General features: G+C 64.4%; 50 protein-coding genes and 1 tRNA gene (2 of these 51 only partly in view). 26 read left to right on the plus strand and 25 right to left on the minus strand.

What is annotated here, in order from left to right; translation table 11 throughout:
• Both ACOOE2_RS03835 and ACOOE2_RS03840 read left to right on the plus strand, forming a co-directional pair.
• Positions 1–162, plus strand: partial view of a hypothetical protein gene (locus ACOOE2_RS03835; protein WP_420381700.1) — the 3' portion only. 582 nt of this gene lie to the left of the window's left edge; 162 of the gene's 744 nt are visible here — the last part of the coding sequence; the start codon falls outside the window, past its left edge; the stop codon is at positions 160–162.
• The gene (locus ACOOE2_RS03840) at positions 159–665 is read left to right on the plus strand and encodes a hypothetical protein (RefSeq protein WP_420381701.1); all 507 of its coding nucleotides are present in this window, start codon (positions 159–161) and stop codon (positions 663–665) included. The genes ACOOE2_RS03835 and ACOOE2_RS03840 overlap by 4 nt, the downstream gene beginning before the upstream one ends.
• A 77-nt stretch (positions 666–742) precedes the next feature.
• On the opposite strand, the gene ACOOE2_RS03845 is transcribed toward ACOOE2_RS03840, so the two are convergent.
• Complete coding sequence (locus ACOOE2_RS03845; RefSeq protein ID WP_420381702.1) at positions 743–991, minus strand: hypothetical protein; 249 nt, start codon at positions 989–991, stop codon at positions 743–745.
• Positions 992–1,001: 10 nt separating this feature from the next.
• Between ACOOE2_RS03845 and ACOOE2_RS03850 the strand changes: the two genes are divergently transcribed.
• From ACOOE2_RS03850 to rplA, 5 genes are all read left to right on the plus strand, one after another.
• Positions 1,002–2,951 carry a diguanylate cyclase gene (locus ACOOE2_RS03850; RefSeq protein WP_420381703.1) on the plus strand — a complete coding sequence of 650 codons (1,950 nt, stop codon included), beginning with the start codon at positions 1,002–1,004 and terminating at the stop codon, positions 2,949–2,951.
• A 291-nt stretch (positions 2,952–3,242) separates the two neighbouring features.
• Positions 3,243–3,437 carry a preprotein translocase subunit SecE gene (gene secE / locus ACOOE2_RS03855; RefSeq protein WP_420381704.1) on the plus strand — a complete coding sequence of 65 codons (195 nt, stop codon included), beginning with the start codon at positions 3,243–3,245 and terminating at the stop codon, positions 3,435–3,437.
• Between the two features lie 49 nt (positions 3,438–3,486).
• Complete coding sequence (nusG, locus tag ACOOE2_RS03860) at positions 3,487–4,023, plus strand: transcription termination/antitermination protein NusG (RefSeq protein ID WP_420381705.1); 537 nt, start codon at positions 3,487–3,489, stop codon at positions 4,021–4,023.
• Positions 4,024–4,267: 244 nt separating this feature from the next.
• Entirely contained in the window at positions 4,268–4,699 is a 432-nt protein-coding gene (rplK, locus tag ACOOE2_RS03865; protein ID WP_420381706.1) for a 50S ribosomal protein L11, read from the plus strand.
• Positions 4,700–4,703: 4 nt separating this feature from the next.
• The gene (rplA, locus tag ACOOE2_RS03870) at positions 4,704–5,402 is read left to right on the plus strand and encodes a 50S ribosomal protein L1 (protein WP_420381707.1); all 699 of its coding nucleotides are present in this window, start codon (positions 4,704–4,706) and stop codon (positions 5,400–5,402) included.
• A 184-nt stretch (positions 5,403–5,586) separates the two neighbouring features.
• Here rplA and ACOOE2_RS03875 read toward each other — a convergent pair whose 3' ends face one another.
• The 4 genes from ACOOE2_RS03875 to rimO form a co-directional block, all read right to left on the minus strand.
• Positions 5,587–6,135: a hypothetical protein gene (locus tag ACOOE2_RS03875; protein WP_420381708.1), complete on the minus strand. Its 549-nt coding sequence runs from the start codon at positions 6,133–6,135 to the stop codon at positions 5,587–5,589.
• The gene (locus tag ACOOE2_RS03880; RefSeq protein ID WP_420381709.1) at positions 6,132–6,893 is read right to left on the minus strand and encodes a competence/damage-inducible protein A; all 762 of its coding nucleotides are present in this window, start codon (positions 6,891–6,893) and stop codon (positions 6,132–6,134) included. The genes ACOOE2_RS03875 and ACOOE2_RS03880 overlap by 4 nt, the downstream gene beginning before the upstream one ends.
• A 41-nt stretch (positions 6,894–6,934) precedes the next feature.
• Positions 6,935–8,407 carry a flavin-containing monooxygenase gene (locus ACOOE2_RS03885; protein ID WP_420381710.1) on the minus strand — a complete coding sequence of 491 codons (1,473 nt, stop codon included), beginning with the start codon at positions 8,405–8,407 and terminating at the stop codon, positions 6,935–6,937.
• A 102-nt stretch (positions 8,408–8,509) separates the two neighbouring features.
• Positions 8,510–9,901, minus strand: coding sequence for a 30S ribosomal protein S12 methylthiotransferase RimO (gene rimO / locus ACOOE2_RS03890; protein WP_420381711.1), 1,392 nt, complete (start codon positions 9,899–9,901; stop codon positions 8,510–8,512).
• Positions 9,902–9,972: 71 nt separating this feature from the next.
• Here rimO and ACOOE2_RS03895 point away from each other — a divergent pair, with 71 nt between their 5' ends.
• Positions 9,973–10,440, plus strand: a complete 468-nt coding sequence (locus ACOOE2_RS03895; RefSeq protein ID WP_420381712.1) for a DUF1761 domain-containing protein — start codon at positions 9,973–9,975, stop codon at positions 10,438–10,440.
• Between the two features lie 568 nt (positions 10,441–11,008).
• On the opposite strand, the gene ACOOE2_RS03900 is transcribed toward ACOOE2_RS03895, so the two are convergent.
• Complete coding sequence (locus ACOOE2_RS03900; RefSeq protein ID WP_420381713.1) at positions 11,009–11,755, minus strand: peptidoglycan DD-metalloendopeptidase family protein; 747 nt, start codon at positions 11,753–11,755, stop codon at positions 11,009–11,011.
• The gene (serS, locus tag ACOOE2_RS03905; protein ID WP_420381714.1) at positions 11,752–13,032 is read right to left on the minus strand and encodes a serine--tRNA ligase; all 1,281 of its coding nucleotides are present in this window, start codon (positions 13,030–13,032) and stop codon (positions 11,752–11,754) included. The genes ACOOE2_RS03900 and serS overlap by 4 nt, the downstream gene beginning before the upstream one ends.
• Before the next feature lie 158 nt (positions 13,033–13,190).
• Here serS and ACOOE2_RS03910 point away from each other — a divergent pair, with 158 nt between their 5' ends.
• On the plus strand, positions 13,191–14,945 hold the full coding sequence (locus ACOOE2_RS03910) for a chloride channel protein (protein ID WP_420381715.1): 1,755 nt from the start codon (positions 13,191–13,193) through the stop codon (positions 14,943–14,945).
• Between the two features lie 5 nt (positions 14,946–14,950).
• The gene (locus tag ACOOE2_RS03915; protein WP_420381716.1) at positions 14,951–16,246 is read left to right on the plus strand and encodes a dicarboxylate/amino acid:cation symporter; all 1,296 of its coding nucleotides are present in this window, start codon (positions 14,951–14,953) and stop codon (positions 16,244–16,246) included.
• Between the two features lie 238 nt (positions 16,247–16,484).
• On the opposite strand, the gene ACOOE2_RS03920 is transcribed toward ACOOE2_RS03915, so the two are convergent.
• Both ACOOE2_RS03920 and ACOOE2_RS03925 read right to left on the minus strand, forming a co-directional pair.
• A complete protein-coding gene (locus ACOOE2_RS03920) occupies positions 16,485–18,749 on the minus strand; it encodes an NADP-dependent malic enzyme (RefSeq protein WP_420381717.1) in 2,265 nt (754 codons plus the stop codon).
• Positions 18,750–18,948: 199 nt separating this feature from the next.
• Positions 18,949–20,583 carry a hypothetical protein gene (locus ACOOE2_RS03925; RefSeq protein ID WP_420381718.1) on the minus strand — a complete coding sequence of 545 codons (1,635 nt, stop codon included), beginning with the start codon at positions 20,581–20,583 and terminating at the stop codon, positions 18,949–18,951.
• Between the two features lie 145 nt (positions 20,584–20,728).
• Here ACOOE2_RS03925 and mutS point away from each other — a divergent pair, with 145 nt between their 5' ends.
• Together mutS and ACOOE2_RS03935 are read left to right on the plus strand one after the other, a co-directional pair.
• Positions 20,729–23,329 (plus strand): DNA mismatch repair protein MutS, encoded by a 2,601-nt coding sequence (mutS, locus tag ACOOE2_RS03930; protein ID WP_420381719.1) that lies wholly within the window; start codon positions 20,729–20,731, stop codon positions 23,327–23,329.
• Between the two features lie 93 nt (positions 23,330–23,422).
• Positions 23,423–24,979, plus strand: coding sequence for a carboxylesterase/lipase family protein (locus ACOOE2_RS03935; protein WP_420381720.1), 1,557 nt, complete (start codon positions 23,423–23,425; stop codon positions 24,977–24,979).
• 34 nt (positions 24,980–25,013) lie between these two features.
• On the opposite strand, the gene ACOOE2_RS03940 is transcribed toward ACOOE2_RS03935, so the two are convergent.
• A complete protein-coding gene (locus tag ACOOE2_RS03940; protein WP_420381721.1) occupies positions 25,014–26,276 on the minus strand; it encodes a NupC/NupG family nucleoside CNT transporter in 1,263 nt (420 codons plus the stop codon).
• A gap of 63 nt (positions 26,277–26,339) precedes the next feature.
• On the opposite strand from ACOOE2_RS03940, the gene ACOOE2_RS03945 reads away from it, so the two are divergent.
• Genes ACOOE2_RS03945 through ACOOE2_RS03965 form a run of 5 tightly spaced genes read left to right on the plus strand, consistent with a single transcriptional unit; the run spans position 26,340 to position 29,879 of the window.
• Positions 26,340–27,059, plus strand: coding sequence for a queuosine precursor transporter (locus ACOOE2_RS03945; protein WP_420381722.1), 720 nt, complete (start codon positions 26,340–26,342; stop codon positions 27,057–27,059).
• 52 nt (positions 27,060–27,111) lie between these two features.
• Positions 27,112–28,026: an acetylglutamate kinase gene (gene argB, locus ACOOE2_RS03950; RefSeq protein WP_420381723.1), complete on the plus strand. Its 915-nt coding sequence runs from the start codon at positions 27,112–27,114 to the stop codon at positions 28,024–28,026.
• 14 nt (positions 28,027–28,040) lie between these two features.
• Positions 28,041–28,334: a YggT family protein gene (locus ACOOE2_RS03955; RefSeq protein ID WP_420381724.1), complete on the plus strand. Its 294-nt coding sequence runs from the start codon at positions 28,041–28,043 to the stop codon at positions 28,332–28,334.
• Positions 28,334–29,227, plus strand: coding sequence for a bifunctional methylenetetrahydrofolate dehydrogenase/methenyltetrahydrofolate cyclohydrolase FolD (gene folD / locus ACOOE2_RS03960; protein ID WP_420381725.1), 894 nt, complete (start codon positions 28,334–28,336; stop codon positions 29,225–29,227). Before ACOOE2_RS03955 ends, folD begins: the two co-directional genes overlap by 1 nt.
• Positions 29,217–29,879 (plus strand): hypothetical protein, encoded by a 663-nt coding sequence (locus tag ACOOE2_RS03965; protein ID WP_420381726.1) that lies wholly within the window; start codon positions 29,217–29,219, stop codon positions 29,877–29,879. The genes folD and ACOOE2_RS03965 overlap by 11 nt, the downstream gene beginning before the upstream one ends.
• Before the next feature lie 28 nt (positions 29,880–29,907).
• Here ACOOE2_RS03965 and ACOOE2_RS03970 read toward each other — a convergent pair whose 3' ends face one another.
• Positions 29,908–30,522 (minus strand): LON peptidase substrate-binding domain-containing protein, encoded by a 615-nt coding sequence (locus tag ACOOE2_RS03970; RefSeq protein ID WP_420381727.1) that lies wholly within the window; start codon positions 30,520–30,522, stop codon positions 29,908–29,910.
• Between the two features lie 18 nt (positions 30,523–30,540).
• Positions 30,541–31,449: a tetratricopeptide repeat protein gene (locus ACOOE2_RS03975; protein ID WP_420381728.1), complete on the minus strand. Its 909-nt coding sequence runs from the start codon at positions 31,447–31,449 to the stop codon at positions 30,541–30,543.
• Between the two features lie 222 nt (positions 31,450–31,671).
• Here ACOOE2_RS03975 and ACOOE2_RS03980 point away from each other — a divergent pair.
• From ACOOE2_RS03980 to ACOOE2_RS03995, 4 genes are all read left to right on the plus strand, one after another.
• A tRNA-Gly gene (locus ACOOE2_RS03980) sits at positions 31,672–31,746 on the plus strand.
• Between the two features lie 314 nt (positions 31,747–32,060).
• Entirely contained in the window at positions 32,061–32,813 is a 753-nt protein-coding gene (locus ACOOE2_RS03985) for a DUF1223 domain-containing protein (RefSeq protein ID WP_420381729.1), read from the plus strand.
• Entirely contained in the window at positions 32,813–33,538 is a 726-nt protein-coding gene (locus tag ACOOE2_RS03990) for a cytochrome c biogenesis CcdA family protein (protein WP_420381730.1), read from the plus strand. Before ACOOE2_RS03985 ends, ACOOE2_RS03990 begins: the two co-directional genes overlap by 1 nt.
• A gap of 34 nt (positions 33,539–33,572) precedes the next feature.
• Positions 33,573–33,965: a thioredoxin family protein gene (locus ACOOE2_RS03995; protein WP_420381731.1), complete on the plus strand. Its 393-nt coding sequence runs from the start codon at positions 33,573–33,575 to the stop codon at positions 33,963–33,965.
• Between the two features lie 116 nt (positions 33,966–34,081).
• On the opposite strand, the gene ACOOE2_RS04000 is transcribed toward ACOOE2_RS03995, so the two are convergent.
• Positions 34,082–34,789: a DUF4197 domain-containing protein gene (locus ACOOE2_RS04000; RefSeq protein ID WP_420381732.1), complete on the minus strand. Its 708-nt coding sequence runs from the start codon at positions 34,787–34,789 to the stop codon at positions 34,082–34,084.
• 122 nt (positions 34,790–34,911) lie between these two features.
• Positions 34,912–35,271, minus strand: coding sequence for a response regulator (locus tag ACOOE2_RS04005; protein ID WP_420381733.1), 360 nt, complete (start codon positions 35,269–35,271; stop codon positions 34,912–34,914).
• Between the two features lie 342 nt (positions 35,272–35,613).
• Here ACOOE2_RS04005 and ACOOE2_RS04010 point away from each other — a divergent pair, with 342 nt between their 5' ends.
• Together ACOOE2_RS04010 and ACOOE2_RS04015 are read left to right on the plus strand one after the other, a co-directional pair.
• Positions 35,614–40,470, plus strand: coding sequence for a response regulator (locus ACOOE2_RS04010; RefSeq protein ID WP_420381734.1), 4,857 nt, complete (start codon positions 35,614–35,616; stop codon positions 40,468–40,470).
• A gap of 162 nt (positions 40,471–40,632) precedes the next feature.
• Positions 40,633–42,147, plus strand: a complete 1,515-nt coding sequence (locus ACOOE2_RS04015) for a calcium-binding protein (protein ID WP_420381735.1) — start codon at positions 40,633–40,635, stop codon at positions 42,145–42,147.
• A 64-nt stretch (positions 42,148–42,211) separates the two neighbouring features.
• Here ACOOE2_RS04015 and ACOOE2_RS04020 read toward each other — a convergent pair whose 3' ends face one another.
• Complete coding sequence (locus ACOOE2_RS04020; protein ID WP_420381736.1) at positions 42,212–42,757, minus strand: TetR/AcrR family transcriptional regulator; 546 nt, start codon at positions 42,755–42,757, stop codon at positions 42,212–42,214.
• Positions 42,758–42,987: 230 nt separating this feature from the next.
• Between ACOOE2_RS04020 and ACOOE2_RS04025 the strand changes: the two genes are divergently transcribed.
• Both ACOOE2_RS04025 and ACOOE2_RS04030 read left to right on the plus strand, forming a co-directional pair.
• On the plus strand, positions 42,988–43,989 hold the full coding sequence (locus ACOOE2_RS04025; protein ID WP_420381737.1) for a cytochrome P450: 1,002 nt from the start codon (positions 42,988–42,990) through the stop codon (positions 43,987–43,989).
• A gap of 308 nt (positions 43,990–44,297) precedes the next feature.
• Positions 44,298–45,623, plus strand: a complete 1,326-nt coding sequence (locus ACOOE2_RS04030; protein WP_420381738.1) for an MFS transporter — start codon at positions 44,298–44,300, stop codon at positions 45,621–45,623.
• A gap of 53 nt (positions 45,624–45,676) precedes the next feature.
• Here the strand turns inward: ACOOE2_RS04030 and ACOOE2_RS04035 are convergent, their stop codons facing one another.
• The 6 genes from ACOOE2_RS04035 to ACOOE2_RS04060 form a co-directional block, all read right to left on the minus strand.
• On the minus strand, positions 45,677–47,362 hold the full coding sequence (locus ACOOE2_RS04035) for a Tad domain-containing protein (protein ID WP_420381739.1): 1,686 nt from the start codon (positions 47,360–47,362) through the stop codon (positions 45,677–45,679).
• Between the two features lie 85 nt (positions 47,363–47,447).
• Positions 47,448–48,107 (minus strand): TadE/TadG family type IV pilus assembly protein, encoded by a 660-nt coding sequence (locus ACOOE2_RS04040; protein WP_420381740.1) that lies wholly within the window; start codon positions 48,105–48,107, stop codon positions 47,448–47,450.
• On the minus strand, positions 48,101–48,808 hold the full coding sequence (locus ACOOE2_RS04045; RefSeq protein ID WP_420381741.1) for a TadE/TadG family type IV pilus assembly protein: 708 nt from the start codon (positions 48,806–48,808) through the stop codon (positions 48,101–48,103). Before ACOOE2_RS04045 ends, ACOOE2_RS04040 begins: the two co-directional genes overlap by 7 nt.
• A 133-nt stretch (positions 48,809–48,941) precedes the next feature.
• The gene (locus tag ACOOE2_RS04050; protein WP_420381742.1) at positions 48,942–49,745 is read right to left on the minus strand and encodes a DsbA family protein; all 804 of its coding nucleotides are present in this window, start codon (positions 49,743–49,745) and stop codon (positions 48,942–48,944) included.
• Between the two features lie 10 nt (positions 49,746–49,755).
• Entirely contained in the window at positions 49,756–51,114 is a 1,359-nt protein-coding gene (locus ACOOE2_RS04055) for a M48 family metalloprotease (protein WP_420381743.1), read from the minus strand.
• Between the two features lie 49 nt (positions 51,115–51,163).
• On the minus strand, positions 51,164–52,558 hold the full coding sequence (locus ACOOE2_RS04060) for a hypothetical protein (RefSeq protein ID WP_420381744.1): 1,395 nt from the start codon (positions 52,556–52,558) through the stop codon (positions 51,164–51,166).
• Between the two features lie 260 nt (positions 52,559–52,818).
• Between ACOOE2_RS04060 and ACOOE2_RS04065 the strand changes: the two genes are divergently transcribed.
• Positions 52,819–54,177, plus strand: coding sequence for an NCS2 family permease (locus ACOOE2_RS04065; RefSeq protein WP_420381745.1), 1,359 nt, complete (start codon positions 52,819–52,821; stop codon positions 54,175–54,177).
• A 3-nt stretch (positions 54,178–54,180) separates the two neighbouring features.
• Here ACOOE2_RS04065 and ACOOE2_RS04070 read toward each other — a convergent pair whose 3' ends face one another.
• The 4 genes in view from ACOOE2_RS04070 to ACOOE2_RS04085 are tightly spaced (at most 10 nt apart) and all read right to left on the minus strand, a layout consistent with a single transcriptional unit that may run on beyond the window.
• Complete coding sequence (locus ACOOE2_RS04070; protein WP_420381746.1) at positions 54,181–54,693, minus strand: hypothetical protein; 513 nt, start codon at positions 54,691–54,693, stop codon at positions 54,181–54,183.
• Positions 54,694–54,703: 10 nt separating this feature from the next.
• Positions 54,704–55,606, minus strand: coding sequence for an HpcH/HpaI aldolase/citrate lyase family protein (locus ACOOE2_RS04075; RefSeq protein ID WP_420381747.1), 903 nt, complete (start codon positions 55,604–55,606; stop codon positions 54,704–54,706).
• A complete protein-coding gene (locus tag ACOOE2_RS04080; protein ID WP_420381748.1) occupies positions 55,603–56,877 on the minus strand; it encodes an MFS transporter in 1,275 nt (424 codons plus the stop codon). The genes ACOOE2_RS04075 and ACOOE2_RS04080 overlap by 4 nt, the downstream gene beginning before the upstream one ends.
• A protein-coding gene (locus tag ACOOE2_RS04085; RefSeq protein WP_420381749.1) for a DUF2141 domain-containing protein crosses the window boundary here: on the minus strand, positions 56,874–57,061 show its end. It continues 292 nt past the right edge of the window; 188 of the gene's 480 nt are visible here — the last part of the coding sequence; its start codon lies beyond the right edge, outside the window; it ends in the stop codon at positions 56,874–56,876. The genes ACOOE2_RS04080 and ACOOE2_RS04085 overlap by 4 nt, the downstream gene beginning before the upstream one ends.

The raw sequence follows: 57,061 nt of genomic DNA on the forward strand, positions 1-57,061 counted from the left end.
CTGAAAAAGTTCGTCATTGCTCGCGTCGAGCCCCTCGATAATAGCCCGCTCTCGGACGTTATCGACAAGGCGCGCCGCGCTGGCCCATCGGAATGGAGTAAGCTTGCTGATCCGCACGATGAATTGCGGCGCGTGCGGGGCGGAGAGGAGGCACTGCATTGATCGCCGTAGCCGATACGTCGGTTCTACTCCACTTTTTCGACCCAGATTGCCGCGCGCCCTTGGGTGATGACGGCCAGCAGATCGGGCAATGCAAGGAGCGCGTAGAAGCGTTAATATTGCGATTATCGAGGGATGGCGACGTTCTGATCGTTCCCACTCCAACGTTGGCCGAAATATTGACCCGTGCGGGCGCTGCCGGCCCTGTCTGGCTTGGCGCGATCGAGGGAAAGCGGGCGATCAGGATTGAGCCGTTTGGTTTGATGGCAGCGGTTGAATGCGCCGCGATGTCCGCGACCAGAAAAGCGCGCAACCCGGACTCTAATAGGGCGAAATCCAAGTTCGATGAGCAGATCATCGCGATCGCGCGGGTCGTCGGCGCTGATGAGATCTACTCAGACGACGTTGATATTCGAAAGTTGGCCGGAAGCGACTTCACGGTGTATGGGATCGCTGACCTGCCGCCGCCACCACCGCAATCACAACCCGACATGTTCGAGCCCTGAAACTTCCCAAACGGCACCCAAAAGGTTATCCATTTGCCCCGGGGCACCGCAGGATTCGGTGGATCGGTTTTACAGGGTTATCCGCGATAAGGGTTCTGTAAAAGCACGATTCGGGCATTTCGCTCACTCCTGCCCTTTTTTTTCTGAAAGCCGGTGCTGGCAAAGGCACGCGAATTGCCCGGCGCCCCTGCGTAATCGCGCCGGTCGGGGAGGGCGCAGCGCATATGCGCGGCGCCGGGTTTGGTTTCTCCTGTATTATTGCCTTTATAGGCATTTTCACCGGTTTTGGCGCCCGATCGCAACTTTGTGTTAACGGATTTGGCCAAAGGTGCGGCGATGACCGAAATGCGAAATTTTGGCCCGGAGGCCGTGGCGCGCGCATTGCCTGCCGAGGTGCTGAATTCTGAAATCCTGGGCGATCACGCGCTCGATTCGGGAATTCTGGGCGCGAATATCCTGCACGATCTGGCGCTGGAATATCGGAAGCTGCGCGATCGCCTGTGGTGGGTGCTTGTGGGCGGGTTCGGCTATTTCATAATCGCGACGTGGACTGTGGTTTACGCCACGCAAACGCGCACCCATGCGGCGGTGTGGCCGGCAGATGCGGTCATCCTGGCGTTGCTGCTGTCGCGGCCACGGCGCGAATGGTCGTTGCTGTTGCTTGTCGGCTGGGTGGCCAATGCGCTGGCCAACGGTTTCGGTCGCGACTGGGCACCAGGCATCGTGGGCTATGGCGCGGCGCATATGGGCCAGACGCTGCTGGCCGCGTGGCTCATCACCAAGGCGCGGCTTGGCAAGGATATGCTGGCCGACGGACGCACGACCGCACAGTTTCTGCTTGCGGCAGGGCTGGTCGCACCGGCGCTGGGCGCGGCGGGTGGCGCGGTGGTGTCCGCGCTGACGTATGGGTCGCCGATGCTGGAATCGTTTCTTGCCTGGTTTGGATGTTCCGCGCTTGGCGCGGTGATCTTTACGCCTTTTTTCAAGGCTCTGTTCGATAACAGTTATGTCCGCGCGATCGAGACTCAGACATCGTCGGCACAGATGCGCGGGCTCGGTCTGTTTGCCTTTCATGCGCTGACAACGGCATTCGTGTTTTCACAAAACAGTCTGCCGATCCTGTTTCTGCCCGTCTCCTCGCTGCTGCTGCTGTCGTTCGGGCAGGGGCGGCTGGCGACTTTGGCCGGAGTGATCGTGGTCGAGTTGATCGGCACGATCGCCTCGATCCATATGGGTGGCCCGATGGCGCTGTTGCACCAGGGGGCGATGTTTCACACGGTGTTCTTTCAGTTTTACCTGGCCGTGATGATGTGCACGACGATGCCGGTGGTTGCGATCGTCGCCTCGCGCGCAGAGGCACGCACGCAACTGGCCGAGCGCGAAGAGCTGTTGCGGCTGGTCATGGCGCATTCGCCCGACGCCATCCTGGGGTTCGACAGTTCCGATATCTGCCGCTGGGCCGATGGGCCGGTGCTTGGTTATCTGGGTCTGGCGCCGCACGATCTGGTCGGCGTGTCGCTGAAACGGGTGGTGGCGCGCGCCGGGATCCGGCTCGACCAGATCCCGCCGGTGTCCGATGGGCATCATCCCGGCGGCGACTACACACTGCGCACGGCAGAATTCCGGTCGCCTAGCCAACCCCAGATCACGCTGGAGGCATCGCTGCGCACCGCACGGCAGGGGCATGATGGCCACGATGCGCCGGCAGTGGGCTCGGTGATCACGCTGCGCGACATTACCTTGCGCAAGGCGCGCGAAATGGCGATCTCGCGGCGGGTCGAAATCGACGACCTGACCGGCGTGTTCAGCCGCGCCGGGTTTCGCCAGCGGATCACCCGCGCAGTCGAGGCAGCGAGCGTGATCTCGCCGATCGGCGCGGTGACGCTGGCATTGATCGATGTCGATCATTTCAAATCGGTTAATGATACGCATGGCCACCCCGCGGGCGATGCCGCGCTCGTCGAAATCGCACGGCGCCTGCTTGCGGGCACGCGCCAGGACGATGTCGTCGGACGGATGAGCGGCGATGAATTCGCGATCCTGTTTCGCTGCGACCTCGAATCGGCGCAAGCGATCTGCGAACGCATCACGCGCGTGGTGGCGACCGAGCCGATCGTGACGATCGGCAATGTTCGCGTGCTGACGTCGATCTCGTGCGGGCTGGCGCAATTGCGCCTCGGCATGACGCGCGAGGCACTGTTCGACGCCGCCGATGTCGCGCTATACGAAGCCAAGCGATCGGGGCGCAACAGCGTGCGGGTAAAGCGGGCAAGGGTGAAGACCTGAAAGTCTTTGTTGGGAAGCGCCACCCACCGCCCCGCACCCCCGGCCCATCCGCCCATTCAGGGTACTCTCGTGGGCGGATGGGCCGGGGGTGCGGGGCGGTGGGTGGCGCTTAAGTCGCTCTTGGCGACTTTCGAAAACGGCCCCTCTCTTGCCTTTTTTTCTGTCGCCGCCTAAATGCGAATCTCTCCCCGCAGATTTGGAGTGTTACTTGCCCCTCCCGGACTTGTCCGGGGCGGCGATGACCCCTAGGCGGAACGCGTGATCTTTTTCGTTGAAGGCAAGACAAGAGCCATGGCCAGGACCAGTCCGAGCGAGTTTTTCAACCAGGTGAAGGCCGAAGCGCGCAAAGTCGTGTGGCCGACCCGTCAGGAAACCGTGACCACCGCAATATTCGTCGGCGTCATGATGCTGATCCTGTCGGTGTTCTTCCTGGGTATCGACACTCTGTTCGGCTACGCCGTCCGGCTTTTGCTGCAACTTGCCTGATCCGCGCTGAAGCGCGATCACTCACGACCGATCTGTTCAGGAAATCACTATGGCCCGTTGGTACATCATCCACGCCTATTCCGGCTTTGAAAACAAGGTTCGCGAAGCGATTGTCGCCGAGGCCGAACGCAAGGGCCTGACCCAGCTGGTCGAAGCGGTCGAAGTGCCGACCGAAACCGTGACCGAAGTCAAGCGCGGCAAGAAAGTCCAGGTCGAGCGCAAATTCATGCCCGGCTACGTGCTGGCCAAGCTGGTGCTGAACGACGACGTATATCACCTGGTCAAGAACACGCCCAAAGTCACCGGCTTCCTGGGCACGAACAACAAGCCGCAGCCGATCTCCGAAAAAGAGGCGCAGCGGTATTTCGGCGCGCGCGATGCCGCAGCGGCCGAGCCGAGCACGCAGATCGTGGTCGATTACGAAATCGGCGATTCGGTCAAGGTCAACGCGGGGCCGTTCGCTTCGTTCAACGGCGTGGTCGAGGATCTCGATTTCGACAAGAGCCGCGTCAAGGTGTCGGTGTCGATCTTTGGTCGCGCAACACCGGTCGAACTGGCGTTCGAGGAAGTCGAGCTGGTCAAGTAAGCGAAAGACGCTACCGGCCCGCCCTCCACCCGACCGCCCGGATCATACCGCAGGACGCTCAGCTGGCGGAACGAGCCGATACCGTGGCGCCATAAAATCTTGCATTCTGTGCGTATGTCGTTATGCGCGCGCACTTCGCCGGGGCGTTTCGCCCTGGTTAAATCCGCTGCGGGAGGCATGGCAACATGCTGTCTGACCGCTCACTCTGCGGGGGCAACCCCAACAGGAAGACAAGGAGGCCATCGTGGCCAAGAAAATCGATACCTATATCAAGTTGCAGATCAAGGCTGGCGAAGCCAAGCCTTCGCCGCCGATCGGGCCCGCACTGGGTCAGCGCGGCGTCAACATCATGGGTTTCTGCAAGGAATTCAACGCCGCCACGCAGGAAGTGGAAAAGGGCACGCCGCTGCCGACCGTGATCACGGTGTATTCGGACCGCTCGTTTTCGTTCATCACGAAAACCCCGCCGGCCACGTTCTTCATCAAGCAGGCGCTGAACCTGAAATCGGGTTCGAAGCTGCCGGGCAAGGATTCGGCCGGCACGATCAAGCGGTCGCAGCTTGCCGATATCGCGCAGTTGAAGATGAAGGATCTCAACGCCAACTCGATCGAGCAGGCGGCAAAGATCATCGAAGGTTCCGCCCGTTCGATGGGCATTCAGGTTGTGGAGGGCTGATCCGATGGCAACGACAAAAAAATCAAAGGCCCTGACCACCAAGCTCGGCGACAACCAGAAGCTGTATTCGATCAACGAAGCGATCGCGCTGCTGAAGGATCTGAAAAGCGCCAAGTTCGACGAATCGCTTGAAGTCGCGCTCAATCTCGGCGTCGATCCGCGTCATGCCGACCAGATGGTGCGCGGCATGGTCACGCTGCCTTCGGGCACCGGCAAGGACGTCAAGGTTGCGGTGTTTGCCCGCGGTGACAAGGCCGAAGCGGCCCTTGCCGCAGGCGCAGACCGCGTCGGCGCCGAAGACCTGCTCGAAGAAATGCAGGGCGGCAATGTCGATTACGGCCGCGTGATCGCCACGCCCGACATGATGGGCATCGTTGGCCGTCTGGGCAAGATCCTGGGCCCCAAGGGCCTGATGCCGAACCCGAAACTGGGCACGGTGACTCCGAACGTCGCCGATGCGATCAAGGCCGCCAAGAGTGGCCAGATCGAATTCCGCGTCGAAAAGGCCGGGATCATTCACGGCGGGATCGGCAAGCTGTCGTTTTCCGATGACGCCCTGCGCGCCAATTTCGACGCCTTCGTCGACGCGATCGTCAAGGCCAAGCCAGCCGGTGCCAAGGGCAAGTATCTGCGCAAGGTCGGCCTGTCGAGCTCGATGGGACCGGGCATCAAGGTCGATGTAGCAGAAGTCTACGGCGCCTGATTTTTCGCGGCGATGATTGAAAATGGGGGTCGGGGCCATAAGCTCCGGCCCCTTTTTTTTCTTCCCCCCTCCCCTTCAGGGGAGGGGCCGGGGGTGGGGCCTCTCGGCTACAGTCCATGGTCGCATAAGCGTCGGCGAGTGGGGATAGGCCCCACCCCAACCCCTCCCCTGAAGGGGAGGGGCTTCAAGAAGAGCGGCGCGCAATATTCGCCCGGGTGTAGCATTCGCTGACCAGGCTGTACGCCACGCCGTCATCGCGCCGCAGCACGGCGGTGTTGTGCTGGATCGTGCCTGCGGGGCATGATGCGGGCGATGACGTCAGATAGTGCCGGTGCAAGCCCAACGAAACGACGACTTTGCCGAACGGCATGCGCGTCGTCTCAAGCGTCTGGTTCATCGCCGGCGTCAGCCGCCCCGGCACATACCAGTTGCGCGCATCGGACAACACCACCCCGCCGCACGACAACAGCACATGGCGCACCCGCACCGGTTCACCCGCGCCCACTGCCAGCATCGCCCGGATCGCCGGCGTTGCCGGCAACGCATCGGCATCGTCCTGGTTTGCGGCGTCGACATGCGCCGGGTTGGCGATGCCGGCTCTTGCGCACCACACCTCGAGTGCGAGCGTGGCGCTGTCATGCGCAGCCAGTTCGTGGCGGAAATCGATCAGCGCAGTATCGCGTGCGCACCCGGCGGCCAGCACGAACGCGATCGCGCAGAACCGTCGGATCATATCCCCCCGTCGACCGGTTCACGCCCGATCGCGGCCAGTTGCGCACTCAGGTCCTGCGCGCAGGCCAGCAGGACATCCGCATCGACCGAGCGGATGACGAAATTCGCGCCCGTCCGGCCCTCGCGAAAAAACGGATAGCTGCCGATCTGGACCCCGGCAAAGCGCTTTTCGGTGTCGCCCAGCATCACCGCGATTTCGCTTTCGGCGACCCAGCATCCGACCGTGTGGCTGATCACCGGCAATCCACCTTCGAGCTTGCCGGTCAGGCCATCGAGCATCTGCGCGGTGATCGAGGGCACGCCGGCCATCAGGAACACGTTTCCTGCGCGAATGCCCGGCGCGCCCGAAACCCGGTTTTCGATCAGATCGGCGCCATCGGGCACGCGTGCCATGCGCAGCCGTGCATCGTTCAGCCCGCCGCGCGTCTCGTAATACGCCTCCAGGATCGCACGTGCGCGAGGATGGATCACGACCGGCACGCCCAGCGCCTGCGCCACTGCGTCGACCGTGATGTCGTCGTGCGTGGGGCCGATGCCGCCTGTCGTAAACAGGTAATCGTTGCGTGCGCGCAGCGTGTTCACCGCCTCGACGATTGCGTCGATCACATCGGGCACCACGCGCACTTCGCGCAGGCGGATACCCTGCACGCCAAGCCATGCGGCCACTTGCGCGATGTTCTTGTCCTGCGTGCGGCCGGACAGGATTTCGTCACCCACCACGATCAGCGCGGCGGTCCAGATACGATCGGTGTTGGTCATCGCCAGTCGGGATAAAGCAATGGCGGGCCCATGCAAGCCGCCTATTCGGCGGCTTGCATGATCGCCGGGGCTCGATCGAATCGCAGCACGCCGTCATCCACAGGATCGCGTTTCATCCACACCCGGTCGCGCATGTAATCCTGGTTCAGCCGCCAGCGCATGTCCGACGCGCTCCTTGGCATCAGATGGCGCGCGCGGCTGATATAGCCCGACGACAGATCAAACGCCTCCTCGTCGATCAGGCCGTGGTCGGCGGGCAGGACCGGGGTGGCGATGGTCGCCCCGCGTGCCGCCATCAGATTGATCAGGCGGCAGATATAGTCTGCCACGATATCGGCGCGCAATGTCCACGACGCATTGAGATAGCCGAACACCGCCGCCAGGTTGGGCACGTTGGAAAACATGCAGGCCTTGTAATAATAATGCTGCGACCAATCGATCGGCACGCCATCGAGGCGCATCGCGATCTTGCCGGCCATCGTCACGCTCAGCCCGGTCGCCGTGACGATCACGTCGGCCGCCAGATGCTGCCCCGATTGCAACAGGACACCCGTCGCATCGATCCGGTCGATCCGGTCGGTGACCACATTGGCGCGTCCCGCCTTGATCGCGGCAAACAGATCACCGTCGGGGATCAGGCACAGCCGCTGATCCCACGGATTGTAGGGCGGGGTGAAATCGCGCTCGGTGAAATGGGGGCCAAGTTCCTTTTGCGTCATTTTGGTCATGTAGGCCCGCGTCTTTGCCGGATCGGCGCGGGCGCGGTGGAAAAAGAACGACTGAAGCCGGATATTCTTGAAGCGGGTGAGGCGGTACGCCCATCCTTCGGGCAGCACGCGACGCAGGAAATTGGCCAGGCCATCGCGCGCCGGGCGCGCCGCCATCCATGTCGGCGTGCGTTGCAGCATCGTGACATGCGCCGCAGTTGCAGCCATCGCAGGCACCACGGTCACCGCCGTCGCGCCCGACCCGATAACCACGACCGATTTGCCCGCGTAATCGAGATCGGCGGGCCAGAATTGGGGATGGACGATGCGCCCTGCAAAATCCGCCGCGCCCGGGATGCCCGCGTCGTGCGGGTCGTCGTAGTCGTAATAGCCGGATCCCAGATACAGGAACCGCGTCGCGATCCGGTTGATTGTGCCACCGGTTTCGAGTTCCAGCCGCCAGACCCCGCCGTCGCTGTCCCAATCGGCCGAGACCACGCGTGTGCCGAACCGGATTTTGGGGCGGATCCCGCGTTCATCGACGATCCGGTTCAGATAATCGAGGATCGCCGGGCCATCGGCGATCGATTTTTCGTGCCGCCAGGGTTCGAACACAAAACCCAGCGTGTGCATGTCGCTGTCCGAGCGCACGCCCGGATAGCGGAACAGATCCCACGTTCCGCCCAGTTCCGCGCGCCGCTCGATCACGCCATAACGCTGCCCGGGGCACAATTTTTCCATATGCGCGGCCATGCCGATACCCGAAATGCCCGCGCCGACGATGATCAGGTCGAACGGCGTATCCATGCTTCTCTCCCGTCGCGTTTTTTAATCGACGAGTTAAAGTCTATGGCAAATCGGCGGCGGAGACCAGCGATTGAAAAGCCCCCTTCACGAGGAGGAGGAACATCAGTCGGCGATCACCCCGAACAGATCGTGGTCGTCCGCATCCTCGATGTCCACATCGACGAAATCGCCCGCTTTCAGCCCCGCGGGCACATTGCGCAGATGCACCGCGCCGTCGATCTCAGGCGCATCGGCCTGCGACCGGCCGGTGGCGCCGATGTCGCCGTCTTCGTCGGGTTCGCCGCGTTCGTCGATGATCACGCGGATCGTGCGCCCGACTTTTGCGGCGAGCTTGGCGCGGCTGATCGCTTCGGTGCGTTCCATCAGACGCGCATAACGCTCTTCCTTGACCGCTTCGGGCACCGGATCGGGCAAGTCGTTGGCGAGCGCGCCGGCGACGGGTTCGAAGCGGAATGCGCCGACGCGGTCGAGCTGTGCCTCGTCCAGCCAGTCGAGCAGATAGCGGAAATCGTCCTCGGTCTCGCCCGGAAACCCGACGACGAAGCTCGACCGGATCGCGATATCGGGGCAGATGTCGCGCCAGGTGCGCAACCGTTCCAGCACTTTGGCCTCGTTTGCCGGGCGCTTCATCGCGCGCAGCACTTTCGGACTGGCATGTTGGAACGGAATGTCGAGATACGGAGTCAGCAGGCCTTGCGCCATCAGCGGGATCACCGCCTCGACATGCGGATAAGGATAGACATAATGCAGCCGCACCCAGGGCACCTGCCCGTCGGGGGTGCGCAGGCCACCCAGTTCGCGCGCCAGGTCGGTCATGTGGGTGCGCACGGTCTGCCCCTTCCACTGCCGGTCCTCGTGGCGCACGTCGACGCCATAGGCCGAGGTGTCCTGGCTGATGATCAGCAGTTCGCGCGTGCCCGCGGCCACCAGCTTCTCCGCTTCGCGCAAGACCGCGTCGATCCGCCGGCTGACCAGCCCGCCGCGCAATTGCGGGATGATGCAGAACGCACAGGCGTGGTTGCAGCCTTCGGAAATCTTCACATAGCTGTAGTGGCGCGGCGTCAGCTTGATATCGCCGGGCGCGGCCTGCGGGATCAGGTCGATATACGGTCCCAGGCCCGGAGGCGCTGCCGCGTGGACCGCATCGACAACGTCTTCGTACTGATGCGCGCCGGTCACGGCCAGCACCTGGGGGAAGCGCGCGCGGATCACATCGGCCTCGTTGCCCATGCAGCCGGTGACGATCACGCGGCCGTTTTCGGCAATCGCCTCGCCGATCGCGGCCAGGCTCTCTTCCTTGGCCGAATCGAGAAAGCCGCAGGTGTTGACCAGCACGACATCCGCGCCCTGGTAATCGGGGCTCATCGCATAGCCATCGGCGCGCAGCCGGGTCAGAATGCGTTCGCTGTCGACCAGCGCCTTGGGGCAGCCGAGGCTGACCATGCCGACGCGCGGCGAGTCCGGAATTTTAAGCGGGTGTGCGGTGGTTGCCATAAGGCGGCGGCGCATAGCGTGTTTTGGCGGGCGCGTCACGCGCCACGCGATTTGCCAACGCGGGCCACCCTATGTATGTGCCAGATCGGTTTCATCTGCGCACGATCTGGCGCCCGGGAGAACTGTCGATGGGTCCAGTGAACTGGTTGGGCGTTGTGGTGGCCACGATTGTTGCGCTGGCGGTGTCGGCGCTGTGGTACGGGCCGATCCATGGCCGCGCCCGCGTGGAAGAGCTGGGCCCGGGCGGTCTGGGCCAGCGGATCGCGCCATGGCGCAACTTCATGGCCAGCGGCGTGCTGCTGCTGGTGTCGGCGACGATGATCGGCCACATGTTTGCGCGCGTCGGAGCGCCGACGCTGGCGGTCAAGCCATGGCTGTATTTCATGATGACCGGCGGGCTGGCCGGTGCATTCATCATCCCGGCGATGTGGTTCAATTACATGAACCTGCGCGTCAGCCGCCGCATGGCGCTGATCGATGCCGGGTTCTGGCTGCTGGCGTACCTGGCGATGGGGCTGGTTTTCTTCGTAATGCGCTGAATCCTCCCCGGAACGGGGAGGGGGACCGCCCGCAGGGTGGTGGAGGGGCGGTGCCTCATAGTGCGAACCGTTCGACGGTGCGCAGTATAGATCTCGCGCTCCGTTATGAAAAGGCCGCGGCGATCACGCGTACGGTCCCGGGATCCGTACGAATATCAAAGGTGGCCAAAAAATTCCCCCGTGTCACGATAAAAACAATAGGATTCGTGCCATTCTCCGCGATACATAAACGCACATACCAATTTATGACCCGTAAAAATCGGCATATCCTTTGAAGGTGTGTATGATTTTGGGTCTTGTTTTTCGTGAACCATCACAGATTGAACTTTTTTTGTATGCCGTACTGGTAATAATCATCGATGTTGGATTTGATGGCGTAGTGATAAGCCAAAATTGCAAGTGCGATATTGCCTGCAATCGATATAGCAATGATGCATTTCAGGTTGACCATTTCATTTCCCCCCCAGGGGCATTACCGCGCTGGCGCGCTTTCGTAAGGTTGGTGTCATGAGGCCCTGCCCCTCCACTACCCTTCGGGCGGTCCCCCTCCCCGTCCCGGGGAGGATTTCTACAGTCTGACCGGCAGCGCGCGCAGCGGGTCGCGCGGGACGTTGTCGTGGCGCAGTTCGAAATGCAGCGCCGGCGTCCGGGCCTCGCCGCTTTTGCCGATCCGTGCGATCGGCGTGCCTCTGGCCACGATCGTACCCTGTTTGACTTCGACTTTGCCCAGGTACGCATAGGCCGTGGCCCAGCCGTTGCCGTGGTCGATCACGATCAATTGGCCATAGCGTTCGGGCTCGGTGCCGGCAAAGATCACCCGGCCCGACACGGCGGCGCGCACGATCATTCCGGAATACGCGGCCAGGTCGATCCCGTTGTTGGGCCGGCCGCGCACATCGGCGCCGAACTTGCTGACCACGGCGCCCGATGTCGGCCACATCAGACGCGGTGTACCCAAGTCCGGGCGGACGATCGGGGTGGGGACATAGGGCGCGCGCCGGGTTGCCTGCACCGGTATCTGCGGTGGGGGCGCGACGCGGTGCGGTGGACGCGCAGGCGGAAATTTTCGTCCGCGCGGCATATTGGGGTCGGGGCGCTTCAGCACCGTGCCCGGGGTCAGCCGCGAGTCGGGATCGATGCCGTTGGCGCGCGCCAGGTCGCCCGGCGACACGCCCATGCGCGCGGCGATTTCCGCAACCGTGTCGCCGCGCTCGGTGGTATAGGTCCACGCGATGATCGCGTAGTCGTGCGCCGCAGCGGGCGCCGCTGCCAGCAGGGCCAGGCCCAAAGTCAGGCGGGCGGCCCGCCGGATCACGCGGCAGGCACGAGCCGGGTCAACCCGGCGACATAAGGCGCCAGCACCGCCGGCACCTCGACCGAGCCATCGGCCTGCTGGTAATTCTCCAGCACCGCAACCAACGTCCGCCCGACCGCAAGGCCCGACCCATTGAGCGTATGGACGAATTCGGTGCTCTTGCTGCCTTCGGGGCGATAGCGGGTGTTCATCCGCCGCGCCTGGAAATCGCCGCAATTCGAACACGACGAGATCTCGCGATAGGCGTTCTGCCCCGGCAGCCACACTTCCAGATCATACGTCAGCCGCGCGGTCGCGCCCATGTCGCCGGTACACAGCCGCACCTTGCGATAAGGCAGCTCAAGCGCCTGCAGCACCGCTTCGGCGCACAACGTCATGCGCTCGTGCTCGGCGGCGGAATCGTCGGGGCGCGTGATCGACACCAGCTCGACCTTTTCAAACTGGTGCTGGCGGATGAACCCGCGCGTGTCGCGCCCGGCTGCACCCGCTTCGGAGCGGAAACACGGTGTCAGTGCAGTCATGCGCAAGGGCAGCGCCGCATCGGCGAGAATCTGTTCGCGCACCGAATTGGTCAGGCTGACTTCGGCGGTCGGGATCAGCCAGCGGCCATCGGTGGTCCTGAACAGGTCATCGGCGAACTTGGGCAATTGGCCGGTGCCGAACACCGCTTCGTCACGCACCAGCAGCGGCGTGATGCATTCGACATAGCCATTGGTACCGGTCTGAAAATCGAGCATGAATTGCGCCAGCGCACGGTGCAGCCGCGCCATGCCCCCGCGCAGGAAGGTAAACCGCGCGCCCGAAATCATCGCGCCGGTTTCGAAATCGAGGCCCAGCGCCGGGCCGATATCGGCATGTTCGCGCGGGGTGAAATCGAACGAGCGGGGTGTCCCCCAGCGCAGCACTTCGACATTGTCGGCCTCGTCCGCGCCGTCGGGCGCTTCGTCTGCGGGCAGATTGGGCAGCCCGGCCAGCGCATTGTGCAGTTCGGCGGTCAGGCGGCGTTCGTCGTCTTCGCGCGCCGGCAACTGCTCTTTCAGCGCAGCGACTTCGGCCTTCAGCGCCTCGGCGGAGTTCCTGTCGCCTTTGGCCATCGCCGCGCCGATCGCTTTGGATGCTTCGTTGCGACGCGCCTGCGCCTCCTGCATGCGTGTCACGAGGGCTCGCCGTGCGGTGTCGATTGCCAGGATTTCGGCCGAGGCAGCGGGACTGCCGCGCCGGGCAAGCCCAGCGTCGAAGGCGGCGGGGTGTTCGCGGATCAGGCGGATATCATGCATGTGCGGCCTATGCCCGCGCGCCCGCAGGCGTGCAAGAGGGGCAATATTAGCTGCAAGGCCATCGGTCCATCGTTGTGCATCAACCGGGTCGCAAATCGGCGCCTCGCGCGCTATGGCGGCCGCATGAGGGCATCGGACATCGTGACGGAGGCTGGCGCATGAACCGGCCGGTACGCACAGTGGCGGTGCGCGTGCGGCGATGGCTGCGCGAAAGCGAGGCAGCATTCATCCTGCTGGCCGCTATCGTCGGCTCGGCCGCCGGCACTGCGACCTTGGCACAAGGCTGGCTGGCGCATGCGATGCAGCAGGTGCTGTACGGCGTGAAGATCAACCGGCTGAGCGCGCTGACCGCGATCGCGCATCCCTGGCGCCTGCTCGCGCTGCCGCTTGGCGGCTTGTTGCTCGTGCTGATGGGCCGCTGGATGGCACGGCGCGGCGATGGCGGGAATTGGGCACCGGTCGACGTGGTGGAGGCCAATGCGCTGCATGGCGGGCGCATCCCGGCCGGCGACAATGTGGTGATCGCGGCGCAGACGATCGTGTCCAACGGCTGCGGCGCGTCCGTGGGCCTGGAGGCGACCTATGCGCAGATGGGCGGCGGCATGGCCTCGCTGCTGGGGCAGCAGCTGAATTTGCGCCGCGCCGATCTGCGCACGCTGGTGGGCGCGGGCGCGGGCGCAGCGGTGGGCGCGGCGTTCGGTTCGCCGCTGGCGGGCGCGTTCTATGCATTCGAGATCGTGATCGGATCATACAGTATCGCGGCCGTCGCCCCGGTCATCGCGGCCAGCCTGGCGGGCGTGCTGGTGCTGCGCTGGCTGGGGGTCGAGCCGTATCTGGTCGCAGCGACGGTCAACCGCGCGCGCACGGTGTTCGATTACGGCGCGGCGGTTGCGTTGGGGCTGATCTGCGCAGGCCTTGGCATCGTGGTGATGCGCCTGGTTACGCTGGCCGAGCGTGCGTTTCAGGTGGCGACGCGCAGCAGCCAGTGGCGCCCGGTGCTGGGCGGCGCGCTGCTGATGCCGATCGCGTGGATCACGCCGCAGGCGTTGTCGGCAGGGCATGGCGCGCTGCATCTCGATCTGATGACCCGCCCGCCGGTGCAGTTCCTGGTACTGGTGCTGGGGTTGAAAATCCTCGCCTCGGTGATTTCGCTCGCCAGCGGGTTTCGCGGCGGGCTGTTTTTCGCTTCGCTGTTCCTGGGCTCGCTGGCGGGGCAGGCCTTTGCCGAGGCGCTCAATCTGGCGCATCTGGGTGTCGAGTTCGATCCCACCGATTTCGCGCTGGTCGGCATGGCGGCGATGTGCGTGTCGGTGATCGGCGGACCGATGACGCTCGCGTTGCTCACGCTGGAAACCACGCACGATTTTTCGCTGATGGGCGTGGTCATGACCGCCGCGCTGATCGCGAGCGCGGTCACGCGCGAAACATTCGGCTATTCCTTCTCGACCTGGCGGCTGCATGTGCGCGGGTCGGATATCCGTTCGCCGCGCGACATCGGCTGGATGCTCAGCCTGACGGCCGAGCGGATCATGCGGCGCGATTTCGTCACCGTGCCCCATACGATGACGATCGGCCAATTTCGTGAAACCGTGCCGTTGGGCTCGGCAAGCAAGGCGGTCATGGTCAATGCGGCCGGCGTCTACCAGGGAATCGTGCCGACGCCGGCCGCTTATGACCCGACGCTCGATCCCGCCGACCCGATCGCGCCGCTGGCGCGCCAGACGACGATCATGCTGCTGGCCGACACCGCGATCAAGCCGATGCTGAGCGCGTTCGACGATGATGGTGCCGACGAACTGGCGGTGGTCGATGATCACGGCCGGGTGATCGGCGTGTTGAGCGAGAGTTATGCGCGGCGGCGATATCTCGAAGAGATCGAGGCCGCACAAAAGCGGATGTTCGGCGAGGGGTGAGCCGGTTGCGCAAGACTCGGACGGTTGCGCAAGACTGGGGCGGATGCCACACGATCCCGATGAAAATCAGCCGCACACACATCATCCTGGCCGCGCTGGTGCTTGGCACGATCGCCGGCATCGCGGTCCGCTGGATCGGTTCGCCCGGGCTGACCGCGACGGCGCAAGCCTTTCTGCCGCTGGGTCAGATGTGGGTGCGCGCGTTGCAGATGACGCTGATCCCGCTCATTTTCGCAATGATCACGCATGGCGTCGCCAGCGCGGTGGCGGGCGGGCAGGGCAGCCGGCTGATCGGTACGACGCTGGGACTGTTCCTGGCCGCGATGGTCGTCACGGTGATCCTGTCGACGATCCTGGTCGAAAGCGCGCTGCACACCTGGCCGATCCCGGCGCATGCGCTCGATGGCCTGCTTGGCGCCGATGCGCCGGCCCCGGTGCCGGGGCTGGCGGCGCAACTGATGGCGATCATTCCGGAAAATCCGGTCGGCGCGGCCGCGCAGGGGCAGATTTTTCCGCTGGTGGTGTTTGGGCTGGCGCTGGGCATCGCGCTGGCACGGATGCCGCGGGAGGGCGATGTGAAGCAGGGCGCAATCATGCGCGTGCTCGCCGAGCTGGCGGCGGCGATGATGCAGATTGTCGACTGGGTGCTGATGATCGCGCCGGCCGGGATATTCCTGCTCGCGCTGGGGCTGGGCCTGTCATCCGGACTGGGCGTGGCACGCGTGCTGGGGGTGTTCATCGCCCTGTGTTTTGCCACCACCCTGATGATGGCGGCGCTGTGTTATGTCGTGGTCAAAGTCACCGGTGCAGCGCCGCTTGGCATATTCGCCGCTGCGATCATCCCGGCGCAGGCAATGGGCGCGGGCAGCTGTTCGTCGCTCGCGACCACGCCGGTGATGATCGAAGTCGCGACCGAACGGCTGGGCATTCCCGAAGATGTCGTGGGCCTGACGATCCCGATGGCGGTGTCGCTGTTTCGGCTGGGCACGGTCGCGCATGCGGTTGCGGCCGTGCTGGTCGCGGCGCATGCGGTCGGTGTGCAACCGGGGCCGGTGCAACTGGTGCTGGCGGGGCTGGCGGTTATCCTTGGCAGCATCAGCGGCGCCGGGCTGCCGGGCGCGGCGGTGATCTATGCGATCTACGGCCCGGGGTTGCATGTGCTGGGCGCGCCGATGGCGATCATGCCGCTGTATGTTGCAGTAATCGCCCTGGCCGATCCGGTGATTACCGCAACCTCGGTGACGGGGGATCTGACCGCAGTGACGCTGGTGCACCGACTGTTGCGCAAGCGGACTTCTTGACCCATCCGCTTCACATAAGTGGTTGAAGAGCCTCCGGCGGCCAAGGGCCATTGCCCTTGGATCCCGTTAATACATTGAACTACTAGCCGATTTAGCCTTGGTTATCCGTCGCGAAGCGGCAGATATTCCAGCCGCTTCGCGGCGTGCGCAAGTTTCAAAAGTTTCGGGTTCCAAGGGCGATGGCCCTTGGCCGCCGGAGGCCCTTCTCTTTTGACGTATGTGCAGTAGCCCCTCAAGGTCAGCCCGCAATCCCCGCCGCGGCCAGCACCGCCAAGGTCAGGATATCCGGCGCAAGCGCGGTCATCGGCGCGATCTGCACCGGCTTTTCCATGCCGATCAGCATCGGGCCGATCACCGCGTTGCCGCCCAGTTCGCGCAGCAGCTTCGCCGAGATGTTCGCCGATTGCAGGCCGGGCATGATCAGCACATTGGCGCGGCCCGACAGGCGGCTGAACGGGTAATTGGCCATGACTTTGGGATTGAGCGCCACATCGGGCGACATTTCGCCTTCGTATTCGAAGCCCGGCGCCTGTTCGTCCAGGATCGCCACCGCGCCGCGGATGTTGTCGATCCATTTGCCGTAAGGGTTGCCGAAGTTCGAGAACGACATGAACGCCACGCGCGGCTCGTGCCCCATGCGGCGGGCAACGGCGGCGGTTTCGATCGCGATCTGCGCCAGGTCGGTGGCCGAGGGGCGTTCGTTGACCGTGGTATCGGCCAGGAACACGGTGTCGTTCTTGCCGACCATCAGGTGGATGCCGAACGGCACGTGCCCCGATTTCGCATCGAGCACGCGGCGCACATCGGTCAAGGTCTGTGCAAAGGTTCGCGTCATGCCCGAGATCATCGCATCGCCATGGCCCAGCGCGAGCAAGAGCGAGGCGAACACATTGCGGTCCTGGTTGACCATGCGCCGCACATCGCGTTCCAGGAAACCCCGGCGTTGCAGGCGCCGATACAGATGCGCGACCATGTCGTCGACCAGCGGCGACACCGCCGAATTGTGGATTTCATAGCTTTCGGGGTTCGACACGCCGAGCTCGATCAGCTTGTCGAGCACCGGCTGCGACTTGCCGACCAGCACCGGCGTGCCATAGCCGAAATCGCGGTACTGGATCGCGGCGCGCAGGACGACTTCGTTTTCCGCCTCGGCAAAGATCACCCGTTTCGGGTTTTCCTTGGCCTGCGCATAAACGCTCGTCAGCACCGATGTCGTCGGATTGAGCCGCGCCTTCAGCGTGTTGCGATAGGCATCGAAATCTTCGATCGGCAGGCGCGCCACGCCAGAATCCATCGCCGCCTTGGCAACGGCGGACGAGACGACTTCCATCAGGCGCGGATCGAACGGGGCGGGGATGATATAGTCGAGCCCGAACCTGTGGTTGATGCCGTAGGCCGCGGCGACTTCCTCGGGCACCGACCGGCGCGCGAGCTCGGCGATCGCCTGGGCAGCGGCAATCTTCATCTCTTCGTTGATCGTCGTGGCGCGCACATCGAGCGCGCCGCGAAAGATGAACGGAAAGCCCAGCACATTGTTGACCTGGTTGGGATAATCCGACCGGCCGGTGGCGATGATGCAGTCGGGGCGCGCGGCCTTGGCCTCGGGCGGGGTGATTTCGGGATCGGGATTGGCCATCGCAAAGATGATCGGCTGCGGCGCCATGTCCATCACCCATTCGGGTTTCAGGGCCTTTGCCGCGGACAGCCCGAGGAAAATATCCGCGCCTTTCAGCGCTTCTTCGAGCGTTCGCGCAGGCGTGTCGACCGCGTGCGCGCTTTTCCACTGGTCCATGCCGGTTTCGCGGCCCCGGTAGATCACGCCCTGGCGGTCGCACATGATCACATTGTCATGCCGTACGCCCATCGCCTTGATCAGCGCGGTACACGCAATTGCCGCCGCGCCTGCGCCATTGACCACGACCTTGACCTGGTCGAGGCTGCGTCCGGTCAGGAAACACGCGTTGAGCAGGCCGGCCGCCGAAATGATCGCGGTGCCGTGCTGGTCATCGTGCATCACCGGAATGTTCATGCGTTCGCGCAGCGCCTGCTCGATGATGAAGCATTCGGGCGCCTTGATGTCTTCCAGATTGATCCCGCCAAAGCTGGGTTCGAGCAGCGCGACAGCTTCGATGAATTTGTCGGCGTCTTCGGTATCGACCTCGATGTCGATCGAATCGACATCGGCAAAGCGCTTGAACAGCACTGCCTTGCCCTCCATCACCGGCTTCGATGCCAGCGCGCCCAGATTGCCCAGGCCCAGGATCGCGGTGCCGTTGGAGATGACCGCGACCAGGTTGCCCTTGGCCGTATAGTCATAGGCCAACGCGGGATCGGCAGCGATGGCCAGCACCGGCACCGCAACGCCGGGCGAATAGGCGAGCGACAGGTCGCGCTGCGTAGCAACGGGTTTCGACGCGATGATCTCGATTTTGCCGGGGCGGATCGTCTTGTGATAGAACAGCGCTTCGCGTTCGGTAAAACGGACGTTGCTTTCATCGGACATCGTGAATTCCTCGGTCTGACAGGGCTTGGCCACTGTGCCCACTTGGCCGCTACGTCAAGGGTGCGCAAGAGCCCCTCCCCTTCAGGGGAGGGGTTGGGGTGGGGCCTCTCCCCACTCGCCGACGTTCATGCGGATGTGGATTGCAGCCGAGAGGCCCCACCCCCAGCCCCTCCCCTGAAGGGGAGGGGAGCAGGTTGCTCTACAACCCGCGTGGCTGCCAGTTCGGGATCGCCAGCGGCCGCACGGCAAACAACAGGCTGCGGCCGTCCTGCCATACCAGTTGCAGGCGTGGATCGGGCAATTGCGGCATGCCCGTATCGATCAGCCAGACATAATCCACGCGTTCGATCGGCGCGTATTTCAGCGCGGTATCGACCCGGCGCAAGCGGCCGCCGGCGCACGCCTGCGACCACACGAATTCCGACGGATCGGCGGTAAAATTGCGCCCCGGGCGGAAGCGCGGCACGACCATGTGCAGCCCCGGCACCGCCCAGTTGTCATTGACCCAGGCCTGGCGATACAGGCTGGCGAGGCTGGCCAGGTGATCGCGCCGCGTGCTGCGCCATGATTCGTCCAGGCACGAATGTTCGACGAATGCGAGCACGCGGCTGCCCGGCTCGATATGCTGCAACGCGACGAGTTGCCGGCGGTAATCGTCGGCATAATCGGCAAAGCTGGCGCCTGTCACCACCAGCCGCAGCGCGAGCAGCACCAGCCCGACATAGGCCACGGCCATCGCCACCCGCGGGCGCGCCCGGCTCCAGTCCGTCAGCCCGAGCAGCAGCATCGCGGCGACGGGCAGCAGCCGCACATCGACGAAATTGCTGCCGTTGATGTCGCTGGGGATCGCCACGAATTCTGCCAGGACCAGCGCGCCGGGCAGGAATGTCGCCCATTTGAACCGCCCGCCGATCGCCCAGCCGAACACGATCAGCGCATAGCACGCGGCCGTCGTGATATTGTCGAGGATCATCGACTGGTCGCGCAGCGTCAGCCACAGGTACCATTCCTTTTCGTCCCAGCGCCAGCGGTTGAAACTGCGCGCGGGGGCGGGCGACAGCACTTTCCACAGCGCGATCGTGATCAGCGTGATGGCGAGCGGCCACAGCAGCACGAACAGCCGGCGCCCTGCGGCGCGCCAGTCATGCGCCGCGATCGTTTCGTGATACCGCGATGGCTGCCACCAGCCGGCGGGCAGTGCATCGATTTCGCGCCCGACCGCATTGGCGCCGATCAGGAACGGCAGCAGCAATCCGCCGATCGCATGGCACAAGAGCGCGATCGGCTGCACGATGATCAGCATGATCGCGCGCCGGCGCGGATCGCGCTCCAGCCAGACCGAGGCGGCAAACGCGCATAGCGCCAGCCCCGTCGCGAGGATGAAATTGAGAAATCCGGTCAACAGCGGAAAGCTGAACACATACATCAGCGCCCAGCCGGCGCCGTGCCCGCCGCGCGCGTTGAGCATGCGGATGGTCGCAAGGCATCCGCCCGCAAACAGCGCGGTTGCCAGCACGGTGGACCACCAGCCCGCCGCCAGCACCCCGAACGGTGCACCGATCAGCTTCATCAGCACGCCATCGCCGATGTTGAGCGTAAATACCCATTTCCACGCGAAATATTTTTCCAGCGGGCTGTTGGGTCCGGCCGCCTCGATCGCGGCCGCGCCCATGTGCCCGGGGATGTCGATCAGCGGCGGGACCGTGACCAGCACGAACGGCAGGCAGACCAGCAGCACGATCGCGACAATGCCCGGCGCGCTCAGCCACGGCAGTTTCGCCATCGTCTCGTTGAACGGGGCCTGGTGAAACGGCCAAAACCGCAAACGCCGCATTTTAATCAGACCTGCCCACGAAGTTGGCATCCCACAATGCGCAATTGTCGATATCCTCCGGGTGGCGGTTTGAGCCGAACCCGTTTCTGGTCTAGCGGCCAACACCGTGACCGCCCAAGCTTCGCCATCCCATGCCCCAACTCCCATGATGGCGCAATATCTTGCGCTCAAGGGGCAGGCCGAAGACTGCCTGCTGTTCTACCGGATGGGCGATTTTTTCGAGCTGTTTTTCGATGATGCCAGGCGGGCGAGCCAGGTGCTCGATATCGCGCTGACCAGCCGGGGCGAACACCACGGCGTGCCGATCCCGATGTGCGGCGTGCCGGTGCATGCCGCCGAGGGGTACCTGGCGCGCCTGATCCGCGCCGGGTGCCGCGTGGCGATCGCCGAGCAAGTCGAAACGCCCGAACAGGCGAAAAGGCGCGGCGGGTCAAAGGCGCTGGTCGCGCGCGATATCGTACGGTTCGTCACGGCGGGCACCTTGACCGAAGACGCGCTGCTCGAACCGCGCCGCGCCAATGTGCTGGCGGCGGTTGGCATGGTGGCGGGCCGGATCGGCGTGGCGGCCTGCGATATTTCGACCGGCCGGGTCGAACTGGAAGACTGTGCGCCCGATGCGCTGGGCGCGGCGCTGGCGCGGATCGGGGCGAGCGAAGTCATCGTGGCCGAAGCGGCAGAAGGCCTTGCCGCAGTGCCCGATGCGATCAGCCGGCCATCGCGCGGGTTCGATTCTGCGCGGGGCGAAACGCTGCTGCGCGATATCCACGGCGTCACCACGCTCGACGGGTTCGGCACGTTTTCGCGCGCGATGCTGGCGGCAGCAGCAGGCCTGGTCGATTATCTCGATCATGTCGGGCGCGGGCGCCTGCCGTTCCTGCTGCCGCCGACAGCGCGCATGGCCGATGCGACGATGGCGATGGACGAGGCGACGCGGATCAGCCTGGAAGTCACGCAGAGCCAGAGCGGGGCGCGCAAGGGCAGCCTGCTCGAAGCGGTCGATCGCTGTGTGACGGGGGCCGGTGCGCGCATGCTGGCCGAAGACCTGTCGGCGCCGCTTACCGACATCATCGCGATCCGCCAGCGGCTGGAACTGGTCAGCTGGCTGCACGATGATCCGCTGTTGCGCGGCGATCTGCGCGCGTTGCTGCGCGCCTCGCCCGATATCAGCCGCGCGATCGGCCGGGTCGTGGCCGGGCGCGGATCCCCGCGCGATCTGGGGCAGTTGCGCGATGGTCTGGGCGAAGCGGCGCGGCTGGCGGATTTGCTGGGCGCATACAGTTCGCATGGCGCGGGCGACCTGCCGCAACTGGCCGCCGGGTTGCTGCCGCATCTGCGCGGGCATGCGGCACTGGTCGATCTGTTTGCCCGCGCGCTGGTGCCGATGCCGCCGACCGAGCGCAGCAGCGGCGGGTTCATCGCCGAACAGTACGACGCGGCGCTCGATGAATTGCGCACCATGGCCAGCCATTCGCGCCGCGCGATCGCCGCGCTGGAGGCGAAATATCGCGACGAGACCGGCGTTGCCGCGCTGAAGATCCGCCACAACGGCGTGCTGGGCTACTTCATCGAAGTGCCCGCGCGGCACGCGGACCGGCTGATGGCGGCGGATTCGGGGTTTACCCATCGCCAGACGATGGCGGGCGCGGTGCGGTTCAATGCGCTGGCGCTGCATGCCGAGGCAAGCCGGATTGCCGAAGCCGGGGGCCATGCGCTTGCAGCCGAAGAGGCGCATTTCGAGGATCTGTCAGGGCGGGCAGTGGAAGCGCGCGAGGCGATTGCGCGCACGGCGGCGGCGCTGGCACGGTTCGATGTCGCCGCCGGCCTTGCCGAACGTGCGGCCGAAGGCGGCTGGACCCTGCCGCGCATGGTCGACGAGCCCGTGCTCGATATATCGTGCGGCCGGCATCCGGTGGTCGAGGCGGCACTGGCGACGCGGGGCGAGCGGTTTGTTGCCAATGATTGCCGGCTGGCGCCCGAAGACCGGCTATGGCTGATCGGCGGGCCCAACATGGGCGGTAAATCCACATTCCTGCGCGCCAATGCGCTGATCGTGCTGCTGGCGCAGGCAGGCGGGTTCGTGCCGGCCGAGGCGGCCACGATCGGCGTGGTTGACCGTCTGTTCAGCCGTGTCGGCGCCAGCGACAACCTGGCGCGCGGGCGATCGACATTCATGGTCGAAATGGTCGAAACCGCCGCGATCCTGGCGCAGGCGGGGACGCGCAGCTTTGTCATCCTCGATGAAGTCGGGCGCGGCACGTCGACCTATGATGGGCTGGCACTGGCCTGGGCGGTGGTCGAGGCGGTGCACGAGGTCAACCGCTGCCGCTGCCTGTTCGCCACGCATTACCACGAGCTTGCGCGGCTGGCGGAAAGCTGCAGCGCATTGACGCTGCATCACGTCCGCGCGCGCGAATGGAAGGGCGACCTGGTGCTGCTGCACGAGCTGGCGCAGGGCCCTGCGGACAAGAGCTATGGCCTGGCCGTGGCCAAGCTGGCCGGGGTTCCGCCGACCGTGATCCGCCGCGCCAAGGGCGTGCTCGACCGGCTGGAAAAAGGCCGTTCGGCGACGGGCGGGCTGGCGGCGGGATTAGACGATCTGCCACTTTTTGCCGCCGCGATCGAGGCGGCAGAGGATAAGGTGGACGCTCTGCGCGAAAAGCTGAACGGCCTCGATATCGATGCGCTGTCCCCCCGCGCCGCCCTCGATTGCCTGTACGAGCTGAAACGCGAGGCGAACCGGTCCTGATCCATAAGTGTAATTACGAGGGTCTGCTGGTCAGCATGGTTAATTTGAAGCTAATATGGCGCCTGTGATGCACAACGGGGGACGGTACAGCACATGATCGGGGTATCCGCATTCGCCCGCCTGGCAGCAGGCGCGGCATTGGTCATTGCGCTGGCGGGATCGGCGCAGGCGGAAACGCCGAAAACGCCCGCCAGTCCCGGCGCCGATGTCAAAGTGGGCGCGGCGCATATCAAGGGGCAGGCCATGCCCGGCGGGATCAATGCGTTTCTGGGCATCCCTTACGCCGATCCGCCGGTGGGCGCGCGGCGCTGGCATGTGTCCACGCTGTCGCATCTCAAAGGCACGGTCGATGCCACGCATTTCGGTGCGATCTGTCCGCAGGGCGACGGCACGACGGCGTTTTTTCGGCGGCTGGCGGTGGGCATGGGCAGCGATGCCGATGTCGTGCATCCGGCAGGCGGCGGGGCCGAGGATTGCCTGATGCTCAACATCTGGGCCCCTGCCGCCAAAGCCCAGCCTGCAAAGCATGCCGCCGGCCTGCCGGTGATGGTGTGGATCCATGGCGGGTCCAACACCAGCGGCTTTGGCAGCGAACCCGATTATCGCGGCAGCCGGCTGGCGGGCAAAGGTGTGATCGTCGTCACGCTCAATTACCGGCTGGGCGCACTCGGGTTCTTTGCGCATCCCGCGATCGCCGATGTCAGCGCTGGGCGCCAGGGCCTGTCCGACCAGATCACGGCGCTGCGCTGGGTGCATGACAATATCGCGGCGTTCGGCGGCGATCCGGCAAGAGTCACAGTGTTTGGCGAATCGGCGGGCGGCACCGATGTCGTCGCATTGATGCACATGGATGTGGCGCGCGGGCTGTTTGCGCGCGCGATCATCGAAAGCGGCTATCTGCCGCCCACTGCGCTGGCGACGCCGGCCGCGGCGACGCGCGCCGCAATCGATCTCTATCCCCGCGATGCGACTGCCGATGCGATGCAGGCCCATCCGGTGGCAGACGTGGTGAAACTGGGTACGACAAAGCACAAGGGCGCCTTCGCCGCGCCGCTGGTGCCGGCCAGGGCGGCGTTCCGCGTCCCGCTGCTGATCGGCACGAATTCGGACGAATTCCGCATGTTCCTGCCTTCAGATCCGGCGACCCGCGGCGACGCCGAGGCGGCGATGCTGGGTGGGCTGAAGCGCGGCGATGATGCCGCACATCTGTTGAAGCGCCTGTCGGACGATGGCGCCACGCGCGCCGATCTGCTGGCGAGCGCGCCGGTGTTCCACTGCCCGGCGGCCGCACTGGCCGGCGAAAACAGCGCTGGGCAGCTCCCCGCCTATGTCTACCGGTTCGACCGGGTGCGCCCTGGCAACCACGGGTTCGGCGCATACCACGGCGCCGAAATTCCCTATGTGTTCGGCACCGGCGCTGCGTGGTTGCCAGCCGATGGTGCCGATCGCGCGCTGTCCGACAAGGTCATGCGCTATTGGGTCAATTTTGCGCGTACGGGCAACCCGAACGGGCCAGGGTTGCCGTCTTGGCCGCGATGGCCGGCGCAGGCCGACGATATCGCAACGGTTCCGGTCATGCACCTGGGGACGGCGGTGCATGCAGCGCCGCTGGCCGACCTGGCGTTGTGCCCACTGGTTGCGGGCAAATGAGGGCGTAATGCGCGGTGCCGGGGGTCTGTTCAGATCAAACCCCCAGGAACAACCCCGCCAGTGCCGCGCTCATCAGATTGCTCAGCGCGCCTGCCACTAGCGCGCGGATGCCGAGCTGCGCGATCACCGGGCGCTGGTTGGGAGCAAGGCCGCCGGCAACGGCCATCTGGATCGCGATCGAGCTGAAATTCGCAAAGCCGCACAGTGCAAATGTCACGATCGCGACGGTCTGCGCGCTCAGGTTTTTGGCAGCCGCCAGATCGATGAACCCGACGAATTCGTTGAGCACGATCTTCGTGCCGAACAGGCCGCCGGCGATCTGCGCCTCGCGCCAGTCGGGCGCGCCGAGCAGCCGGAACAAGGGGGCGAACACCGCGCCGATGATCTGCTGAAACGCCAGCCCCGGATGACCGAACAGCCCGCCCGCCCAGCCAAGCAATCCGTTCGCCAGCGCCACCAGCGCCACGAAGGCCAGCAACATTGCACCGACTGCCACCGCCAGCCGCACGCCGGTCTGGGCGCCCTGCGCTGCCGCCATGATCAGGTTGGCGGGGCGCTCCTCGTTGGGATCTGCGTTCAGCACAACCGGCTCATGCGGATCGCGCAACGGCGCATCACCCGGAATCTCGGGCGGCATCGGCGGTTCGTCGGGATACATCAGCTTGGCCATGAACACGCCCCCCGGGGCCGACATGAACGCCGCGGCGACCAGGTAATCGATGCGGATGCCCATCGCGGCGTATGCGGCCAGGATCGTGCCTGCAACGCCGGCCATGCCGACGGTCATCACCGTGAACATCTGCGCCGGGGCCAGGCCCGCCAGATAGGGCCGGATGACCAGCGGCGATTCGCTTTGCCCGACAAAGATGTTCGACGCCGCGCACAGCGCCTCGACCCGGCTGATCCCGGTGATCGCCTCGAGCGCGCCGCCGATCCAGCGGATGATCTGCTGCATCACGCCGAGGTAATACAGGATAGAGATCAGCGAGGCGAAAAACACGATCGTGGGCAAGGCGGCGATGACAAAGCTGTGCCCGCCGATTTCGGGCGCGGCCAGCGGGCCAAACAGGAACACGACCCCGGCGCGGGCAAACCCGAGCAGGCTTTCCACGCCATGCGCCGCGCCCTCGAGCGCGAACTTGCCCAGTGCAAAGCGCAGCACCAGCGCGGCCAACCCGGCCTGCAGCGCAAACGCCGGGCCGACGATACGCAACCTGATCGCACGCCGGTTGTGCGATAGCGCAAATGCGATTGCCACGATCAGCAGCATTCCGGCCAGACTCGACAAAATATGCATGCGTGCTCCGGCCATGCGTCACAAAGAGGTGCGTACAATAAGGTAATGGCAATTTGGGAGGTAATGGCAATTTGGCACGCGGTCAAAATCCGCTATCGCCGGTCGATGAAAACCGATGCCTCCCCTATCAACGTGCCCCGCTCGCTGTTTCTTTATGCGCTGATCTATGGCGGGATGGCGGTGCTGGCGGGCGTGCTCGGCGCAAAACTGGCGAATGTCGGTGTGTGGCCGGTGATCGGGCAGATGACTGTGGAAAGCGGAATCTTTGCGTTCCTGCTGCTGATCGTGCTGGCCAGCACGGTCAACGAATTGCACGGCACTGCGGTGGCGCAGCGGATGGTGCGCTATGGCTTCGTCCCGCTGATCCTGTCGATGATCCTGATCCGCACGGTGATCGATCTGGTGCCGCCGGCGCCGGTGTGGTCGTATCAAAGCCAGTTTGCGCTGATCCTGGGACAGGGCGCGCGGATGCAGTTTGCGGGGCTGTGTTCGTATGGCGTGTCGCAGACGCTGAATGTCGCGATCATCTCACAGCTGGCGCAACGCAGCGTGGGCCGCGTGCTGGTGGTGCGCGCCTGGCTTGCCAGCCTGCTCAGCCAGGTCGTTGATACGGTGATTTTCATCACTTTGTCGTTTTGGGGTGTGGCGGGCGGTGATGGCCATGCATTGCCGCTGGGTGCGATGATGGGCAGCCAGATCATCGCCAAACTGGTGTTGTCTACCGTGATGGTGCCGGTGCTGGTCTGGCTGGGGGTAAAATTGGGCCGCAGGCTGGATCAATAAGCCTGGATTTCGTTTCTCTTTCGCGCGCAAACAGCTATTGGCCCGGACGATCATGGCGACAAATATCGACAGCAGCGACGTGTATCGCCAGGCGATGCTCGACAAGGCGGAAACGCTGATCGAGGCACTGCCGTATCTGCAGCGCTATGCGGGCAAGACCTTCGTCGTCAAATACGGCGGTCATGCAATGGGCGACCCGGCGGCGCAGCAGGATTTTGCGCAGGATGTCGTGCTGATGAAGGCGATCGGGATCAATCCCGTGGTCGTGCATGGCGGCGGCCCGCAAATCGGTGCGATGCTGAAAAAGCTCGGGATCGAATCGCGGTTCGTGGATGGCTTGCGCGTCACCGATGCCGAAACCGCCGAGATCGCCGAAATGGTGCTGTCGGGCCGGATCAACAAGGAACTGGTCAGCTGGATTGCGGCCGCCGGCGGCAAGGCACTGGGGATTTCGGGCAAGGATGCCGGCCTGATCACCGCGACCAAAGTCGAAAAAACGATCATCGATCCCGACAGCGGCGATCATCTTTCGGTCGATCTGGGCTTTGTCGGCGAACCGTCGAAGATCGACCCGACGATCATCCATACCGCCTGCGCCTCGGGCATGATCCCGGTGATCGCGCCGATCGGCGTTGGCGAAGATGGGTGTACGTACAATATCAATGCCGACACGATGGCGGGCGCGATCGCGGCCGAACTGGGCGCGGCGCGGCTGTTCCTGCTGACCGATGTGCCAGGCGTGCTCGACAAGAACAAGAAGCTGCTGACCGATCTCAATCCCGCGGACATTGCCCAGCTGAGCGCCGACGGCACGATCAGCGGCGGGATGATCCCCAAGCTGGAAACGTGCGTGCTGGCGGTCGAGGCCGGGTGCGAAGCGGCCGTTGTTCTCGACGGGCGCGTGCCGCATGCAATGTTGCTGGAAATATTCACCGCGCGCGGCGCCGGAACGCTGATCCGCGCCTGAAGGAGGGCTGCCACGTGTTGCTTTACACTCTTGTCCAGATGGTCGATCTGCTGATCAGCGTGATCACCACGATCGTCATCATCCAGTTCGTGCTGGGTCTGCTGATGGCGTTCAACGTCGTCAGCCCGCGCAACCAGATTGTCGAAACGATCTACCGCTCGCTCAATGCCCTGCTCGAGCCGGTGCTCGGGCCGGTGCGGCGGATGCTGCCGGCCACCGGCGCGATCGATTTTTCTCCGCTGGTGCTGATCGTCGCCTTGCAGCTGTTGTCGCTGCTGCTGCGCGGCCTTGCGATGTCGGGGTACTGATGACCGCCGAACGGATCGACGGCAAGATATTTGCCGAAGGGCTGCGCGGCCGCGTTGGCGTGCTTGCCGCCGAATTTACCGCACGCACCGGGCGCAAGGCCGGGCTGGCGGTGGTGCTGGTCGGCGAAGACGCGGCGAGCCAGGTCTATGTCCGTTCCAAGGGCAAGGCGACGATCGAGGCGGGCATGGCCGGCTTTGAACACCGGTTGCCGGCCGACACACCCGAGGCGGATCTGATCGCACTGGTCGAAACGCTCAATGCCGATCCCACCGTCGATGGCATTCTGGTGCAATTGCCGCTGCCGGCGCATTGCGATGAAGGCAAAGTGATCGCGACGATCAATCCGGACAAGGACGTCGATGGCTTTCATGTGATCAACGCCGGGCGGCTGGCGGTGGGGCAGGCGGGGTTTGTGCCATGCACGCCGCTGGGCTGCCTGATGCTGCTGCGCGACCGGCTGGGCGATCTGTCGGGGCTCGATGCCGTGGTCATCGGCCGGTCGAACATCGTGGGCAAGCCGATGGCGCAATTGCTGATCGCGCAAAGCTGCACGGTGACAGTGGCGCACAGCCGTACGCGCAATCTTGCAGACGTCGTGCGCCGTGCCGATATCGTCGTGGCTGCGGTGGGCCGGCCCGAAATGGTCAAGGGCGACTGGATCAAGCCGGGCGCGACCGTGATCGATGTGGGCATCAACCGCGTTGGGGGTTCGGAGCCCGGCAAGACGCGGCTGGTCGGCGATGTCGATTTTGCCGGCGCCAGTGCGGTTGCTGGCGCGATCACGCCGGTGCCGGGCGGTGTGGGCCCGATGACGATTGCGGTGCTGTTGCGCAATGCACTGGTCGCGGCCTATCGCAATGCGGGGATCGATCTGCCCGAAAATGCGATTTAAATACGGCATCCTGCTGGCACTGGCGCCGGTGCCGCTGCACGCGCAGCCGGCACCGCGCGGCAACCCCGGCGAGCTGGTGGCGGCCGAAAGCGCGCTGGCGCATCTCGCGCACGACAAGGGCGCCAATGCCGCGTTGCTGTTCTATGCGCAGGACAGCGCCGAAGTTCTCGCGCCTGTGCGCAGCCCCGCGCGCGCGTGGGTCAAGACGCATGACGCCGCGCCATGGTTCGCCGACCGCCAGACCGGCGAAGTCTGGGCTTCGTGCGACGGCACCGCCGGGGTCAGCACCGGGCTGTGGCGCGGCGGCTGGTTTGCGACGGTGTGGAAGCAGCAGAAGAAATTCAATTACAAATGGGCGCTGACCGATGCCGGGCCACTGGCGACCATGCCGCAGGCTCCGGACTGGGTGACCGGCAAACTCGCCGATTGCCCGGCGCGTGCCCCGCGCCCGGCTGGCCCGGCACCAGCAGGTCCGCCAGCCTTGCGCCCACTTCCCGCAACAATCCCCGCGGCGACCGGCGGAGACAGCCACGACGGCCGCTCCGACGACGGCTCGCTGGTGTGGCGCAGCACACAGCTGCCCGACGGCACGCACCACCTGACCGTCTGGGTCTACCACGCCGGCGCCATGAAGGCTGTCGTCGCGCGTTAGGAAAGCCTGCCCGTTCCGGGGGGAATCACTACTGCAGCGTCACTTTCCCATCATCGCGGTCACGGCGGCCGAAGAACTGCATCAGCTGCACCAGCATCTCGCAACGCGCCGCCAGCGTGCCTGTTTCCAGCAACGCCTGCTTTGCCGCAATGTCGAACGGCGCAATCTGCGCCACGCCATTGATCAGCGCCGCATCATCCAGCTTGCCCACCGATTCCCAATCCACCGCATAGCCCTGCGACGTCGCAAAGCTGCGCGCCTCGCGTTCGAACCCGGCGCGTTCGATCGCGCTGAGCGCGGTATCGTCATCGTCGGGGATCAGCTCGGCCTCGACCTGGCGGAACGGTGTTGCGACGGTCAATTCGCGCAACACGCGGAACCGCGAAATGCCTTGCAGCACCAGGGTATAGCGCCCCTCGTCATTGGTTTCGAACTCGCCGATCTTGCCGACGCAGCCGATACGGTACAGCGGTGCGCCGTCGTGCGTGCCCTGCGGCTGGATCATCGCGATCCGCTGATCACGCGCCAGCGCGTCGGACACCATCGCGCGATAGCGTGGCTCGAAAATATGCAGCGGCAATTGCAGCCCGGGAAACAGCAGGGCGCCCGCCAGCGGAAAAATCGACAGCCGTTCCGTAGTCATGGTTGCCCTCATCCAGAGTTATCCGAACAAAACCGCGGACAGTTTGCGCCGCGTCGCGGCAACCCAGGGGTCTTCGAGCCCGATCGCCTCGAAAATCTGGAGCAGCCGCGTGCGCGCTGCGCCCTCATGCCAGGCGCGATCCTTTGCCACCATCGCCAGCAACAGCCCCGCCGCGCCATCGCGGTCGCCGCTGGCATACAGCCCGTTAGCCAGCGCCAGCTGCGCATCGAAATCGTCGGGATCGGCCGCGATCGCCGCGCGCAAGGCCATCAGTTCATCAGGCTCAGGCGCATCCCCGGCCAGCGCCAATGCCGCGCGCGGCTGCGCAAACACCGGGTCCTTCGCCATTTCGGGATCGAGCGCAGCCAGCAGTGCGCGCGCCTCCTCGATATGCCCGACACCGATCAGCGCGCGCAACAGGCCGGCATGGGCCGGCGCATTGTCCGGCGCGATCTCGATAACCTGCGCAAACACGTCGATCGCGCGTTCGGCCTCGCCAGTCGCGATCAAATCTTCGCCCATCGCCAGCAACGGCACAAGGTCCTGCACTGGCGCCGCGCCCGCTTCGACGGGGATCTGCGCCAGGATCTGGTCGAGCATCTGTTTCAGCTCGGTCTCGCCGCGTGCCTTGGTCAGGTCGGCGACCGGCTGCCCGCGAAACATCGCATAGACCGTCGGAACCGAGCGCACCTGGAACTGCGCGGCGATGAACTGGTCCTCGTCGACATCGATCTTGACCAGGATGACGCCCTTGTCGGCGTAATCGGCCGCGACCTTTTCCAGCGTCGGGCTCAACGCCTTGCACGGCCCGCACCAGGTCGCCCAGAAATCGACGATCACCAGTTTGGTCATCGACGGTTCGACCACCGCCGAGCGAAACCGGTCGACCGCTTTTTGTTCTTCGAGATTGAGCCCCAGGCTTGCCACGCGGATATCTTTCGCAACGAATGAATGTTCGCCCTACCATGTGGGATCGCCCCCCCATTCGACAAGAGCAAACCCGTGCTAGGGCCATGCCGGTGCGCTAATGTGCAAAAGAATCGCACATCAGGGCTTGCGCGCCTGCGGCAAGCTGGGTATTGGCCCGCCTCACCCCAGCCGAACGGCGCTTTTTCTGCGGAAAAACACCGGTTTCGGCGCAACGCACGAGCGGGCGTAGCTCAGGGGTAGAGCACAACCTTGCCAAGGTTGGGGTCGAGGGTTCGAATCCCTTCGCCCGCTCCAGCGGCCTCCGGGCCGGGCGCTTTTTTGCAGCGTCTTGCCCGACCTGGCGGAACCCTCTGAGTTTTTGTTGCGCTGCGCAGCAAGGTGCTCCGCTGGGGGTTCGAATCCCTTCGTTCGCTCCAGCTTTTTCCAAAGATTCAGCTACTTGAACGAACCCCTCGGCGCTCTGTGCATGCTGCTGGCTGCCGAGATGGAAGGCGACCCACCGAACGCCATGGCCGGATCCATCATGAACTGATTGCCAGCCTGGCGTGATGTGTAACCGCATGGCGCTTGCCAGCGAATAGGGTTCATCCTCGCTGTTGGAAACTGCCATGATCACCCGCTGGAATCTTGCCTCTGCTGGCCTCATTGCGGGTCTTGTGTGTGCCCTTGGTGCCATTCCGGCGCTCGCCGATCGCGTGGCAAATCCACAACCTGGTGGCAGCGCCGGACCTGTGGCGATAGAGTTGTTCACAAGCCAGGGCTGCTCTTCATGCCCTCCCGCCGACGCGTTGCTCGAGCGGCTGGCAACCAACCCCAACGTCCTGGCGCTTACCCGTCCGGTGACTTACTGGGACAATCTCGGCTGGAAAGACACGCTTGCCCGCGAGGGGAACACCAACCTGCAGCGCGCTTATGCAGCGCGGGGCGGAGTGGGAGCCGGAGTTTATACACCGCAAATCATGGTGCAGGGCACGTATGGAATGGTGGGTTCCGACGAACACGCCGTCCGCAGCTACATCGCGCAGGCGCGGGCGCACATCGGGCCGGCGATTTCGGTGGCGAGCCAACCCGACGGAAGCCGCACCATCACCATCGACGGAAAAGCTGGCCCCGGTGATCGGGTGACGGTGGTGGCGCTGCGCTCAAGCGTTGCGGTGCACATCGGGCGTGGTGAAAACGGCGGCAATCAGGTCCGCTATACCAATGTGGTGCTGGGTGAGCATGTTCTTGCCAATTGGTCGACCAACCACGCCGTCGTCGCCGTTGCCGCACACCTGCTGCACGAAGACGGGGCCGACCGCGCCGCCGTGCTGGTCCAGCAAGGATCTGCCGGGCCAATCCTTGCCGCCAGGATGCTATAATGACCGGCGTGCTGAACCCCGTGCTGGCTTATGTGGCTGGCGCACTGACGATCCTTTCCCCCTGCGTGCTGCCATTGGTGCCGATCGTGCTTGGCAGCGCAGCGCAAAAACACCGGTTCGGGCCGTTGGCGCTCGCAGCGGGCCTGGTCACTTCGTTCACCCTCACCGGTCTGGCCGTTGCCACGCTGGGCACTACGCTGGGCTTTGATAGCGACCGTTTTCGCGGTTTGGGTGCGGTGCTGCTGATGGTCATTGGCGCAATGCTTTTGATCCCGGCGATGCAGGCCGTGGCCGAGCGCGCGGCTGCACCGGTTGCCAATTGGGCCGGACAGCGCAAGGGCCATCTCGAACGCTTTGGATTGGCCGGACAAGTTGGAATCGGTGGTTTACTGGGGCTGGTGTGGAGCCCGTGCGTCGGCCCGACGCTGGGCGCAGCGACGTTGCTTGCGGCGCAAGGCCGTAATCTGGGTGCGGTTGCGTTGGTCATGCTCAGCTTTGGTCTCGGGGTCGCCACCGTGCTGCTGGTGCTCGGCCTGGCGGCAAGGAGCCTGTTTACGCGTTGGCGCGCGCGGTTGGCCAGGGCGGGTACCGGCGGAAAGAAGGCGCTTGGCGCGCTGTTGCTGGTGGTTGGCGTGCTGCTTGTCACCGGGGGCGACCATACGATCGAAGGCGCCTTGCTGGCCATATCGCCGCAATGGCTCACCAATCTGACAACCGCGGTCTGAATCCGCCCCGGAAGACGAATTTCAGGAGAAAACCATGTCCCGCACATTTGCCACCGTTTTGTGTCTGCCCCTCGCCTTGATTGCGGCCACGACCGCCTCTGCCCAGCCGATCCGGCCCTTCAGCTTTGGTGCGTTGAAGGCCGCGCAAGCGGCGGGAAAACCTGTTCTGGTTGATGTCTTCGCACCGTGGTGCCCCACCTGCCGGGCGCAGGCACCGACAATTGATGCGTTGGCAACCGATCCATCCACCAGCAGTCTGGTCATACTGCGCGTCGATTTTGACCACCAGAATTCTGAGCTGGCCTTTTTGCACGTCAACAAACAGGCCACGCTGATCGCCTACAAGGGCAAAGCGGAAGTGGGCCGCGCGCTCGGCATCACTGATCCCGATCAGATCAAAGCGCTCGCCCGCAGCGCTTTGCGGTAAGCGCGGCATGTCCGGCCGCAATCGCCAATTTCCGCGCAGCGTGCACAGCTAGCGCCATTTCCCCGCATCAAAGCTCGATGAGGTATTGATCAGCCCTTGCCCGCCAGAGGCACGCTCTAAAACATCCCCTTCAACACCGACCCCGCCGGGCCCATCGGGTTGGCGCGCAAGTGGCGTTCTTCGGCGGCAATGTATGTGAAGATGCCGTTCAGGGCCTGCCGGGTTACCGATTCGCCGAGTTTGTCGCGGCCGGCGCCGATCAGCGCGGATAGCTGCGTGTTGGATTCGAGCATCCTGAACGCGCCGACCTGGCTCAGCGCGTCGTCGATCATCGGGCGCAATTTGTGGTGCAGGTCGGGGCCGGCGCTGGTGTGGAGGTATTGCGTGGCGCCGTCGCTTTTGCCGATGATGCCGGGCGCATCGGATAGCGACAGGTGCGAGATGGCGGTGTGGAATACCGGCTTGGCCTGAAGCGCCGCGACGCCGGCAGCCTGGTTGAGTTTGTGCGTCAGACCATCGGTCAGGCCGAATTTCGATCCGGCAGACATGACGCCGCCCAGCATGCCGCCAAGCCCGCCACCGCTGCTGCTGCCACCGGTGGGCAGGCCGATGCGTACCACGGGGTCACCATAGAATGCGCCGGGCACGCCGAGTTTGTTCAGTGCGGAATCGGATGCGTGATTGAGCAACGTGCCGAAACCGCCCGCACCGATCCCCGGAAAGCCGGCGGCGTGTGCAAGGCGCATAAACGGCAGCGCGGCCGCGCCGGCCGCCAGCGCGATCAGGACTGCACGGCGCGATAGTTCGTTTGAAAAGTCAGTCATTTTTGCCGCCCCACTGAATTTCAAACGATTGCATTGCGGAAAAATTTCACAAACGCACCCCGCACACAAGTGCGACGTGGGGCAATCCGGCAGACACGGCCGTCAGGACACAGGTGACGGTGTCAGGCTGCGGCCAGTCCCAGGTCCTGCAGCATTTCCACGATTGCGGTAAAGCGGAACGGTTTCATGATCCGGCGTTCCAGCGGGGACAGCGCACGCGGCGGCTCGCTGCCGCCGGTCGCATAGATCACGCGCAAACCCGGGTGGATCGCGATGGCTTTCAGCCCCAGGTCCCATCCGGTCATCGCGCCCGACAGGTTTATGTCGGTGAACAGCAGATCGATCGGTGCACCGCTCTCGATCAACGCGAGCGCCTCTTCGGCACTGGCAAACGCCTGTACCTCCAGGCCTGCATCGGTCAATTCATCGCACAGGATTTCGCGGATCAACACTTCGTCTTCGGCAACCAGCGCGTGGTACATTCCTGGCCTCTTGCTATGGATCTGGCCGGGTGGCGATCTCTGCGGCGACACTGCACAGGCCCGGGCCGGTGTTCAAGCGATCATTGTATGCGCGCAAGATATTACTAAGTTTTGGAACCTGTGGTGCGATCCGGTATATCTCACGCAGATCTGACAGCTAAGAAACGCGCGACATCTTCGTGTACAAGTGCACATTTTTGTCACGCATCCGCCCCATGTGGGTTATCGCCTTGCCTCGTAAGACCTGCCAACATGAATAGAATGCCTTGATGATAATGGTACGGATTCGCATTTGTGGTGATGCGCGCTTGGGTGCGATCTCCGTGCAAAGGATAATGGTGCATGGCGGCGGGTGACCAACAAACAGATACCGCGACGTGGGCATTTCTGAAGGGCGGCGGCGATCTCGGCGAGCGAATCCGCGCGCACGACTGGTCGCAAACGCCGCTTGGGCCACCGCTGCAGTGGCCGCAAAGCCTGAAAACCGCGCTCCAGATCATGTTGAGCTCGGGCCAGCCGACCTGGGTCGGCTGGGGCGCGGACCTGACCTATTTTTACAACGATCCTTACAAATCGATCATCGCCGACCGCCATCCGGCCGCGCTCGGCCGCCCCACCCGCGAAGTCTGGGCGGAACTGTGGGAATATATCAGCCCGCTGCTCGATCAGGTGACTATCGCTGGCGAGGGGGTCTATGTCGAATCGCAGTTCCTGCTGATGGAGCGCAGCGGTTATCCCGAAGAAACGTATTTCACATTTTCGTACAGCCCGGTCCCGGGCGAGGATGGCAAGCCTGGCGGCGTGATCTGCTTCAACACCGAAGACACCAAGCGGGTCGTCGGCGAACGCCAGCTGGCCTTGTTGAGCGACCTTGGCGCGCGGATTGCCGATGCACGAACCCGGGTAGAGACCGGGCTTGCGGTCGAACAGGCGCTGGGCAGCAACCCGCGCGATATCGGCTTTGCGCTGTTGTACATGGCCGATGCCGAGCGCGGCGGGCTGACATTGACGGCTGCGTCGCAGATCGCGGGCGGCAGCGCCTGCGCGCCTGCGCACATCGCGCTGGATACGCTGCTATGGCCGATCGGTTCTGCGCTTTCGGCGCGAGAGGCGATCGTGATCGATGATGCGGCACAGCGGCTGGGCGCGAATGCGCCTGCCGGCGTCGAGGGTGTCGCGATCAAGACTGCGGTGCTGTTGCCGGTGGTGGGCGATCAGGGCCGGGGCGGGGTGCTGATCGTCGGATTGAACCCGCTGCGGCTGTTCGATGACGGCTACCAGAGGTTCCTCAACCTCGTGGCGGGGCAGATTTCCGCCGCGTTCGTCAGCGCCGAAGCCTATGAGATGGAACGCCGCCGGGCCGAGGCGCTGGCCGAGCTCGACCGCACCAAGACCGCGTTCTTTTCCAACGTCAGCCATGAATTCCGCACGCCGATCACGCTGCTGCTCGGCCCGCTCGAGGAAATGCTGGCGCAAGATACGTTGCCCGCGGCCAGCCTTGGCCTTGTCGAGGCGGCGCATCGCAACGGCGTGCGGCTGATGAAACTGGTCAACACCCTGCTCGATTTTTCGAGGATCGAGGCGGGACGGGTAAAGACCCATTTCCGCCCGACCGACCTTGGCGCGTTTACCGCAGACTTGGCCTCGTCATTCCGCTCGGCAACCGAACGTGCCGGGCTGGCACTGCGCGTCGATACCCCGCCCCTGTCGCGGCTGATCGATATCGATCAGGAGATGTGGGAAAAAATCGTCCTCAACCTGCTGTCGAATGCGTTCAAATTCACCTTCGACGGCGAAATCGCGATTACTTTGCGCGAAATCGGCGACATGGCGCAATTGACGGTGCGCGACACCGGGATCGGCATTGCCGAAGGCGACCTGGCGCGGATCTTCGAACGGTTTCACCGCATCGAGGGCGCGCGCGGGCGCACGTTCGAAGGATCGGGCATCGGCCTGGCGCTCGTCCACGAACTGGTCAATCTGCACGGCGGCGATGTCACGGTCGCCAGCGAACCGGGCGCGGGATCCACCTTCACCATCGCCATCCCGATGCAATCGGACATCCGGGTGCAGGAAACCGCCACGGTGCTTGCGGCCGTGCCCGCCCGCGCGGCCGGGTTTGTCGAGGAAGCGCTGCGCTGGATTCCCGAAGACAACGCAAGCGCGCCGCCAGAGCGGGAACTGCGCGCGTGGCCGGTTGGTTCGGGCCGGCCACGTGACGAACGACTGAAGATCCTGTTTGCCGACGACAATGCCGATATGCGCGATTATGTCCGCCGACTGCTGGAGCCGCGGTTCGATATCGAAACCGTGCCCGATGGCGAGGCGGCACTGGCACAGATCCGGCGCGCGCGGCCCGATCTGTTGCTGACCGATGTGATGATGCCGCGGCTGAACGGGTTTGAACTGTTGCGGATCATCCGCGACGATCCCGCGTTGCAGGATCTGGCGGTGGTCATGCTGTCGGCGCGTGCGGGCGAAGAGGCGCGGGTCGACGGCATCGAGGCGGGCGCCGACGATTACCTGGTCAAGCCGTTCAGCGCGCGCGAGCTGATCGCGCGCGTATCGACCAATGTCGAGCTGGCCGTGGTGCGCCGCCAGGCCGAGGCCGCGCTGCGCGAAGTCAACACGCAGCTGACCCGCCAGAGCGAACGGCTGAGCCAGATGTTCGAGCAGGCACCGACATTCATGGCGGTGGTGCGCGGGCCCGATCACGTGTTCGAACTGGCCAATCCCGAATATCTGGCCATGACCGGGCGTAGCGATATCATCGGCAAACCGATGCACGAGGCGCTGCCCGAAGTTGCCGAGCAGGGCTATATTGCGGTCCTCGACGAGGTTTACCGCACCGGAAAGCCGTTTGTTGCCGAAAGGGTTGCGGTCAATCTGGCGCGCACGGCCGATGCGCCGCTCGACCGGCGGCATCTCGATTTCGTCTATCAGCCGATGACCGACCACCTGGGCCAGATTTCGGGCATTTTCGTCCAGGGTACCGACGTGACCGAACGCGTCGATGTCGAGGCTGATCTGGCGCGGCAGAACTTGGTGCTCGAACGCCTGTACCAGACCGGCACTGCGATCGCGGGCGAACTGGAATTGCAGCGCGTGGTCCAGATGGTGACCGATGCCGGGGTCGACTTGTCGGGCGCCAGCTTCGGCGCGTTTTTCTACAACCACACCAACACCGATGGCGAAGCCTATATGCTGTACACGCTGTCGGGCGCGCCGCCGGAGGATTTTGCCCACCTGCCGATGCCGCGCATTACCGCGCTGTTCGAGCCGACCTTCGGCGGTGGTCCCGTGATCCGCTCCGACGATATCCTCAATGACCCGCGCTATGGCCAGAACCCGCCGTACAAGGGCATGCCGCCAGACCATCTGCCGGTGCGTTCGTACCTGACCCTGCCGGTCGTTTCGCGAAGCGGTGAGGTCATCGGCGCGCTGTTCTTCGGCCATGTCGAGCCCGGCCGGTTCACCTACGCGCATGAACAGATGGCGGTCGCGATCGCGTCGCAGGCCGCAATCGCCATCGACAACGCGCGGTTGTTCGACGCTGCGCAGCGCGAGATCAACCAGCGCAGCGTGGCGCAGGCGGCGCTGCGCGATCTCAACGCCTCGCTGGAGGAACGCATCGCAGCGGCAGTGGCCGAGCGCGAAGAGGTGGAGGAAGTGCTGCGCCAGGCGCAGAAGATGGAGGCGGTCGGCCAGCTGACCGGCGGCATCGCGCACGATTTCAACAATCTGCTGACCGTGATCACCGGCAATATGGACATGGCGCTGCGCATGCTCGGCGACGAGGATGCCAACCACCGTCTTCGCCGCGCGATCGGCAATGCGCTGAAAGGCGCGGATCGTGCCGCCGGGCTGACCCAGCGGCTGCTGGCGTTTTCGCGGCGTCAGCCGCTGGCGCCGCAACCGCTCGATGCCGACCGGCTGATTGCGGGCATGTCCGAATTGCTCAAGCGGACGCTGGGCGAAACGGTCCAACTCGAAACGGTGACCGCGCCGGGCCTGTGGCGGGTCGAGGCCGATACCAACCAGCTGGAAAGCGCACTGCTCAACCTGGCGGTCAATGCGCGCGATGCCATGCCCGGCGGCGGCAAATTGACGATCGAGACTGCGAACGCCTGGCTCGACCAGGCCTATGCCGATGCGATTGCCGAAGTCGCGCCCGGCAGTTATGTCGTGATCGCGGTCAGCGATACAGGCAGCGGCATGCCGCGCGATGTGGTCGCGCGCGTGTTCGAACCGTTTTTCACGACGAAAGAGGTTGGCAAGGGCACCGGCCTCGGGCTGTCGATGGTCTATGGCTTCGTCAAGCAGTCGGGCGGCCACGTCAAAGTCTATTCGGAAGAAGGCGAGGGCACGACGGTCAAGATCTACCTGCCGCGTCTGGTGGGTGAGGTGGTGCTGGCCGATGACGAGGCCGCCATTGCCGACCCGCACGACGGGCACGGCGAGACGATTTTCGTGGTCGAAGACGATGACGATGTGCGCGTGTACACTGTCGAAATCCTGCGCGAGCTGGGCTACAGCGTGTTGGAAGCGCCCGACGGGCCGACCGCGCTGCGCACGATCGAGCGCGCGGATATCGCGATCGACCTGTTGCTGACCGATGTGGTGATGCCGATGATGTCGGGGCGCGAACTGGCCGAGGCGGCGCACCTGATCCGCCCGCAGCTCAAGGTGCTGTACACCAGCGGCTATACCCGCAATGCGATCGTGCATGGCGGGCGGCTCGATCCGGGCGTGGAAATGATCCCCAAGCCGTTCACCTATCAGGCGCTGTCGGAAAAAGTGCGCGATGTGCTCGATTCGGGGCGGTCGGGACGGCTGCTCCTGGTCGAGGGCGACCCGCGCGTGCGGGTGCTCAGCGCCGAGGCGCTGATGCGCGCGGGCCATGCGATCGACGAGGCGGCCAATGCCGCCGAAGCGCTGGGCAAAGTGCGCGCCAGCGGCGGCGGCTACGATGCGGTGCTGCTCGATCTCGATCTGCCCGATGGTCGTGCAATCGGCCTGGCGCGCGAATTGCGCGCGATGCATGCCGATCTGGCGATCCTGCTGCTGAGCGGGGCGCAGGACCTGCCCGATCCGTCGCTGGCTGACGATCGCTGCACCGACTGGATCCGCAAGCCGTATCGTATCGACGATGTGCGCGAGGCGCTGGCACGGCTGGGGCGCCATCGCCGCGACGGATGAACGCCTCTATCGACGATGCGGTGAGGTACGTAATCGTATCGCCCCGCATCGCGATAAACGGTATTCATGTATTTGTTGGCAATACATATTTTTGGAAATGAATCCCCGTTTCACCAGGTCTGGTAAAACGGCGTCAGACGCTTGCCGACTATTCGAACGGTCATGACAAACGCAACCCCGACCTCCGCCGCCGCTTTCGTCGCCTCCATCGGCGTCGACGCGGCCATCGATTACACCGATGGCAAATATGCCAACATCAAGACCGATCTGGCCGATCTGAAATACCTGGGGGTCAGCCTGATCCGCACCGACGCCTACTTCACCGGCATGACCGGCCAGGCGGCGTACAATCTGGCGGCCAGCAGCGGCATCCGCTTCGACATGCTGCTTTATGCCAACAGCACGCCTGCCAACAGTGTCACCCAACTCGCTGCGTTCGCCACCGCGCATCCCGGATCGATCGCGGCGATCGAAGGGCCCAACGAAGTCAACAATTTCGCCGCCAGCTACAACGGGCTGACCGGCGCGGCCGCTGCGGTGGCCTTTCAGAATGCGCTCTATACCGACATCGGGGCCAACGCGACGCTGAACGGCACCACGGTCTACAGCTACACGATGAATGCCGGCGCGACCTCGACCACCGGCTACGACTACGCCGCGATCCACCCTTATGCCAACAACGCCAATGCGCCGCTGGCCTACCTGAAATCGAACATGGCGGCGGTGCCTGCGGGCAAGCCGTTCGTCGTTACCGAAACCGGCTATTCGACCTTGAACTCCGCATCGGGCGGGGTCGATGGCCATACCCAGGCAATCTATAATCTCGACATGATTTTCGATGCGAAATCGGCAGGCGCGGCGACGGTATTCGTCTACGAACTGCTCGATGCCTATGCCGATCCCACGGGCACCAGCACCGGCAACCACTACGGTCTGTTCGATTATACCAACACCGCCAAGCCCGCGGCCACAGCGCTTCATGACCTGACCACGATCCTGGGCGGCGGTCCGGCGACGTATACCCCCGGCACCGTGAGTTATACGATCAGCGGCGCGGATGCGACGACCAGCTCGATGGTCCTGCAGAAATCGACCAACACGTTCGACGTGGTGCTGTGGGACGAACAGAAGATCTGGAACAACACCACGCACACCGCAATCGCGGCCGTGTCGCACAGCGACACGATCCATTTCGGCAATGTCGAGGCCTTGATCAATGTCTACGACCCGATCCTGGGCACCGCGCCGATCGCGGTCTATACCAACACGTCGGCGATCACGCTGGCGGTGGGCGCCGATCCGCTGGTCGTGGAAATCACCAACCAGCCGGCAGCGGCAAGGGGCACGGTGGCGGGCACCAAGTCGATCGCCGCCGTCGCCTCTGGCATGACCATCACCGGCACCGCCGGCGCCACGATCACCGCCTCGGGCATTCAGGACACCTTTGCGTTCCACAGCGGTTTCGGTCTGCAACAGATCAATGGCTTTGCGCCGGGCGCTGCGTCACACGACGTGTTGCAGTTCGACAAGACCCTGTTCGCCAACTACGCCGCCGTCGCCCACGCGATGACGCAATCGGGCGCCAATGTCGTAATAGCGTACGATGCGCACGACCAGATCACGCTGAGCCATGAAACAATGGGGCAGCTGACATCGGCAAATTTCGTGTTTGTTTGAGCGCGGGGCGTCATCTCGAACACCAGCCACTGCACGCAAAGGTTGTGCACGCCGCACGCCACTTTCATCTGGCCGACAGCGGCGCAAAGACCAGCCGATCGATCAGCCCGGCGACGTCGGCATGATGCCGCTGTGGCTCGTGTTCCAGCCACCAGCCGAGGATCGACAACGTGGCACCGACGCCGTGGACAATTCCCAGTCCACGCGGCAACCAGGCAGGCGTATCCGCGTCGACCCCATTGGCCATCGCAATCGCACGCTGGGTGATATCACGCCGCATTGCGTCGCCTGCGCCAACGAGCAACCCCCTGCTCACAGAACGGCGCGCCTCGACAAATTCGGTCAAGGTCCGTGCTGCCGCAGGCGTGTCGCGCGTGTGCATGAGCGGGGCAACCAGCAGAACCAGGTCGCCAATCAGGCCCTCGGCAATATCTGCCAGCAATGCTTCGCGGCTGGGGTAATGGCGAAAGAACGTTGCGTAACCCAGCCCGGCGCGCGCGGCGATATCCTGCACGGTCACTTTTTCGAACGGTTGTTCGCAAACAAGCGTCATCAGGGCGGAACGCAAGGCCTGGCGCGTTTTGGCTATTCGTGGATCGGCTTTCGTCATTGCCCTTGTTTCCCGACATAACGATGCTACTTTTGATCTATAGTGGATCAAAAGTGGAGCGCAAGGTGCCCGATCAATCTATCGCAACATCGCCATGTCCCGCACGCGACGATCGCAAGTCGGGTGGTGTCGCCCAGGCCAACGGTGGCAGCGAGTCGCTCTTGTCCCTTACTGATTTTGCCGGCGCGCGCGCGCTTTTGCGCAATCCCGAAGCGAGACAGGCGGGATTTATGGCAGAGCTGATAAACAAGGTTTCGTTGACGCGTGCCCCGGTCCTTTATCAGCATGGCGCGGAACACCGGCGCCAGCGCGGCGCCACCGCGCGCTTTTTCGCCCCGCGTGTCGTCACCTCGGGCTACCGCGCGCTGATGGTGCGCACGACCGATCAGCTGGTCGCGCAATTCGAGGCCAAGGGATCGGCCCGGCTCGATGACATGGGCCTGGACATGGCCGTAACGATCGCTGCGGAGATTGTCGGGCTGACCGACAGCGATCCTGCCGGAATGGCAAAGCGTCTGGGGGCGCTCGTTGACGGGATGCCATCGGGCGGATCGCGCGTCCGCATGCTGCTTGCGTTTGCCCGCGGCCAGGTCCGGGCGCTCAATTTCCTGTGGCGCGATGTCAAACCGGCGATCCGCAGTCGCCGGCGCCAGCGGCGCGACGACGTCATCTCGCACCTGCTGAACGAGGGCTATGGCGACCGCGACATCCTGACGGAATGCCTGACGTATGGTGCAGCCGGGATGATCACGACGCGGGAATTCATCACGATGGCCGGATGGCACTTGCTCGAGCGCGACGACCTGCGTGCGCGGTTTCTGGGTGGCGACGAGCCTGCGCGCATCGCCATTCTGGAAGAAATCCTGCGGCTCGAGCCGGTTGTGGGGATGCTGTATCGGACCATACCCGGCGATGCTGCGCCACCCAGGATCATGATCGATGTGCGCGGCGCCAATGGTGACCCCGCGGTGTTCGGCAGTTGCCCGCACGCGATCGACCTGGACCGGGCGGTCTCTGCCAAAGGTGCGGGGGCCGGACTTGCGTTCGGCGATGGCGAACATCGTTGCCCCGGGGCGCAGGTCGCATTGCAGGAGTCCGCGATTTTTCTCGATCACCTGCTCCGCGTTCCCGGCCTTCGTCTGGTGCGCAAGCCCGATATCGGCTGGAACCCGCTGATCGCAGGATATGTCCTGCGTGATGCAAAGCTGACCTGCGAGAAGCCCCCGCGATGAACCGCTAGCGGCTGACCCGGCTATCCGCCGCCGCGCTGGAAAGACATACCTCTCGTACCTTCAGATCATGGCGGACCGGAACCTCGCACTCAGCGGGGTGCATCAGGGTGTTATGCCAGACCCAGACCTGGGCGCCTGCAGGAGATAGCCGGGGTTCACGGTAGTCGCACGACGCGAACGGTCGCTTTTTACGGTCACGGGTGTCGATAACAGGCTGTGAATGCGCGGGGCGCTGCCCGCATTGTCATCATTGCGACACGCAACCTTGCGCTTGTGGCGACAGGTTTGCGTGACGGAAAGGGCAAGGCGTGTCGGCTGTGGTGGAGCAGGCGGTCGGGATCGAAACCTGGCCGGATGCCGATGGTTTGGGGGATGCGGCGTTTCCCTCGCGCTGGATCGCCTTGCTGGTGGCGGCGCTGGCGATCCTGGCGACGTATTACGAAACCGATGTCATTGGCGAAATCGCCGATCTGCTGATCCGCCAGCGCGGGTTTACGCAAGGACAGATCGGCAGCCTGAACGCGGCGATGTATTGGCCCAACGTGGTGCTGGCGCTGGTCGGCGGGGTGCTGATCGACCGGCATGGTGCGGCACGGGTGGCATTGTGGACAGCGGCGATCGGCGTGGTGGGCGCGGTGATGACCGCGATCGGATCGCCCTATTGGGTGATGTGGCTGGGGCGGCTGATCTTCGGCATTGCCGAAGGGTCGATCTTCATCGCGCTGGTCGCCGGGCTGGCCTTGTGGTTCGGGCGTGCAGGGATTGCGCTGGCAACGGGCGTGTTCCTGTCGCTGGCGCGCGTCGGCTCGTTCCTGTGCAACACATCGTCGACCTGGGCGCGGCCGCTGTATGATGCAGGGTGGCAATCGCCGCTGTGGCTGGGCGCGGGGATGACCGTGGTCGGGTTGGCGGCGGCAGTGGTGTTCGCCATGCTCGATGCGCGCCGTCCGGTGGCGCGCGTGTCCGCAAGGGCTGCGCCGGCGCCGGCGGGCTGGGCGCGCCTGCGGTTCGATGCGGCGTTCTGGTATATCCTGGGGCTGCATGTGCTCTATGCGGCCGTCTTCTTTCCGTTCCGCCAGACCTATGCGGTCGAATATTTCCAGCATGCCAAGCATCTGTCGCTGGCGGCCGCGGGCCAGGTCAATTCGGGCGTCTTTGCCGCGGCGATCTTTGCCACGCCGCTGTTCGGGCTGGTGGCCGACCGGTTCGGCAATCGCGCGATGATGCTGGTGTTCGGCACATTGCTGCTGCCGGTGACACTGGCAGTGCTCGGGCTGACGGATCTTAGCCCGTGGGTTTCGACCGTGCTGATGGGGATCAGCTGGGGCCTGGTGCCCGCCGTGATCTGGCCGGCGACGACGATGATCGTGCCGCGCGCGCAACTGGGCACGGCGCTGGGACTGATCACGTTGATCCAGTCGCTGGGCATCGCGCTGTCGAACCTGGTGGCGGGCGCGCTGGCCGATGCCGCCGGGGCCGGGCCGCTGCATCCGCAAGGGTATGACGCCGTGTTGCTGTTTTTCGGCGCGATCAGCCTGGCGGCGCTGCTGTCGGTGGTGATGTTGTGGCGGCACGAAACCGGGCCGGACGGGCATGGCCTGGAACGGCCGGCCGATACCGGGTTTTCGATATGATCGCAGCATTGGCCACCCCCCTCCCCTGACGGGGCCCCGCTTTCAGGGTTGTTTCAGCGCGCCAGGTAGGAGCTTTGGACGACCGACTGGAACAGCTGGTTGAGCCCGGCAGCAATGTCGCCATTGGCGGCAACGGTGACGAACAGGTACGACCCGTCGGAATTCTGGGTGGAGCAGCTTTGCAGCGCCGCTGCGATATTGGGCACGACATTGCTCGCGGTCGAATTGAAGCTGGGATTGGCCGTATAGTTGATCGTACCCGGATCGTACTGGGTGTACAGGATCGCGATGCGCGCGTTGTAGGTATTTGCGGCCTTGATCTTGGTACACAATGCAAGGTCGCTGGTGGTCAGCGCCGTTGTTCCCGCCGCGGTGTCTTCCAGGCCGTCGGTCACGATCAGCACTACCGATTGGGGCGTGGCGGTGGTCAGGCCCGTGCCACCCGGATTGGGTAGGCGGGCGGTCATGCCCTTGAGCATGGCGCCAAAATCGGTGTCGTGGTTGTTGGTCGTGATCGAGGTGCTGGTCCAATAGGCGCAGGTTCCGCTGCATACGATCTGCGGTGCGTTGTCACCCAAGTCAGGAAACGCCGAATTCGCCAGAGTCTCTACCCCGGTCATCGCGTTGAACGGCGAGGTGGTGCTCAGCGGGATCGGGCTGCTGCTGGTCGATGCACCGCTACCTGCGACAGGCGTGATATTGAACGTGAAGAACTGCATATTGTAGACGACCGACGCGTTCTGCGCGGTCAGGTTCTGCTGCGCTGCCAGGTTCTGCTGGGCGGTCCATGCGGTCTGGATAACGCTGGCGGCCGCGGCCGTTGCGGCATCGCTGCGCAAGGTGATCGCTGCAGCGCCGGGGTTTACCACGCTGTAGTTTTGCGCCAGCCACCAGGTGTCGGGGAAACTGACCGAAACCGTGACATAGTTCGTAGCGATGTTTGTTTTATTGAGTGGCAGATATTTCAATGTAACAGGATTGTTCGCCGGACCGGATGCTGGAGTGGTCGTGCAATAGCTCTCCGAATTCAGGATGGACCCATTTGTACCAACCTGCACATTGTTGTTGTCATAGACTGCGTACGTGGTGCCGCTGGAACACGAAACGCGATAGAACGGGACCGAACCACTGCTGGTAAGATAAATCGCGTTCTTGTTATTGTCGATTACATACGTGCCCAGGTTCCAGACCTGCATGTTGGTGGCATGGCAGGCAAAGTCACAGCCGTCGCTGCGTCCGTAAAAATACTTTTCACCCGACCAGATCGCGCCACCTGCCAGTGACGAGATGCCGGTGGTTGTCGTCGGCAACAGCATCGACGGGCTGGTATCAAGCGCGACATAGAAATTGAGGCTTGGCGGTTGCGCCGCCGTCGCGGCCGCAATTCCCGAAATCGACAGGCTGGGCATGCCGAGCAGGCTGGCAAAGATGTTGGTGGACTGGGCGGTATATCCCACCGTTGCAGAACGCAGGCTGCCGGTGCCATTCCCGTCGAGCACGTTGACCGCCACCTGCAGGTTGGTGATGCCGCTCAGCGTCGCCGCTTGCGAATTGAACACCGCAGCGGCGGCATCATGGGGCTGCGGCGCTTTGACATACAGCATCTGCGGATCGACGGCCATCAGTACGGCAGAGTCGGCAATCGCATTGAGCTGCGTCTGCACGGTTTGCGCACGGCTGTAATCGACGACGAAACCCATTGCGAACGTCAGCGTCAGCATGCCGATGGCGGTCATCATGATGACATTGCCTCCGGTATCCCGGTGCAGATCCACCACGAACCGGCGCGCACAAGAACAAAGAAATTTGATCACGAACGCACCCTCAAGTAAGCCTTGGAACCATGTACACATAATAGCTTAAAGGAATGACCGACGTAAAACCATAAGTATAGGATGGCATATAAGTATAGGATACTTGGCCGATGTACATATAGCCTCCGGCAGTCCCGACTTGTGTCGTGGTACTGGTGCTGGCCGCATAATTAGTGCAGACATTGCTGCCGTCGGGCGAAACCGGAATAAATGGCGATCCTGCCGGGATCAGCGTCGACGGTATCGGCACGACGCTGGCCGCGCTCAACTTCCCCGCGGTCTCCGTCGGGGTCGTGGCCGTCACGGTGCCGGCGCCATCCTGGGTCTGGGCCTGCGACCATACGACATAGGCATGCGTCGCGTCGCAGATCCGCAGCAGGGCCACGTCTTCGGTCGCCCTGGCCACGCCATAAGGCGTGAGTGTGATGACAGCGGCGTTCATGTAGCTGGTGGCATTGAATGTGCTCGGGCTCGCCGTAATCGCGCCGGGCGACTGCCCGCGCGCCAGCAGATCGGCCAGCGTGCGTGCGGCAACGCCAAGTTTGCGGTTGCAGGCGATCAGGTCGGTCACGGTGTAGCTGCCGATATACAGCGTCAGCAACAGCGGCAGGGCGATGGCGAATTCCAGAATGACCGATGCATTCGTTTCGCGTGCAAGGCGTCTCAACATGTGCCGACCGTCCCTGGCGGGCATGGATAGCCCTCGGTGTTGATGACTTCGGTTGCGGTCAGGATGCGGTTGCCGGCGGGCGTGTTGCCCATCGACATGCCCAGCGGGCCGGTGACGGTCGGCCACAGGTACAGCAGTTGCACGACCAGCACCTGGTTTTGCGTGGTCGCGCCGCTCTGCACCGAAAAGCTGGTGCCGACGATATTGCCGTTGGCATCGACCGACAGCGTCGGCGGAGTCGTGTTGCTCGATGTAAAACTGCTCGCCGGCACGACATTGACGTAAAGGCTGCTGCAATCCAGAAATGGCGGCAGCAAACTCCCCCCGAAACTGGTCTGGGTCGAGGCATTGGCGCTCGCGCTGTACGACAGCGTGCCACAGATGGCGGACTTGAACTGCGCGGCGGTCATGCCGGTGTTCTGGGTCGCACCGTTATAGGACTGGAATGTCTGGATCTGGCCTGTCAGCAGCAGACGCGATGCCTGTTCGGACGCGCTTTCAAGCCCTTCCTGCGCCAGGTAGATCAGCACGGTGTTCATGATGGCCAGCAGCACTGCGATGAACATCGGGGCAAGCAGCGCAAATTCGATCGACGCACCGGCCTCGTCGCCGATCAGCACAGTCCACCAGAACCCGCGCGCCGGCGCGTCCGGCCTGCGCGACGGGTCAAAGCGCCCGCAAAAAGATGCCTTCTGGTCCATAACCAGACGTTTATAAGCATCAGGGGTTTAAGGATCGGTTTCCAAATGGCGCTGTCGTGGCCCGAAGATGGGCGATTTCGCGCAAAAACCTGGTTAATCGCGCCGGCGTTGCGACACGCGCGGCAAAGTCAGATCACGCCGGCGTCACGCCCTTGCGCGCTGCATCGACCGCCGCCTGCAGCTTGTCCTTGCCCACTGCGCCCGAAATGATCTGCCCGCCGATCGTGAACGCCGGCGTGCCGCTGACGCCCAGTTGCCGGGCAAAGGCCAGGTTGTGTTCGATTTCCTGCTGCACTTCTGCCCGCGCCGCATAGGCGCGCGCCGAGGTGAGATCGAGCCCGGCTGTGGTCGCGGCGGCGGCGATGCTGGCATCGTCGGGCCGCTCGCCGGCAAACATCGCGGCATGATACGCGCCGAATTTGCCCTGCGCGGCGGCGGCCAGCGCCATCTTTGCCGCCGGTTCGCTGGCCGGCGCGATGATCGGCAATTCGCGCAGCACGACTTTCAAATCGGGATTGGCCGCGACCAACGCATTGATATCGGCGACGCTGCCCCGGCAATAGGTGCACGAATAATCGCTGAATTCGACCATGGTCACCGTGCCGGCCGGATTGCCCAGGATCGCGCCGGGAAAGGGTGATTCGACTGCCGCGCGTACGGGTTTCAGCCGGGCAGCGGCCTCGCGCGCCTGCAACTTGTCCATCGCTTCGGGCAGGATTTCAGGGTGGTCGAGAATATAGGCGTGAACCAGTTCCTCGAATGCGACGCGTCTGGCCGGATCGATTCCGGCGCGCGCGAGGTCTGCCGAAACCGTATCATCGCCGTGCGGGCGCAACCGGCCGATCAGCCCGACCGAGCCCGCGCCAAGCGCAAACAGCACTATCGCCAAGAGGACGAGGCGAAGGCGTGACGGATTTTTTCCGGGATTGATCTGCATGGCGCCGGGCCTACTTCTTCTTGCGCTTGTGCTCAACCATCGCGCGCGTGCTCATCGCGATGTCCTGCGCGCGCAGCCAGTCGGGTGATCCCGCGGGCAGCGCCGCCTGCGCCGCTTCGGCATTGCGCAAAGCCTCGACGTACTGCAGTTGCATCGCTTCCTGCTCGGCGCTGGCCAGCCGCGCGCGCGGGGTGTCGCCGTTCGCTTCATAGACCATGCCCAACTGATACCAGGCGAACGGGTTGTCATGGTCCTTGACCACGGCGGCTTTCAGCACGCGCTCGGCCTCGGGAAAATTGGCGCGGTCTTCGGTCGCGAGCAGCGCGTGGCCGAACGTGGTGGCGATCAGCGGCTGGTTCTGCGTCAGCGCAACCGCACGGCGCAACGGGGGGATCGCATCGGCTGGTCGCCCGGATTCGAGCAGGACCTGGCCCTTCAGTTCCAGCGCATAGGCATCGTCGGGTTCGGCCGCCAGAATCGCGTCGGTTTCGGCCAGCGCTTTGTCCATGAACGCCTGTTTGTGATAGGCATAGGCGCGTGCGTAATGCGCCGGTATATCGTTAACATATTCGGGGTACGCGGTCAGCGTCTGCTGCGGCTCGGCCAGATAGCCGTACAATTTGGCCTTTACCCGTAGAAACCGGCGTTGCAGCGCGGGGTCCTCGGGACGCTTCCATGCCGGGTCCTGCTCGAACGCATCTTTCAGCGTGGTCAGTCGGTCATCGGTCATCGGATGGGTGCTGTACCATTCGTCATCGGGCGATTTGCGATAGCCGGCGCGGTATTCCATGTTCTGCAGTTTCTGGAAGAAATTGACCGAACCGCGCCCGGAAATCCCCGCGCCCGCCAGGAACTTCACGCTGGCCGCATCGGCCGTTGCCTCCTGCGCGCGGCTGAACGCCAGGTACTTGCCCTCGGCCGCGGTCATTCCGCCCATGAAAATTCCCAGGCCCGCCTCGGGCGATCCGGCTGCCGCCGCCGCCGCGCCCAACAGCAGCGACAGCAGCGTGATCGCGACCGCGGGGCGCGATCCTTCGCCCCCACGGATCGCATGACCGCCGACGATATGGCCGAGCTCGTGCGCAAACACGCCCTGGACTTCTTCGGCATGGTCGGCCTCACCAATCAGGCCGGAATTCATGTAGACCGTCTGTCCGCCGGCGACGAACGCGTTGACTTCGCCATCGTTCAGCAGGACGACATTGACATTCCTGGGGTCGAGCCCCGCGGCGGTGACGATCGGCGCCGACATCTCGCGAAAGAACGCCTCGGTCTCGGCATCGCGCAAGACTTCCTGTGCCTGCGCAGGGGCCGCCCCCAGCGCGAGGACGAGCGCAAGGGCGGCGCGGGGGACAGGGTTGCGGAGCACGGAGCCAATTATGCTCCGGCTGCCTGAACCGCTCCTGACCGGGATCGCATCAGGCGGCCGAAATCTGCCGGGCCGCGCGCGCGATCAACGCGGCATCATCGCTGATTTCGCCGATAATCGCCGGATCACCACCGGGCAGGCGGCGGACGAGCACCAGCGCGAATTCGGCGCCATCGCGCGACAGTTCGTTCAACGGGCGCGCAGGCAGCGCGCGTGCCGCGGCCTGCCAGCCGGTCGTATCGGGCGCCGCCCGGTCGCCGCGGCGCGCGGCGCGCTCCATCGCGATGATCGCTTTGATCCCGCCGGCGGTCTGCGCCAGCACATCGGCGAGTTCGCCTTTGGCCAGGCTCACGCGGCGGGCATGGCCGAGCACGGTGGCGTATTCGGTCAGCCGGGTCTTGTCGTAATCGGCGCCGAACACCAGTTTGACGATCGGGATCAGCGGTGCGCGGTCCTGCATGCGCAAGCCCGCCTCGGCCAGCAGGCGCGTGTATTCATCTGGCGCATGTTCGGCCGCCAGCGCAAAATCCCACGCGCGCGCAATCGCGCCATACAGCGACTGGCGGGTGCGATCTTCGTTGGCGATCGCGCGCAACGCACTGGCGCGCGCTTTTTCCAGCCATTCGGTCAGCGTGTGCGGATCTGCCTGCGCCGGCGGCGGGGCGAGTAGCGGATCGGGCAGGGCGGGGATCGCCGGCCCGTCGATGAACGGCGACAGGTCGAGCATGGTTTCGGTTTCGAACGCGGCAGGCCCATCGGCCCAGCCGCCGTACGCCGGCGCTTCCTCGGGCAGATCGGGCCAGGCGTCGCGCGCGGGTGCCATCGCGGCGGCCGGTTGCGCCAGCGCCCCCTTGTCGAGCGCGTGCCCGATTTCGAGCATCAGTTCGTCGGTGGTGCGCTGGTCGGCCAGTTCCTTCCAGTTGATCACGCCGTAAATGTAATCGATCCTGGCGTTGTCGGTCGAAAACGGCAGCAGGATGCCGCGATACAGGATCGCCAGGCCGCGCGCATTGGTAAATTCCGCCTCGAACCCGATCGGCGCTTCGTTGCCGATAATCTGCAGATAATGGTCGGTAATCCGCGACAGCACCGACCGGCCGGGCACTTCGCTCAGACGCGCGATCGACGTCCTGGCGCCGCATTCGGCGGCCAGCGTCGATCCCAGCAACAGCACCGCAGGGTCTTCGATCCCGTCGGAAAAATGCAGCAGCACCGCATTGGCGCCAAAGTCCGGCAATTTGCCCGCGATCAGATCGTCGGGCACGGGAAAGCGCCGATTGCCCAGCAGACCCGCCCAGTAATTGTACGCGCGGACCTGCATGCGCCGCTCGTCGGTTCCGATTGCGGGCGGCGGCGCGACAATTACCTCGTCGGCATCGTATCCGGCGTTTTCATAGCTGTTTTCCGATCCGAAATTTGAGCCGCGCAGCGCATCCATGGACATTCGTACCTCTTGGCAGGCGCGGTCCTGTCGAGGGCCGCACCGATAACGCCACGGTTGTGGCGCAACATGGTAAAAATAAGACTAAGTTGTGCCGGAATTTCGACCGTGGATGCAGGCAGGGGGAGTTCCGGGCCAACGGCCTGCCAACCGGGCGGTCGGGTGCGTTTCGCAAACCCGCAAAAGGGCGTTGGCGCGATGCCCTTGCGGTCGCTAGGATTTGTGCCTCGCGACATTCCGCGCGCTTTTTTCCGGTTGAATCCATGTCACCAGTCGCCGCCCCCGTCTGCGAACCCGCCACGCAAACCTGGCTGGATCGCCGGTTTTCCTATCGTGCGCGCGGCAGCGACATCCGCACCGAAGTGGTGGCGGGGCTCACCACGTTTGTCACGATGGCCTATGTCATCGTGGTCAATCCGGCGATCCTGGGCCTGGCGGGCATGCCGGTGGCGGGCGTGGCGACCGCGACATGCATCGGCTCGTTGCTGGCCTGCCTGATCATGGGGTTTCTGGCCGATGCGCCGATCGCGATGGCGCCGGGCATGGGGCTGAATGCGTATTTCAGCTTTACCGTGGTGCAGCAGATGCATCTGCCGTGGCAGGTCGGGCTGGTCTGCGTGTTCCTGTCGGGGCTGTTTTTCCTGGTGTTGACGCAGCTGGGCGTGCGTCAGATGATCATCTCGGTGATCCCGCATCACCTGCTGGCGGCGGTGGCGGCGGGGATCGGCCTGTTCATCGCACTGATCGGGCTGAAAAATGCCGGCATCGTCGTCGCCAATCCCGACACGCTGGTCGCACTGGGCCCGATGACCGCGCCGGGGCCGCTGCTGGCGCTGTTTGGCCTGGCGGTGATCATCGCGCTGACGCTGACCAAAGTGCGCGGCGCGATTCTGATCGCGATCGTGATGACGACGGCGATCGGCATTGCCACGGGCATGGCGCCGATCACGCCGGTGCACCATGGCTGGGCCGACATGGGCGCCACGATGCTGGCGCTCGATCCGGCCTGGGCATGGCGGCTGTTCGGGCACGGCTGGGGCATACTCGAAGTCGTGTTCGTGTTCCTGTTCGTCGATCTGTTCGATAACATCGGCACTTTGGTCGCGGTCACGCGCAGGGCGGGGCTGGTGCGGCCCGACGGCTCGATCCCCGGGCTTGACCGGATGCTCCAGGCGGATAGCCTGGCGACGATGATTGGCGCGTTGCTCGGCACCACCACGGTCACCAGCTATGTCGAAAGCGCGACCGGGGTAGAGGCCGGCGGGCGCAGCGGACTGACTGCGGTCGTCACCGGCCTGCTGTTCCTGGTCGCGCTGCCGTTTGCGCCCTATGCGCAACTCGTGCCGCTGGCCGCGACAGCGCCCGCGTTGATCATGGTGGGCGCGCTGATGATGGCGCCGCTGACCGAGATCGACTGGAACAAGGGCGACGAGGCGATCCCGGCATTTCTGGCGCTGGTAATGATCCCGCTGACCTTTTCGATCGCCAACGGGCTGGCGTTCGGGATTACCACGCACGCGCTGATCAAGGCATTCCGGCGTGAATTCACCCGCGAGAATGCGTTGCTGTATGTGCTGGCAGTGCTGTTCGTGTTGCGCTTTGCCTATATCGCGGCGGTATAGCGCCTATTGAATGAGCGCGGCTTTCATCCGCCGCGCGCGCAGGTACAATTCCGCGTTGTGCGCGATCACCATCGCCAGGCCGAACCCGATCAACCCGTCGATCGGCCACATCGCGCGCGCCAGGGAGACGTCCGCGCCAAAGTGCGACACGGGCAGCTCGGCCAAGACCACGCGGCGCACGAGCATGATCGCAACCAGGAACAGCACTGCGGCGGGCGATTGCTTCATCATGAAAATATCGGTCGCCGGGTCATAGGCGATTTTCATGAACCGCGCGCGCTGCCAGCCGACCCCGGCACCGACCAGCATCGCGCCGGCGGCGATGCCCAAGCCGACCAAATCTGGCGTGGCGGCGGCGATGAGGTACCCTGCTGCCACCACGATGATCGTCGGCGCCACGAGCAACCGGCCCAGATGCATCCGTCGCTCGCGGTTGATCCGGCGCAAGCGGATCGCGAGCACCAGCGCGATGATGATGAACGGCAGATAGCTCTGCCACTGTTCGGGATGTTCCATTCTGACCTTTCTAACGCGCCGCGATCGCCGCCGCCTTGGCGATCAGGCGCGCGGCGATGTCACGGTGCAGCAATTCGGCCATCTTGCCACCGACTTTCAACGCGCCTTTGCCTGCATTCGCAGGATCGGCAAACGCGGCGACAATCGCGTGCGCTTCGGCAAGTTCGGCGGCATCGGGTGCAAACACCGTGTTGGCGATGTCGATCTGCGCCGGGTGGATCAGCGTCTTGCCGTCATAGCCAAGGTCGCGCGCCTGCGCGCATTCGGCCTGCTGCCGCTCGCTATCGTCGATCGCGTTGCACACGCCGTCAAGCGCGATCAGACCATTGGCGCGCGCCGCCAGCAACACCTGCACCATGATCGGCACAAACGCTGCTCGGCCCGGCGCCTGCACCATCCCGGTCTCCTTGGCCAGATCGTTGAGCCCCAGCACGAAGCCCGCCAGCCGGGTCGACGCCGGCCCCATTCTCGTCATCGCGGCGATGCGCTCGATCGCCAGCACCGCACGCGGCGTTTCGATCATCACCCACAGCGCGACATGCGCGCCAAATCCCAGCGCATCCATCGCCTGCGACAGCGCGGCAATATCCGCCTCGCTCTGGATCTTGGGCACCAGCACCGCATCGACAGGCGCGGCGGCCAGTGCGGCCAGATCGTCATGACCCCACGGCGTATCCAGCGCGTTGATCCGTGCGATCAACCGCCGATGGCCAAACCCGCCGGCGTGCGCCGCCTCGACCAATGCGGCGCGCGCGGCCACTTTTGCCTCGGGCGCGACGGCATCTTCCAGATCGAGCGCAACCGCATCGCAGGGCAGTGTGGGAGCCTTGGCGATCGCGCGCGCATTGGATGCGGGCATGTACAGCACCGAACGGATCGGCGCGGTTTGGGGTGCGGGCTCGGGCTGGCTCATACAGGTTCCTCTCGGATCACGACCGGCGGCTCGATCCGGCCTTCGTCACGCGCGGGCATCGGCGCGACGAGGCGCAGCAACAGCGACACCGCCAGCCACAGCGCAGACAGGCGCAAGGTTGCGACCAGCCCGACCTGGTCCGCCAGCGCGCCCCAGGCCCAGGCGCCGATCGCCATCCCGCCAAACACCACCGCCTGATAAATCGACATGCACCGCGCCAGGATCGCATCGGGCGAACGCAGCTGCATCGCGACATTGAGGCTGGTCAGCACCGCGATCCAGCCGACCCCGGCGATCATCGCCGCAACCAGCGCGATGGGCAGGCCATGCGCGACCGACAGCAGCATGTGCGATCCGGCAAACAGCACCGTGGACAGCCCGATCAGGTTTTCGCTGCCGATCCGCCGCCGCACCGCGCCGACCCACAGCGCACACAGCACCGACCCTGCACCAAAAGCGCCGACCACAAGCCCGTATCCAATCTGGTTGCCGTGGAATTGCTGGCGCACGATTACCGGCAGCAGGCCCTGAAACCCGGCCGCCCCCAACCCGAACACCAGCCCGCGCAGCAGGATGCGGACAATCGGGCTCGACCCGAAACAAAAGCGCAAACCGACCATGATCGCCGAGCCGATCGGCGCGCGCATGCGATCCTGCTCGGCCGGATGCCAGCGCATCAGCACGACGATCATCGCGACATAGCTGATCGCATTGAGCGCAAACGCCATGTTGACGCTCCACAGCGAAATCACGATGCCGCCCAGCGCCGGCCCCAGGCTGCGCGCGATATTGAATGCGATCGAATTGAGCGCGATCGCCTGCGGCAGATCGGCGCGATCGACCTGCAACCGCACCGATGCCTGCCACGCCGGCGCGTTGAGCGCGTTGCCCAGCCCCACCAGCAGCGTCAGCAGGATCAGCGAATACGGCGTGATCGCCTGGGCATAGCCCATCACCGACAGCACCGCCGACACGGCGAGCATGAACACTTGCGCCCACAGCATCACCAGCCGCCGGTCGTAGGCATCGGCAATCACGCCGGCAAACACGCCCAGCACCAGAAACGGGATCACGCTCGATGCCTGGATCAGCGCGACCAGCATGTGGCTCGACGTCAGCTCGGTCATCATCCAGGCGGCTGCCACCGCCTGCATCACCGAACCGATGCTCGACAGCATGTTGGCGATCCAGATATCCCGGAACACCGTGTTGCGAAACGGCGCCATCGCGCCGCCGATGGGCGGGGGCGCAGGGCGGGACGCTGTCGTCACAGGATGTAGCGGATTTTTACCGGCAGCACGATATCGGCCGCGCCCACGGCAACTTTGGCGGCATCGAATTTGGGCGGCCCGAACAAGATCGCAGCGTCGCGCGAAAAGCCGTAGCCTTCGGACGGGATGCCCATCGTCTTGTCCAGCCGGCCATTGGCATTCTCATCGTGGAACAGCGACACCG

This window comes from Novosphingobium sp. (assembly GCF_965214355.1).
Taxonomy (GTDB): Bacteria; Pseudomonadota; Alphaproteobacteria; order Sphingomonadales; family Sphingomonadaceae; genus Novosphingobium.

What these genes read in the sequence shown, in the direction of transcription:
- ACOOE2_RS03850 (WP_420381703.1), top strand. Translation starts at nt 1,002, where the DNA reads ATGACCGAAATGCGAAATTTTGGCCCGGAGGCCGTGGCGCGCGCATTG.
- secE (WP_420381704.1), top strand. Translation starts at nt 3,243, where the DNA reads ATGGCCAGGACCAGTCCGAGCGAGTTTTTCAACCAGGTGAAGGCCGAA.
- nusG (WP_420381705.1), top strand. Translation starts at nt 3,487, where the DNA reads ATGGCCCGTTGGTACATCATCCACGCCTATTCCGGCTTTGAAAACAAG.
- rplA (WP_420381707.1), top strand. Translation starts at nt 4,704, where the DNA reads ATGGCAACGACAAAAAAATCAAAGGCCCTGACCACCAAGCTCGGCGAC.
- ACOOE2_RS03875 (WP_420381708.1), bottom strand. Translation starts at nt 6,135, where the DNA reads ATGATCCGACGGTTCTGCGCGATCGCGTTCGTGCTGGCCGCCGGGTGC.
- ACOOE2_RS03880 (WP_420381709.1), bottom strand. Translation starts at nt 6,893, where the DNA reads ATGACCAACACCGATCGTATCTGGACCGCCGCGCTGATCGTGGTGGGT.
- ACOOE2_RS03885 (WP_420381710.1), bottom strand. Translation starts at nt 8,407, where the DNA reads ATGGATACGCCGTTCGACCTGATCATCGTCGGCGCGGGCATTTCGGGT.
- rimO (WP_420381711.1), bottom strand. Translation starts at nt 9,901, where the DNA reads ATGGCAACCACCGCACACCCGCTTAAAATTCCGGACTCGCCGCGCGTC.
- ACOOE2_RS03895 (WP_420381712.1), top strand. Translation starts at nt 9,973, where the DNA reads ATGTATGTGCCAGATCGGTTTCATCTGCGCACGATCTGGCGCCCGGGA.
- serS (WP_420381714.1), bottom strand. Translation starts at nt 13,032, where the DNA reads ATGCATGATATCCGCCTGATCCGCGAACACCCCGCCGCCTTCGACGCT.
- ACOOE2_RS03910 (WP_420381715.1), top strand. Translation starts at nt 13,191, where the DNA reads ATGAACCGGCCGGTACGCACAGTGGCGGTGCGCGTGCGGCGATGGCTG.
- ACOOE2_RS03920 (WP_420381717.1), bottom strand. Translation starts at nt 18,749, where the DNA reads ATGTCCGATGAAAGCAACGTCCGTTTTACCGAACGCGAAGCGCTGTTC.
- ACOOE2_RS03925 (WP_420381718.1), bottom strand. Translation starts at nt 20,583, where the DNA reads ATGCGGCGTTTGCGGTTTTGGCCGTTTCACCAGGCCCCGTTCAACGAG.
- mutS (WP_420381719.1), top strand. Translation starts at nt 20,729, where the DNA reads ATGATGGCGCAATATCTTGCGCTCAAGGGGCAGGCCGAAGACTGCCTG.
- ACOOE2_RS03935 (WP_420381720.1), top strand. Translation starts at nt 23,423, where the DNA reads ATGATCGGGGTATCCGCATTCGCCCGCCTGGCAGCAGGCGCGGCATTG.
- ACOOE2_RS03940 (WP_420381721.1), bottom strand. Translation starts at nt 26,276, where the DNA reads ATGCATATTTTGTCGAGTCTGGCCGGAATGCTGCTGATCGTGGCAATC.
- ACOOE2_RS03945 (WP_420381722.1), top strand. Translation starts at nt 26,340, where the DNA reads ATGGCAATTTGGCACGCGGTCAAAATCCGCTATCGCCGGTCGATGAAA.
- argB (WP_420381723.1), top strand. Translation starts at nt 27,112, where the DNA reads ATGGCGACAAATATCGACAGCAGCGACGTGTATCGCCAGGCGATGCTC.
- folD (WP_420381725.1), top strand. Translation starts at nt 28,334, where the DNA reads ATGACCGCCGAACGGATCGACGGCAAGATATTTGCCGAAGGGCTGCGC.
- ACOOE2_RS03965 (WP_420381726.1), top strand. Translation starts at nt 29,217, where the DNA reads ATGCGATTTAAATACGGCATCCTGCTGGCACTGGCGCCGGTGCCGCTG.
- ACOOE2_RS03970 (WP_420381727.1), bottom strand. Translation starts at nt 30,522, where the DNA reads ATGACTACGGAACGGCTGTCGATTTTTCCGCTGGCGGGCGCCCTGCTG.
- ACOOE2_RS03985 (WP_420381729.1), top strand. Translation starts at nt 32,061, where the DNA reads ATGATCACCCGCTGGAATCTTGCCTCTGCTGGCCTCATTGCGGGTCTT.
- ACOOE2_RS03990 (WP_420381730.1), top strand. Translation starts at nt 32,813, where the DNA reads ATGACCGGCGTGCTGAACCCCGTGCTGGCTTATGTGGCTGGCGCACTG.
- ACOOE2_RS03995 (WP_420381731.1), top strand. Translation starts at nt 33,573, where the DNA reads ATGTCCCGCACATTTGCCACCGTTTTGTGTCTGCCCCTCGCCTTGATT.
- ACOOE2_RS04000 (WP_420381732.1), bottom strand. Translation starts at nt 34,789, where the DNA reads ATGACTGACTTTTCAAACGAACTATCGCGCCGTGCAGTCCTGATCGCG.
- ACOOE2_RS04005 (WP_420381733.1), bottom strand. Translation starts at nt 35,271, where the DNA reads ATGTACCACGCGCTGGTTGCCGAAGACGAAGTGTTGATCCGCGAAATC.
- ACOOE2_RS04010 (WP_420381734.1), top strand. Translation starts at nt 35,614, where the DNA reads ATGGCGGCGGGTGACCAACAAACAGATACCGCGACGTGGGCATTTCTG.
- ACOOE2_RS04015 (WP_420381735.1), top strand. Translation starts at nt 40,633, where the DNA reads ATGACAAACGCAACCCCGACCTCCGCCGCCGCTTTCGTCGCCTCCATC.
- ACOOE2_RS04020 (WP_420381736.1), bottom strand. Translation starts at nt 42,757, where the DNA reads ATGACGAAAGCCGATCCACGAATAGCCAAAACGCGCCAGGCCTTGCGT.
- ACOOE2_RS04025 (WP_420381737.1), top strand. Translation starts at nt 42,988, where the DNA reads ATGGCAGAGCTGATAAACAAGGTTTCGTTGACGCGTGCCCCGGTCCTT.
- ACOOE2_RS04035 (WP_420381739.1), bottom strand. Translation starts at nt 47,362, where the DNA reads ATGATGACCGCCATCGGCATGCTGACGCTGACGTTCGCAATGGGTTTC.
- ACOOE2_RS04040 (WP_420381740.1), bottom strand. Translation starts at nt 48,107, where the DNA reads ATGTTGAGACGCCTTGCACGCGAAACGAATGCATCGGTCATTCTGGAA.
- ACOOE2_RS04045 (WP_420381741.1), bottom strand. Translation starts at nt 48,808, where the DNA reads ATGGACCAGAAGGCATCTTTTTGCGGGCGCTTTGACCCGTCGCGCAGG.
- ACOOE2_RS04050 (WP_420381742.1), bottom strand. Translation starts at nt 49,745, where the DNA reads ATGCAGATCAATCCCGGAAAAAATCCGTCACGCCTTCGCCTCGTCCTC.
- ACOOE2_RS04060 (WP_420381744.1), bottom strand. Translation starts at nt 52,558, where the DNA reads ATGTCCATGGATGCGCTGCGCGGCTCAAATTTCGGATCGGAAAACAGC.
- ACOOE2_RS04065 (WP_420381745.1), top strand. Translation starts at nt 52,819, where the DNA reads ATGTCACCAGTCGCCGCCCCCGTCTGCGAACCCGCCACGCAAACCTGG.
- ACOOE2_RS04070 (WP_420381746.1), bottom strand. Translation starts at nt 54,693, where the DNA reads ATGGAACATCCCGAACAGTGGCAGAGCTATCTGCCGTTCATCATCATC.
- ACOOE2_RS04075 (WP_420381747.1), bottom strand. Translation starts at nt 55,606, where the DNA reads ATGAGCCAGCCCGAGCCCGCACCCCAAACCGCGCCGATCCGTTCGGTG.